This is a genomic window from Kitasatospora sp. NPDC058162 (assembly GCF_042884005.1).
In the GTDB taxonomy this organism is placed as follows: Bacteria; Actinomycetota; Actinomycetes; order Streptomycetales; family Streptomycetaceae; genus Kitasatospora.
In genome coordinates this window covers 1-56,930 of record NZ_JBHVUS010000040.1, presented here as the reverse complement: position 1 = coordinate 56,930, position 56,930 = coordinate 1, and the positions used below count along the sequence as shown (strand labels likewise).

Below are 56,930 nucleotides of genomic sequence, written 5' to 3'. Positions count from 1 at the left end.
CTGATCAGGTCGTCGTACTGCTGGTCGGCCTTGGTCACCGTGATGCCGTCGTGCCGCCGCCCCGGACCGGCGCCGGGCGTCGTGGCGCTGCCCTTCGGAGTCCCCGTGTCGGCCGGGTCGGCCACTCCTTCGATCATGTGTCACACCTTCTTCTGCACGCGATTGCCTGGGCGAACGGCGAATACCGCTGCCCGGTGGGCTGAACTTCCGGATTCCTGTTCCCCGCTGGGGAACCGCGAACGGCCAGGTCGGTTCCCGGCCGTTCGCGGGACAGGATCGCGTCGTGAGAATCCCCCGTCGGCGTGGCGCCGTCAGTTGTCACGCAGTGCTGGAATCACCTCACGGGCGACTCGTTCGAATTCCTCCTGATGCGCCTCCCCCGGCCAGTCGAGGACGAACTCCGAGACGCCCGCCCCCGCGAACCGTTCGAAGACCTCCTCGTACCCGTGCCGTCCCCTTCTCGGGTCCCAGGGCCCGAAGATCGTGTACGAGCGCCGGATCGCCGCCGGGTCGCGGCCGGCCTCGGTGGCGAGCCGGTCCAGCCGCCGGTTCTGCTCGGCGGTGATGGCGATCACCTCGGCCGCGCTCGCGCCCGGCGGGCCGTGGGTGTTCCAGGACTCGGCGTACCCGGCCGCGACCCGGATCAGGGTCGGCGACTGGCCGCCGACGGTGATCGGCAACCGGGGCGACTGCAGCGAGCCGGGCACGGTCACCACGTCCTGCACCCAGAGCCGGGCGCCGCGGTGGCTGAACACCCCGCCGCGCAGCACCCCGTCCACGATCGCGACGTAGTCGGCGAACCGCTCGGCCCGTTCCTTGGGCGGCCACGGCAGCTGTCCCACGCTGTGGTGGTCCCAGGCGAAGAGCCCCGCGCCGATGCCCAACTCGAACCGGCCGCCCGACAGGTGGTCGAGCGCGATGGCCTGCTTCGCCAACTGGGCGGGCGGGCGCAGGATCTGGTTCGCCACCATGGTGCCGATCCGGATCCGCTCGGTGGCCAGCGCGGCCGTGGCCAGCACCGACCAGCTGTCGAACCAGTGGCTCCCGAGGCCCCTCAGGTCCGCGGCGTGGTCCGGCAGGAACACCTGGTCGAAACCCAGGCCCTCCAGGTATCTCAGCCGGTCGACCAGCACCGGAACGGGCTGGTCCGGATAGAGCATGACGCCGAATCGGCGGACGGGCGGAGCGGATTCCCGCGGATTCCCGGGAACGGGATGCGGGAATTCCTCGGCCGTGTTCGGTCGGGGCATGGGACACCTTCCTTTCCGGCCCCGGACATTACTCGGACAGCACGGGTGGATTCCCGTTTCCGCGCAGGAGATCCGGCAACGGACGCGGATCGGGAACGGGCCGCCAGCCGTCCTCGGGCCGGTCGTACGACCAGCGCGGTCCCCGCCGCACCAGATCCTCCAGGGCCGCCAGCAGACGCTCGACGTGCTCCGAGGTGGTGCCCATCCCGATGCTGGCCCGCAGCGCGCGGTCGCCCTGGTGCCCGGCCGCGTCGCCGAGCAGGGACCGGACCGCCTGGTGCGCGCAGAACGCGCCGTCCCGCACGCCGATGCCGTGTTCCGCGGACAGGGCCGTGGCGACCAGCCGTTGGTCCGCGAACGCGTCGCCGAGGCGCGACAGGCTGAACGACACCACGCCCAACCGCGGGTGCCCGTCCGGCCACAGGTCCAGCACGCGTACCCCGGGGACGGCCGCCAGTCCCTCGCGCAGCCTGGCCGTCAGCGCCTGTTCGTGCCGGACGACGGTGTCCCAGCCGGTGGCCGCCAGGGTCCGGCAGGCGACCGCCATCGCGTGGACGCCCACCACGTTCGGGGAGCCGCCCTCGTGCCGGTGCGGCAGCCCGGACCAGGCGACGCTCTCCCCGCCCGCCTCCTCGTCCACCCGGGCCGTGGCCCCTCCGCCGGCCAGGTACGGGTCGGCCGCGTCCAGCCAGTCGGCGGCGCCCACCAGGGCGCCCGCACCGAACGGCGCGTACATCTTGTGCCCGGACAGGGCGACCCAGTCGACGTTCCAGCCCGCGAGGTCCAGCGGCCGGTGCCCGGCCAGTTGGGCCGCGTCGAGCACGGTGCGGGCGCCGTGGATGCGGGCCACCTCGGCGAGGTCCGCCACCGGCCACAGTTCCCCGGTCACGTTGGACGCACCGGTGATCACCACCAGCCTGGGGCCCTTCGGGGCGTCGGCCAGTGCCTTCGCCAGCTGCACCACCGCGTCCCCGGGCGTGGCCGCCCTGGCCAGCCGGTGCACCCGGCTGCCTCGCCAGGCCAGCAGCGCGGCGTGGTGGTCGGTGTTGAACCGGAACACCGTCGTGCCGGCCGGCAGCGCGCGCCCGAGCAGGTTGAGCGCATCGGTGGTGTTGCGGGTGAAGACCACCGTGGCGTCGGGGGCGGCACCGGTGAAGCTCCGCACCGTCTCCCTGGCCCGTTCGTAGGCCGAGGTGGAGACGGCGGAGGCGAACCCCGCACCGCGGTGCACGCTGCTGTACCAGGGCAGCAGCCGGTCGACGGCCTGCTGCACCGCGGTCAGGCTGGGGGTGCTCGCCGCGTAGTCGAGGTTGGCGTACGTCACCCGTCGCCCGGTCACCAGCGGCACCTCCAGCCGGCCGCCGACGACCGGTGGGAGACCGACGGCGACCCGGTCGGGCTCGGTACCGGTCACCGCGGTCACTGTGCGGTCCATCCGCCGTCCATGACCAGCACGGAGCCGGTGAAGAAGGCCGCGTCGTCGCCGGCCAGATAGGCCACGGCCGAGGCCGCCTCCCGCGCGCTCGCGATCCGGCCGAGCGGGTGCAGACCGTTGAACATGTCCACCATCTCCTGGCTGCCGCCCACCGAGGAGCGGTACATCGGGGTGTCCACCGATGCCAGCGCCAGCGCGTTGACCCGGATGTTCTGGTGGGCGTACTCGAGCGCGGCGGCCTTGGTCAGGCCGATCACCCCGTGCTTGCCAGCCACGTAGGCGCTGATCCCGGCACCGAAGCCGACCACGCCCAGCTGGGAGGCGTTGTTGACGATCGATCCGCCGCCGCGCCGCTGGAGGGCCGGGATCTCGTGCCGCATGGACAGGAAGACGCTGGTCAGCACCTTGGTGATGTCCTCGGCCCAGGCCTCCGGCTTCTGGTCCGCGATCAGGCCCATGCTGCCGAGGCTCCCCGCGTTGTTGAAGGCGATGTCGAGCCCGCCGAAGTGGTGCTCGGCGGCGCGCACCGCGGCCGCGACCTCCTCGTCCACCGTCACGTCGGCCCGCACCGTGATCGCGGCGCCGCCGGCGGCGGCGATCTGCCCGGCGACCCGTTCCAGTTCCGCCTCCCGCCGGGCCGCCAGCACCACGCTCGCGCCCTGAGCGGCCAGGGCCTTCGCGGCGGCCTCTCCGATGCCGGAGCCGGCACCCGTCACCAGGGCGACCTTTCCGCGCAGCCGGTCCCGGGCGACCGTGCCGTCGGGGGACGGGTTCGTGTTGCGTTCGTTCATGAGAGGTGGTTGGGGCCGCCCGACCGGGTCGGGCCCCGCTCCCTTCGGGTTCGGTGGTGATCGGTGTGACAGTGGGGCGGCCCGGCCGGCCGGTCAGTCGCGTTCGACCGGGACGCCGACCAGCGAGCCGTACTCCGCCCAGGAGCCGTCGTAGTTCCGCACGTCCGGCCACCCCAGCAGCTCCCGCAGGACGAACCAGGAGAGCGACGAACGGGCGCCGACCCAGCAGTAGAGGATGGTGCCGCGGGCCGGGTCGAGACCGGCGTACAGCTGCCGGAGCTCCTCCTGCGGACGGAAGGTGTCGTCCGGGTTGACGGCAGCCTCCCAGGGCCGGTGGACCGCGCCGGGCACCCGGCCGGGGCGCTGGGCGACCTCGTGCGGGTTGTTGCCGGGGGCGAACGGCGTGCCGGCGAAACCGGGGGCGAAGACCCGCCCGGCGTACTCCTCCGGGGTCCGCACGTCGAGGATGTTGCGGCTGCCGAGGCCGGCGAGGACGTCGTCCCTGGTCGCCCGGACCGACGGGTCGGGCGTGGCCGCCCGGTAGTCGGTGGCCGGGCGCGCGGGCACCTCGGCGCTGAGCGGGCGGCCCTCGGCCTCCCACTTGCGGCGCCCGCCGTCCAGCAGCCGCACGGAGCGGTGACCGTGCAGCGTGAAGTACCAGTACGTCTGTGCGGCCAACATGTTGGCGTTCCCGGAGTGCAGCACCACGGTGTCCCGGTCGCCGATGCCCTTGGACCGCATCAACGCCTCGAACGCCTCCCGGTCGATGACACCCAGGCGCAGCCGGTCCTGGAACTCGCTCCAGTCGATCCAGACGGCGCCCGGCAGATGACCCTTCCGGTACTCGGTGTCGTCGTTCCCGGTCTCGACGAAGACCACCCCGTCCGTACCAAGGTGGCGCTCGGCCCAGTCGCCGGTGACCAGCGCGGACTCACGGTCCATGGTTCCCCCTCGTGAGGTAGTGACCGGGTCTCCCCGGTGGAGTTCGCGCCCGCACGGGCCGGGCGCGGCGTGCCGGTGGGGTCCCGGCCACCGGGACCGGAACCCCACCGGACGGGAGGTCAGGCCGGGGACGCCTCGGCCGTCTTCTCCTCGGTCGCGGAGCCGGCCGACGCGCGGTCCCGGTGCCAGGAGTAGTAGCTGAGCAGGATGCCGAGGACGGTGACCGCCGCGGCGGCGACGTACACGGTGCGCAGGCCGGGGCCGGCGACGACCCGGCCGCCCAGCCAGCCGGCCAGGGCGGCCGCGAGCTGGTACCCCGAGGCGTTCACCGCGATGGCGAGGGTCGGGGCCGAGCTGGCGGTGGAGAGCACCCGGGCCTGCATGCCCGGGATGACGGAGAAGCCCAGTGCACCGATCAGGAACACCATGACCGCGGTGAGCACGGTGCTGCCGCTGACCGCCCACATCGCCAGCAGGCCCGCGGTGAGCAGACCCAGCAGCCCGACCTGCGCGGCCATCGGCGAGCGGTCGGAGAGCCAGCCGCCGGCGAAGTTGCCGACCGCCGCGCCCACCCCGTACGCCAGCAGCAGCAGCGGGACGGCACCCTCGGCGAAGCCGGTGAGGGTGGTGAGCAGCGGCGCGAAGTAGGTGAACACCATCAGCAGGCCCATGTTGGCGATGGCGGTGACGGCGATCGCCAGCTGCACGTTGCGGCTGCGGAACACCCGCAGCTCGGTGACCGCGGAGGATCCGGACGTGGAGGCCGCCACGTCCGGGACGAACGGCAGCACCATCAGCAGACCGAGCACGCAGACCGCGGCGACGGTGCCGAAGGTCGCCCGCCACCCGAAGTGGTTGCCGATGAAGGTCCCCAGCGGCGCGCCGAGCATCATCGACAGGTTCATCCCGAAGACCAGTTTGGAGACGGTCGAAGCCTGCTTGCCCTCGGGCGCGGTGGAGGCGGCGATGACGATCGCGTTGGCGAAGAACGTGGCGGTCACCAGGGCGGTGACGATGCGTGCCACGAACAGCACGGAGTAGACCGGTGCGAAGGCCGACGCGAGGTTTCCCACGACCACGATCACCAGCAGGCCGACGATGAGCGGCTTGCGCGGATAGCGTGCGGTCAGCGCGGTCAGCACCGGACCGCCGATGATCATACCGATGGCGTAGGCCGTGACCAGCAGGCCGGCCGCGGGGATCGACACGTCGAGGTCGCCGGCGACATCCGGCAGGATGCCGGCGATGACGAACTCGCCGGTCGTGATGCCGAACACGCACAGCATCAGGGTAAGGAGCTTCAACGACATGGTGTCTCTTCTGTCGGGGTGGGATTTCTTTCGATCCGCCGGGGCCGGCCTGACCTGTCGTCAGGGGCTGGGCGGCGGGCCCGCGTAGCGGTAGCCGTACGTGGAGCCCAGGGCGATGATGTGGTCGAGATCCGGTCCGCCCACGTCCTCGGTGGGCAGGGTGAGCGCCTTGGCGTGCGGGATCTCCGCGTCCAGGAACAGGTCGAACTGCGGCCTGCGGTCCGGTTGCGGAGTGGAGTGGATGGTCAGGAACCTGGCGTTCGCCGAGGTCGTGACGAAACCGTGCGGGACGGTGCGCGGCACGATCATCGTGGTGCCGGCCTCGGCCACCTGCTCCTCCCCGTCGCAGATCATGCGCAAGGTGCCCTCCAGGACCATGAAGACCTCGTCCTCGTAGTCGTGGATGTGCAGCGGAGTGTTGTAGCCGCGGTTGCCGGTGTGCTGGACGACGGTGAAGGAGTTCCTGGTCGCCGAGCCCGGCACCCGTATCTGGGCCAGGCCGCCGAGCAGCCACACCGCGGTCTGCTCGGACTCCGGGATCAACAGCCCCTTCTCGTCACGGAGGTCGTCCGGGAAGGTCATCGCGCTCCTTTGCTGAGGGTGGTGACCGGTGCCGCCGGTCGTCGGCCGGGCCCGTCAGGCACCGTCGAAGCCGGCCAGGAAGGCTGCCACGCCGTCCGGGCCGGAGACCGTGCGCCACATGGTGACCGGATCGTTGAAGTTGCTGACGAAGGCGTCGGCGACCCGCTTGTCCGCCGCGGCCCGCCGGAACACCTCGCCGACGTGCGGCGGGAGTTCACCGAGGAAGGCGTTGCTCCACTCCACCACGTGGCGCGCGTGCTCCCACAGCCGCGCGCACGCGTCGCGGCAGAACTCCTCGTCGAACGGTCCCGTGCCGCCGGCGATCAGTTCGGCGAGCGCGAAGGCGGTGTGCGAGCCGAGGTTGGCGCCCTGGGCGGTGAGCGGGTCGTTGGTGATCCAGGCGTCGCCGACGGCGAGCGCACAGGTGTCGTCGTCGAGCCGGGCCCAGCCCTGCCGGACCACCGGGGTGAGCGCGCCCTGCGCCAGTTCGCCGGGCGCGGTGAGCGAGAACCCGGCCGTGTCGATGCGCTCGCGCAGGCCCGGGGCGTGGACGGCGACCAGGTCGAGCACCTGCCGGCGGAACGCCGCCGGGTCGGCGTCGGGGTCGGCGTGGCAGATCCCCTCCAGCGGACCGCCCGGTACCGCCTCGAAGGCGAGGACGTCCGCCCGGCCCGCCGGGGAGTAGAACGGCAGGCGCAGGATCTCCCCGGCACCGGGCAGGAAGTGGATGTCCAGCGAGTGCGGCACCTCCTCGTCGATGCCGAGGTAGATCCCGGCGCACAGGATCCGCTGCGGCCCGGTGTACGGCGAGCGGGACCGGTCCACCGGGAAGAGCCGCCGCATCGACCGGTTGCCGTTCGCGACCACCACCAGGTCGTGCCGGCCCGCGATCTCCTCGACCGGGCGGTCGCCGACCACCAGCTCCCCACCGCGGTCGAGGAAGGCGTTCAGCAGGTGGGGCAGGTAGATCCGGAAGTCCACCACGCTGGACGGGGGCGTCAGGTCGGCGAGGAACTCCAGCGGCGCGGGGTCGCCGGTCCGCACGGTGACGGCCCAGTGCCGCACCTGCGCGTCGGCGAAGTCCCAGGCGAAGACGCCGAGTTCCCGCTCACGCTGCTGGGTGCGGCCGAACCGGGCGGGGAAGTTCCGCGGCCGGGCGCCCTTCAGCCGGTCGACCTCCTCCTCCGCGTACACCGTGACCGGTACGCCCGACTGCTGGAGCCGCAGGGCCAGTTGAAGGCCCGAGATCCCGGTTCCGACGATGCCCACCCCGGTCATGCCGCCGTCCCCTCGGTGTCCGCGCCGGTCCGCAGCCGGGCGGCCAGCCACCCGACGGACTCCAGCGTGTAGCCCGCGGCCTCGGGCGAGGCCAGGGCCGAGGCCGGGATCAGCATGGGGTGCCGCATGCCCGCGTCGACGAGTTCGCCGATCCTCTTCAGTACGGTCTCCCGGCTGCCGACGAGGACCTGGTCCGCGACCACCTCGTCCGGGACCGCGGCCAGCGCCCGTTCCACCTCCGGTCGGGTCAGGTGGTGCGGCAGCAGTTCCACCAGGCCGCGGTAGTGCTCGCCGAAGGGGTGCACGGCGCCGTGCCGGCGCCAGGCCCGGGCACCGGCGTGCAGGGCCAGGAAGCGGATCGGGGTGGCCCGCAGGAGGTCCTGGGCCGCCGCGTCGGTCTCCGCCACCACGATCGGGACGCCACCGGCCGCGGTGACGGCGTCCGCGTCCCGGCCCGCCTCGGCGGCGGCCGAGCGCACCACAGCCAGCCGCCGGGCGTACTCGTCCGGCGCCATCAGCTCGGAGGGCAGCCACCCGTCGGCGTAGCGGCCGGCCAGGGTGAGCATCCGGTGGCGGTTCGCCCCCAGCCAGAGCCGCGGAGTCCGGCCCTCGGGCGCCGGCAGGGTGAGCGCGCGGTCCAGCGTGAAGTGACGTCCGCGGAAGTCGTGCGGTCCCTCGCCGGAGAAGAGCAGCCTGAGCACCTGCAGCGCTTCCTCGACCCGGTCGACCTGGTGGTCGTGCGGCACGCCGTACGGCACGAGGTTCTCCAGCGCGCCCGCGCCGATGCCGAGGACGGGGGCCTGCTCGGTGAGCTGGGCGAGGGTCAGCGCGGTCTGGGCCAGCACCGCCGGATGGCGGCGGTGCGGGTCGGTGACTCCGATGGCGAGCCTGACCGGGCCGGCCTGCGGGGCGAAGTTGCCGAGCACGGTGGCGAAGTCGAGACAACGGTCGGGCGTCGGCAGGTCCGCCGCCAGGTAGCTGAAATCGGTGTCCCAGGCCTGGCGGGGGAAGACGTTCATCAGGTGGTCGAAGACCAGGAAGGTGTCGAGTCCGGCTTGGCGGGCGACCCCCAGCAGCCCCCGCCCGCCCTCGATCCGTCCGACCGCGTCCCAGACCAGGCCGACCTGCACGCTCATACTCCGCTCCTCACTGCCAGCGTCCGTGCGATGAAATCGTCGGTGTGTTCCGGGCGTCGGATGTGCCGCCACATCGCGCCCGGGCGATCGAGGTGGGCGACGAAGGCGTCCGCCATCCGCTGGTCGGCCGCGCAGGCCGCGAGCAGGGTGCCCATCTGGGGCGGGGGCGGGCCGACGAACATGTTGGTCCAGTCCACGATCGGCTGGGCGGTGGCCCACAGCCGCTCCGACACCGTGCGGCAGAAGGTCCCGTCGTACGGCCCGTCGTGCTCCCGCAGCACGTCCGCCAGCTGGAAGGCCAGCGTGGAGCCGAGGTTGGCGCCCTGCGCGGTCAGCGGATCGTTGGCGATCCAGGCGTCGCCGACGGCCAGGGCGTACCGGTCGTCGGACAGCCGTGCCCAGCCCTGGCGCACCACCGGCACGACCGCGCCCTGGAGCAGGTCCACCGGGCGGGCGAGCGCGAACTCGCGTTCGTCCACGCGTTCCCGCAGGGTGGGGGTGTGGGTGGTGATCAGTTCCAGGACGGCTTGCGCGAACCCCTCGGGGTCGTCCCGGTGGTTCCGGTCCGTCACGGCGGCGAAGGGGCCGCCGGGCACCGCCTCGACCAGCACGCCGGTCAGTTGCCCGCCGAAGGAGTGGTACGTCGGAGCGTGGACCTCCCCGGCTCCCGGCACCATGTGCATGGTCATGCCGGACGGCTCCGGCGGGCGGACCCCGTGGAACAGGCCGGCCGCGAGTCGCCGCGGCGCCGAGGTGTACGGCGAACGGGCCGCGTCGCGCGGGAAGGCGTCCGTGAGCGCGCCCCGGCCGGCCGCGACGACCACGAGCTCGTGCCGTTCGGCCAACCGGGCCAGCTCGGCCCGGTCGGCCACCCCTCGGCGGACCGCGTTCCCGCCACGCTGCTGGTACTCCTCCAGCAGCGTGGCGAGATACATCCGGAAGTCCACCGAACTGGCGGGGCGCGGGAGTTGTGCCCGGAACGACATCCCGTCCGGCCCCTCGACACTCAGGTGCATCCACGCGTTGTCGTACTCGCCGGATGCCCATCGGGTCACGCCGAGGGCCTTTTCGCGTTCCCTGGTGGAGTCGAAGCGCGTGACCAGGTTCAACAGCGGCCCGCTGCGGATGTCGTCCGGGTCCTGCGCCGCGTACAGGGTGACGTCAATGCCGAACTGCCGCAGTCTGAGCGCCAGGTGAAGACCGGAGATCCCGGTCCCCACGATGCCGATACTCATGCGCTAGCTCCACCTGTGCTGGGAATGGCTGCTTTCGGGGACGTTTGGTGCCGGGGGTGGGTCAGATGACCTCGACCCGTTGCAGGTGCCGGTTGGTCGGCCCGCTGAACGCGTTGCGTCCGTGCACCAGCGCGATGTTGTCGGCGATCACGATGTCGCCCTTGCGCCAGTCGTGCGCGTAGCAGTACTCGGGCCGGTGCAGGCGCTCCGCCATCGAGGCGAGGAACTCCTCGGCCATTGCCCCGTCGATGCCGTGGACGGCGGCCTGCACGGGGTTCTTGTAGACGGCCGGGTCCAGCGGCTCGGCGAAGCGCAGCACGGGCACACCGGTGCTGGGGTGCTGGGCCACCAGGCGCTCGGTGATCTCGCCGCCGTAGTGCACCATCTTCTCGGTCGTGTAGGTGATGCTGATCCGCGACCACACGTCCCGCAGGTCCGAATCGGCGTCCCGGTACGCGGCGGTGGTGTCCGAGAACACCGTCTCCCCGCCGACACCGGGGGTCGCCTCCAGGCACTGGAAGAAGAAGTACCGCGGATCGGCCTCGACGAACGCGCCGTCCCAGTGGAACGGGACGTCCCCGTCGGCGAACAGGTAGTTGCGCGGGTTCTCCTCGACCACCAGGTCGATGACCTCGCCCGGCTCCCATTTCAGGACCTCGCCCCAGAGGCGACAGTAGTCGGCGAATTCCTGCGTTTCCAGGAGCCTGAATCCGCGCAGCACCAGCACCCGGGATTCGTGGGTCCACCGGGCCAGCTCGTCCACCGGGATGTCGGAGATCCGGGCGTCGCCGCCCGGGGCCTCGACCACCCGGCCGAAGGGCCGCAACGGAATGTGCCGGAACGTCCCGGCCGAAGACCTGGAGGTTGTCATGACGGAGTTCTTCCTTTCCGGGGAGGACGTCACCGGGAACCGGCCGGCAGGTGCGGGGCGACGAAATGGCTGGGGCGGCCGCCCCGCCAGACGACGGTGGCCTGGAGTTTCTCCGCGTCCCACCGTTTGACCAGATAGCGCTTCACGCCGTCGTCGAGCACCACCCCGTGCCACGGGGTCAGCCAGCCGTCCCTGGTCGACATGAGCTGGATTCCGAGCTTCTCCGAGTGCGGGGGCTGCGGGTGTATCGACAGCCGGATGGCCTCGGGAAACTTATCGGAGACCAGCCGGCTCCACGCATTGGAACGGAGAATGGTCTGGTAGGCGGAATCCTTCGATTCCTTCCGCAGCTGGGAGCGGGACGCCTCACCGCCGCGCCGCGCCACCGCGTCCTCGAACATGAAGCGGTGTATGCCGTTGAACAGCGCCCGCGAGTTCCGCTCGGTGCGGACGTTGTCCTTGAGTTCCTCCAGCGTGGAGGAGTATTCGTCCTCGAGAATGCGCCGCATCTTCGGGTAGTCCACGCTGCCGAAGGCGTCGTCCAGGCCGTAGAGGTCCAGCGACGGCCAGCGCGCGGCCTCGATCATCTCCCTGAGGCTGTCCCGGTACGCGCTCACGACGGGGTCCGCCACCCCCACCACGTCGCCGAAGACGTGCCCGTCGGAGCAGACGGTGACCCGGGCTCCCGGTGCGTAGAAATGCTGCACGTAATCGCAGAGCGACTGCAGGAAGCCCAGTGCCAGTTGCTCACCGAGGTCCGGCAGGGCGCCCAGGACCTTGCTCCGGTTGGGAGACTTCGCGGGAAAGGCCGGCACCACGAAGTGGATCGGCAGGTCCCGCTCGATGAAAGCCGCCATTCTGGCCCGGCGGGCCTCCGAACAGTCGGCGCAGGGCTGCTGCTTCTCCGGTGCTTCCCCGCCGTCCGCCGTCACGTCCGGATCGGCGGCGAGCGACTCGTCTACCCGCCGGTGCCGGTAGAGCAGTTCGAGTACTCGCTGCGAAATCTGTTGCGTGGACGACGCCCCCGTCGTGTTGTGGTTCAACACTCCTCCGTACCGCGCGTCCGTATGGATGCGGGACGCCGCCGCCCGAACCGGGCCGGCGCAAGTGTTTCCCCCTGTAGAACTCTCATTCCACCGCTCCTGAATTCGTGTCCGCTCGCACGCGGAACCTCTTCTGGGATGGTGCTCGATGATCCTCGACGGCCTGCCCTGGCCAGTCGCGCCCGGCGTACAGGGGGGACACGGCACCCGCGACGGAAGAACAGCGGATTCCAGCCGCCCGCCGACCATTGCCGCTGCCACTCCCCCCGTACCCGACCCCGACGACCGCTCCCGCTGAACATGAGGGAGAGTGCTTCCGCATGCGCAGGTTCCGGGCAGCGCGAAGTGACGACTCTCCACACCTGTCGTCCCTCGTTCGCTCCGTGCCGGAACTCCCCACGGGGCACAAGCTGAGGCATCGCCAGCTTCCCTCGCAGGCAAGGGCGCACGCAATCGTCTATCGATTACCATCCTTGATGGATGACGGAATCCACGAAGGTCGATGGGGGGCATGGCGATGATCGGCGTGGACGACCCGGCAGTTCACCAACTGCGGTCGCTGCTGACGTTGGCCGAGGAGCTGCACTTCGGACGCGCCGCGGCGCGGCTCTACCTCACCCAGCCCGCCCTCAGCCAGCAGATCCGCGTCCTGGAACGTCGGCTCGGCGTGCAGCTGTTCACCCGCACCAGCCGGAAGGTGGACCTGACTCCGCTGGGACAGGCGCTGCTCCCACTGGTGCGCAACGTGGTGGACGCGTCGGACTCGCTGCGCAACGCGGCGCGGCGCTCGGCGTCCGAGAGCGGCCGGCAGGTACTGCGGCTGGGGCTGACCGACTGTGCCGCCGCCCTGGCGGCCACCCGCCGGGTGATCGCCGCGCTCACCACCGAACATCCGGACCTGGAGGTGGACTTCCAGGTGCTGGACCTCGTCGAGCAGGCGACGGCGCTGGCGGCGGGGAAGATCGACGCCGCCTTCGTCTACTTCCCGGTGCCCGGCGGCTACCACGCCGAGCCGCTCACCACCGAACCCCGGGTGGCGGTCCTGTCGGCCTCCGACCCGCTGGCCGAGAAGCCCGGCCTGCATCTCTCGGACCTCGCCGACCGGGCGATGGTCGGGCTGGCACCGGAGGTGTCCGCGGCGGAGCGCGACTTCTGGGCCATGGACCCGCGCCCGAACGAAGCCCCGGTCCGCTACACCGACCACCGCGTCACCCGGGTGGAGGCGCTGCTGTCAGCGGTGTCCTTCGACGAAGCGGTCGCCTTCCTGCCGGCCGTGGCCGCGGAACTCTTCCCCCGGCCGGACGTCCGCTACCGGACGGTCACGGACCTGCTGCCGTGCACCTTCGGAGTGGTCTGGCCCGAGGCGGACCGGGCGAAGTCCACCGTCCTCCTCCTCGCGGACGTCTGCCGCCGGCTGTCCGAGCAGGGCCTGCCGGCGGGTGCGATCCGGCACCCCACATCGCCCCCGACCCTGGGCGCAGCCGATCGGTGACCGGGCTCGCTGTCAGGACACACCACGCCGCCGTGGTCGCCTCCGACGGCACCACGTACTTCGGCAGCGACGGCGGCGTCTGGTCCCGTCCCTCGGCGACCCGCGCCCAGGTCGGCGGGTTCAACGACCTCAACGCCGGCCTGCGCACCCTGCAGTACTACGGCGGCCAGACCGGCAAGAACACGGCGGGCACCGGCGACATCTTCTGGGGCGGCCTCCAGGACAACGGCTACTCGGTCTCCGTCCCGGGCGACCCGGCGATGTACGAGCCCAAGGGCGGTGACGGCTTCAACGTGATCGTCGCCCCGCAGGACGGCCGCTACAGCGTCGCCGAGTACACCAACCTGGCCCTCGCCAAGACCCTCGACGGCGGCCACAGCTGGTACAACATCAGCCCGAACTGCACCAACTTCAAGCCGACGTCGACCGGCACGCCGTGCGAGAAGGACGGCCGGTTCGTCGCCCCGTTCGGCGCGGACGTCGCCAACGTCCAGCACTGGGTGGCCGGAGGCCGCTACGTCTGGGACAACCAGGGCAAGGGCTGGGCCACCGCCTGCACCGGCGCGACCTGCGACTGGCAGCCGGTCTTCGACCTCGGCAACGGCAGCGCCGCCACCGCCGTGACCGCCAACGGCGCGGTGACGTACGCCGGTTGGTGCGGCACCGGCAACGGCTGCAACCCCGGCGGCGGCTCGCCGTTCGTCGCCGGCATCGCCACCAACTACGGCGGCACGTGGCACCAGGTGCAGGCGCCCAACCTGCCCAACCGAGTGGTCACCGCGATCTCCGTCGACCAGGCCGACGCCGCGCACGTCGTCGCCGTCTACGGCTCCTACAGCCGGCACTGGATCGACGGCGCGGGCACCGGCCACGTCTTCGAGTCCCACGACGGCGGCACCACCTGGACCGACATCAGCGGCAACCTGCCCGACGCGCCGGTCAACGCCGTCAAGATCGCCCTGGGCTCGCTGATCGTCGGCACCGACAACGGTGTCCTCGCCGCCTCGCCGACCGCTCCCACCAACTGGTACCGGCTGGGCTCCGGACTGCCCAACACCCCGGTCGGCGACCTCTCCGTCGCCCCTGACAGCTCGTACCTGCTGGTCTCCACCCGCAATGCCCAACGGTGCCCCTGCCGGAACACCGGGCCCGTCCCACCCCGTCCCGACGCCGACCTTCGTCCGGGGCGCCACCCGCAACCCGGCCAAGTCCCCTCCGGCACCCGCCGCCACCCCGAGCCGCGACGCGGACAACCCGGTCGACGCCGAACCCGACCGCTTCGCCCCCGGCCCCGGGCCGACGAACCAGCCCGGCCCCACGGGTGCCGGCCAGCCGACGCCGGTCCCGGGCCGGACGCTTCCGTTCCCCACGGCCCCCTGAACGAACGAACCCTTCAACAGAGAGCGGACACGGGACGAACGGGACCGCGGCCGAGATCGAGCCGCGGTCCCGTCGCACCACACGGCCGACGACGGCCACCGACGCCTAGGCGAGCGGGCCGCACGCCGCCAGCCCCGAAACCGGGAGCGGCCGGGTGGCCGTCCACTACACGCGCCGCGCCCGGCCTGGAGATGTCGCACTGACCAGCGCTCCGGACAAGGCCGCCTTCGCCGTGCAGCTCAGCCCCCGGCCCGGGAGCAAGCGCACCCAACCCGGTCGCCGGTCGGCGAGAGCGCGCCGGCCGCGGAACCGCCGACCACTGGTCACAGCGGCCTTCGGCGCCGGGCAGACTGGTGGCATGGCAGATGCGATCGAATGGCTGTTGCTGGTGTACCGGATTCCCACCGAGCCGACGCGGCTGCGGGCGGGGGTGTGGCGACGACTCAAGGCGCTGGGCGCGGTCTACCTGCAGAACTCGGTGGCGGTGCTGCCCGCCTCGCCGGAGACCGAACGGGCGCTGCGGGTGCTGCGCAACGACATCGGCGAGATGGGCGGGAGCGCCCAACTGCTGCGGGCCGAGGCGCTGGCCGGGCAGGACGAGGTGATCGCGGCACTGAACGCGGCCCGGGACGAGGAGTACACGGAGGTCATCGACCGCTGCCAGGACTTCCTGAAGGAGATCGCCGAGGAGACCGCGGCCGAGCACTTCACCTATGCCGAGCTGGAGGAGAACGACGAGGACCTGGCCAAGCTCAAGGCCTGGTTCGACAAGGTCCGTGCCCGCGACCGGCTGGGAGCGGGCCGGCAGACGGAGGCAGCCGCGGCTCTGCAGGAGTGCGAGGCCGCGCTGGAGGGCTTCGCCGAGCGGATCTACGCCACCGGGATCGACACCCCGTAATGATCAATCTAACGGCCGTTATGCTCAGTGAATGACGACCGATAGAACACCCGAGAGTCCGGCGCTCCAGCCGGGGCCGAACCGGCTGACCCCGATGCGATTCGTGATGGCCTTCGGCGTGGTCAGCATGCTCGCGGACTTCGTCTACGAGGGCGCGCGCGCGATCACCGGCCCCTACCTGGCCACCCTGGGCGCCTCCGCGACCGTGGTCGGGTTCGTCACCGGCTTCGGCGAGGCAGTCGCCCTGGTCTCGCGGCTGTTCACCGGACGCCTTTCGGACCGCACCGGCCGGCACTGGGCACTGTCGATCACCGGGTACGCGATGACGGTGGTCGCCGTGCCGCTCATGGCGCTCACCCAGGCACTGTGGCCGGCGGCCGCGCTGGTCGTGGCCGAGCGGTTCGGCAAGGCGGTCCGCACCCCGGCCCGCGACACCATGCTGGCCCAGGCCAGCTCCGCAGGCGGCCGGGGGAAGTCCTTCGCGGTGCACGAGGCCCTCGACCAGAGCGGGGCGCTGCTCAGCCCGCTGCTCGTCGCGGCCATGATCGCCGTCTCCGGCTTCCGGCTCGGCTTCGCGGTCCTGGCCGTGCCGGGCGCGCTGGCCCTGCTCACCCTGGCCTGGCTGCGGCGGGCGGTTCCCGTACCCGCCGCCTACGAGGCGCCGCACCCCGACCCCAGCGCCGTGGCCGGCCAGGGCGAGCAGCGGCTGCCGGGCCGGTTCTGGCTGTACGCGGCGTTCACCGCGACGTCCATGGCCGGGTTCGCCACCTTCGGCGTGCTCGCGTACCACCTGCAGACCCGCCACGTGCTGCCCGACGTCCTGATCCCCGTCGCCTACGCCGCCGCCATGGGTGCCGCCGCGCTCGCCGCGCTCGGTTCCGGATGGCTGTACGACCGCATCGGCCTGCGCGGCCTGGTCGTTGCCCTGCCCCTGGCGGCGGCCGTGCCGTTCCTGTCGTTCTCCACCCGCCCCGCTCTGGTGTGGGCCGGTGCCCTGGTATGGGGAGCGGCGATGGGCATCCACGAATCCACGCTGCGCGCCGCCGTCGCCGACCTCGTCCCCACCGCTCGGCGCGGCACCGGCTACGGCGTCTTCACCGCCGTCTACGGCCTGGCATGGCTGGCCGGCTCCACCCTCATCGGCGCCCTGTACAGCCACTCCGTCACCGCCGTCACCGTGTTCACAGTCGCCACCCAGGTCGCGGCACTGGCCCTGTTCGTCCCACTGGCCGCTCACCGGCCCGCAGCCCGGAGCTGAGGCCGTACACCCGCTAATGCTCTGACCGCAGAGGTTCACCGGGTTGGCGGTGGCGACGCCTCAAGCGGTTGGATGTGGATGGACATCCGATCTGGTGTGGGGAGGGGAGGCGTGGGTGGCGGAGCCGGTCAGGGTCCGGAGGTTGACCGATCCATCCGCAAACCGAGTCATCCCGGCCCGGAGGGTCTTACTGCCGTTATCGACAACACAGGAGGAACACGTGTCTCAGTTACTGAGAGTACAAAACTTCAACGTCTCAAGTGACGGAATCGGTGCCGGTGAGGACCAGAGCCTCGAGCGTCCGTTCGGCCACGTCCGTCCCGAGAGGCTCTTCGCCTGGGCCGGCGCCACGGCGAGCTGGCCCATGCGCACCGACCCCGGAGGGAGCCGGGGCCTCGATGACCACTTCACGCGTGACTACGCGCGCAACATCGGCGCCGAGATCATGGGCCGCAACAAGTTCGGGCCCCAGCGCGGGCCCTGGCACGACCATGAGTGGCGCGGCTGGTGGGGTGACGAGCCCCCGTTCCGCACCCCGGTGTTCGTCATGACCCATCACGAGCGTCCTTCGCTCACGCTCTCCGACACCACCTTCCACTTCGTCGACGGCGACCCGGCCACGGTCCTCAAGCAGGCGCGGGAGGCGGCGCAGGGCAAGGACGTCCGCCTCGGCGGCGGGGTTACCACCATCCGGCAGTTCCTTGACGCCGACCTCGTCGACACCATGCATGTGGCGGTCTCGCCGGTGAAGCTCGGGTCCGGACTGCGACTCTGGGAGTCACCCGATGAGCTGCTCGACCGGTTCCATCTTGAGGTCGTGCCCAGCCCGAGCGGCGTGACGCACCACCTGTTCTGGCGAAAGTGACACGAGGGCCCGCTCGGGGACCGATGCGGGCGCTTCAGTAGATGATCGCGTAGTTGCGGGCGAGTTCCGATACAAGCCGAGGTACTCGTCCGCAACTCGGCCGGCTCCGCCACTACGCGCCCCCTGACGCCACGTCGCATGGCCGGAAGCCAGAAGTCCGGCCGCTGCGTCCTCGGTCAAGCCGGGCCCACGGGCACAACCAGGCCGGTGGCTGCGGTCGGCTGAGCGCCCGCGTTCGCGCGAGCCGTCCAGGCTGTCCGGGAAACCACCGTCGTCGAAGGGTCGTCGGCGTCCCCGGTGGGTAGAGTCCGGCCACCGCCCGGCAGCAGGCGGTCTGCGGCGGGGACGGAGGGAACGGAGAGGACGTGGGCGAACAGCGGCGCGAGCACGGTGCGCTGGAGGCTGAGGTGATGGCCGTGCTGTGGGCCGAGGCCCGCCCGATGACAGCCTCCGAGGTGCACGAAGCGCTCGGCGGTCCGGGGCTGGTCTACAAGACGGTGCTCACGGTCCTGGGCCGGCTGCACGCCAAGGGCCTGCTCGACCGCGAACGGTGCGGCCGGGCGCACGCCTACTCGCCTCGACGGGGTCCGGCCGACGAGGTCGCCTCAGAGATGAACCAGGCGCTCGCCCGTGGCGCCGACCGCCTGGCGGTCCTGCAGCACTTCGTCGCCGGGCTCGACCCAGACGACGAACGGGCACTGCGAGACCTGCTCGACGCCGGCGAGTAGGTACTGCGACACCGGGGGCCGCCCGTGTACTTCACCGTCTACGCGCTGCTGCTCGACTCGGCCGGCCTCTTCGAGGCCCGGCGACGGATGCCCATCGTCGTTCCGCGCCGCCGCCCGGGCACAGGGCCGATCGGGCTACACCGGCAGGGTCGGGGAGGGACCTGCGGGGCGGACTCCCAGGGTCCTCGCTCCCGTTCGGGCAGGTGCCGTCCGGCTTCCGCTCCCTTCGGCCACGGGCCCGGTGGGCGGGACGCCCCGTCACAGGAACTGCTCGGCCCAGATGATCTTTCCCTCGGGGGTGTAGCGGACGCCCCAGCGTTCGGTGAGCCGGGCGACGAGGAACAGGCCGCGGCCGCCCTCGTCCTCCGCGACCGCGTAGCGCAGGTGCGGGGCGGTGCTGCTGGCGTCGGAGACCTCACAGATCAGCGTGCGGTCGTACAGCAGCCGCACCCTGATCGGTGCGCTGGCGTAGCGGATGGCATTGGTCACCAGCTCGCTGAGCACCAGTTCGGTGACGAAGGCGGCCTCGTCGAGACCCCACTCGGCGAGCTGTCGGGTGGCCTCGGCACGGACCTGGGCGACGGTCTCCGGAGTAGGGGCCACCGCCCACTCGGCGGTCCGGTCGGGCTCCAGTACGCGGGTGCGGGCGACGAGGAGGGCGATGTCGTCGCTCTGGCGGGCGGGCAGCAGGGCGTCGATCACGGCCTCGCAGATCTCCCGGGGCGATCGGTCGGGGCGGGCCAGGACGCTCGTGAGGACGTCCAGGCCGACACCGATGTCACGGGTGCGGTCCTCGATGAGGCCGTCGGTGTAGAGGATCAGGCTGCTCCCCGGTGGCAGTCGCAGCTCCACGGCTTCGAAGGGCATCCCGCCCAGGCCGAGCGGCGGACCGGCGGGGAGGTCGAGGAGCTCGACCGTGCCGTCCGGGTGGACGAGGGCGGGCGGGGGGTGGCCGGCCCGGGCCAGCGCGCAGGTGGCGGTGCTGGGGTCGTAGATCGCGTAGAGGCAGGTGGCGCCGGTGATCGCGAGCGCACCCCCGGCCGCGGCCGCCTCCTGGTCCAGGTGGGCGACCAGTTCGTCCAGGTGCCCGAGGAGCTCGTCCGGCGGCAGGTCGAGGGTCGAGAAGTTCTGGACGGCGGTGCGCAGGCGGCCCATGGTGGCGGCCGCGTGCACGCCGTGGCCGACCACGTCGCCGACGACGAGCGCGACCCGGGCACCCGGCAACGGGATGACGTCGAACCAGTCGCCGCCGACCCCTGCCTGGGCGGGCAGGTAGCGGTAGGCGACGTCGAGGGCGCTCTGTTCGGGCAACGCGCGTGGCAGCAGGCTGTGCTGCAGGGTGACGGCCATCGTGTGCTCGCGGGTGAAGCGGCGGGCGTTGTCGACGGACACTGCGGCGCGGGCGGCCAGCTCCTCGGCCAGGGACAGCTCGTCGTCCTCGAACGGGCCCCGGTCCCGGCCGCGCCAGAAGCAGGCGACGCCCGTCAGCACACCCCGTGCCGTCAGCGGAACGGCGATCAACGACGCCAGGCCGAAGTCCAGCACCGCCTGCGTGAGCTCGGCGTCCTGCCTGCGCCACCCGGCGTCCGTCGCCACCTCGGGGACGAGTGCGGACCGCCCGCTGACGAAGCCCGCCGCCTGCGGGGTGCTGCCCGCCCACCGGACGAGTTCGCCCGGGGGGTACAGCGGCGAATCGTCCCGGATGCCCGCGACCGCCACCCGCCGCAGCTCCACCGTGGCACCGGCCGTCAGGGTCCGCGGTTCCTCACCGCGCAGCACCTCGTCGGCGAGGTCGACCGTGGCGTAGTCGCAGAATTCCCGGGAGGCCATTTCGGCGAGTTCCTCGGCGGTGCGGCGAACGTCCAGGGTGGTTCCGATGGCCATGCTCGCGTCGTACAGCAACCTGAGCCGACCGCGGGCGACCTCGGCCCTCCCCGCCAGGGCGCGCAGCTCGGTGGAGTCGCGCAGCGTGGTGACGCTGCCGGCGGGGCCTCCCCCGCTGTCGGTGGGGCGGTTGTTGACGGCCAGCAGGCGGCCGCCCACGGGGAGCACCTCGTCGGTGACCGCGCTGTCGGACAGCAGCAGTTCAGTCGTACGGGGGTCGAGGCCGAGGTCGGTGACCGCATGCCCCTCCGCGTCGGGGGGCAGGTCCAGGAGTCGGCGCGCCTCGTCGTTGGCGAGCAGGACCCGGCCGTCGCCGCTGACGATGGCCACGCCTTCACGCACCGCGTGGAGCACCGCGTCGTGGTGCTCGTACATCCTGGTCATCTCCTCCGGTCCCAAGCCGTGGGTCTGCCGCAGGAGCCGCCTGCCCACCAGCGCCGTTCCGGCCGTGGCCAGGCCCAGCGCCACGGTGCCCGCACCCAGGACGACCGGCAGCTGGCGGTCGATCGCGCTGCTCACGTTGGCGACCTTCATCCCGGCGGACACGATGCCCACGACCCCGCCGTGGGTGTCCTCCACCGGGACCACCACCTGGTACTCCAGGCCGAGCGGGCCGTGCACCTGCTCGACGGTGATCTGCCCCTGCAGCGACGGCCCGATGGTGCCGACGAACTTCTTGCCGATCTGCTCCGGCTCGGGGTGGGTGAAGCGGATGCCGTTCCGGTCGGTCACCACGATGAAGTCGACCTTGGCGTCCTTACGGGCTGCTTCGGTCAGCGGCTGCAGCACCGCGCTGGGATCGGGGCCCTGCATGGTCGCCACCAGACCGGGGCTGTGGGCGAACGCCTCGGCCGCGGCGAGCGAACGGTCGCGCGCCGCCGAGAACCGGTCGCTGCGGGACTCGATCAAAAGCGCGATGACCGCCACCACCACGAGCAGCAGCACGATCAACACCTGCAGGAGGAACATCTGACCGGCGACACTGCGGATGCTCAGCACCGACCGCAGACGCCGCACCGAAGGATCCCCCGGGACCGGACGTGGATACTGCCGGCCACGCCGACCACCCGCTCGGCCCGGAGCCTGGGGACCGGGGCCCATGTCTCTCGCCATACACCCATGGTCCCGCCCCGGCGCGAACGGGACACGGCGCACCGGGCCCTGACCGGAGCGCCCCGGGTCCACCGCACCCGCCGACCGCGGAGGCGGTCCGGCCCCCGTCCCGGCTCACCGGGGCACGGACCGGATCAGCAGCAGCGCGACGTCGTCGGTGCGGTACTCCCCGTGACCCGCCCGGTCGACGAGAGCATCGGCCAGCCTGTCGAGTGGTTCGCCACCGTAGCGGGCCAGCGTGGCGGTCAGGTCGGCCAGCGCCTGGTCCAGGTCCACATCGGGCGTGTCGATGAGGCCGTCGGTGTACAGGGCCAGAGTGGTACCGATCGACAGGTCGACGCGGATCTGCGGGTAGTCGGCGGCGGGGTCGACGTTCAGCACCAGGCCGATGAGCGGCTCCAGCGCGCCCGCCCGGCCGTCCGGGCCGTACCGCAGTGGCACGGGGTGGCCGGCGTCGGCCAGCCAGGCCTCCCGGCGGGCGAGGTCGACGCGAAGGTAGGCGCAGCTGGCCAGCAGGTCCGTGTCCAGGTCGGCGACCAGCCGGTTGGTCCGGGAGAGCACGGTGCTCGGATCGGCGTCGGCTGCGGCGAAGGCCCGGACGGCGGTACGGACCTGGCCCATCAGCGCGGCGGCGTTGACGTTGTGGCCCTGGACGTCGCCGATCACGACGGCCACGTCGTCGGGCCCGACCCGGATGAGGTCGTAGAAATCGCCTCCGATGTCCATGCCCTCGGTGCACGGCAGGTAGCGGGCGCTGACCTCCAGGCCCGGAACGTCCGGCAGCGCACGGGGCAGCAGGCTCTCCTGGAGGCCCTGGGCGAGGCCGAGCTTGGTGTCGTACAGCCGGGCGCGGTCCAGGGCCTGGGCGATCAGTCCACCGAGCGAGGTGAGGACGGCGCGTTCCTCGAGATCGAAGTGGTGCGGCTCGGCGAAGGCCAGCACGCAGGTGCCGATCAGCCTTCGCGAGGTCACCAGCGGCAGGTACGCCCAGGCGGCCATCCCGTCCTGGGTCTCCTGGCGGCCCGGGTAGAGCCGCTCCAGCTCCGCACGGGTCTCGAAGTACGCCGGCACGGGGTTGGTGGCCGCCTGGACGCCGGGGGTGGACTCGGTCAGCGGGGTGCCGTCGAACTGGTCGACCAGGCCCGGCGGATAGCCGCGATGGCCCACGATGCGCAGTCGGCCCCCTTCGGCCATCAGCACCGCCACGGCTCGGCCGCCGAAAGCCGGCACGATCTGCTCGGAGACCATGCTCACCACGTCCTGCACGCCGACGGCCTCGGTCAGCGCGCCCGCGAGGTGGAGGAGGTGGTACAGCGCTCCGGGACGTGTGTGCGTGGCCCGCTCGGGCGGGGTCCCGACGGGCCGGTCGCGGTCGGCGGCGTCGACGTCAGCGGCGGTGATCCGCGCGGTCAGTCCGGACGGGTCGGGGAAGAGCTCGAACGACAGCCACCGGTCCGGCGGCCGCAACGCGACGAAGGAGGTGGACTGCCCACTGATCACCGCGGCCCGGTAGTGGTACTCGTACACCGGATCCCGCAGCCACGACAGGACCGCCCACGGCCGCGCGCCCAGCAGCCGCTCGACCGGCACACCCAGCAACTCGGCGGCGGCCGGGGTGACCGCCGCCAGCCTGCCGTCCAGATCGATCTCGCACACGCCCTCCGGAAGCCGTTCCGCCATCGTGGCGAGGGGGGCGGAGGAGCCACTCTCCGCCACCCCGGGGCGCTGCCCGGCCCGGACCGGTCGGCCCGCCCGGGCCGCGTCCGCCAGCACCTCGGCCAGGCGATCGGCGAACGCGTCGAACCGGTCCCGTTCACCGGGCGACAGCTCGGGGGGATGCGCGGCGGGCCAGAGCACGAAGACGGCCCCGTACGCGGTCCGCCGCGTCACGAGCGGAGCAGCCGCGAGGCGGAACGCGTACGGCATGGCCACCGCGACCCTCGGGTACCTGCGCGCCATGTCCTCCGTGCCGCCGACCCATACGACCAGGCCGCTGCGCACCGCTTCGGCCACCGGTACCGGTGCGGTGAGGCCGACGCGCTGCCACGGCCTGGTGAACTGCCGGGCGGCCCCCAGGGTCACGGCCAGCTCGAGCACCTGCCGGTCCTCCGACAACAGGTAGAGCCCGCCGATGTGCGCGTCGAGCCGGGCCGGCGCCGACCGCAGGATCCGCGCCGCCTCCTCCAGTCCGCGCCCGGCCGGAACCTCGGCGGCCTCGCGTCCGGGCCCCGGCGACCGATGCCATGGCACGCCCATCACGAGCACCCCGTTCGAGCCGACCAGTGAAACCCGCAGGCCCCCTCCCATAGTGGCCCGGCCCGCACCGTCCGTCCCGTCGTGTCCTGCCGGCATCACTCAATCGACTGGGGAAGGAGCGGGTACCGGATCGCTTCTGCCCAGATCCGCGTAGAGCGCGATCTGCCAGCCGAGCACGGCAACCCCGAGGAGTTCGGCCCCGGACAGGACCGCGTACGGTATCGAGACGCCCCCGGCGGCCCAGAAGACCAGGACGGCCGCGACCGGCCCGCCGCAGAAGGTCAGCAGGTCGACTCCGAGCTGAAGGTACTTGCGCGAGACTCGCCGAGGATCGCTGCGATGCGCCACCTCCCACCCGAACACCGGCGCCTGATCATCCGTCAAGGCCTGCAGCCGAGGAGCGATTTCGGCCCTTACGTAGCGTCCGACGGCCGAGATCTTCTCGTCGTTCACCAGGTAGGTCCAGCCGAGCAGTAGGCAGACGGGCGGCAGGATCAGCAACAGCGCGACACCGGCCTGGACCGCGACGGCGATGACCGCGGCCATGGAAGCGAGCGTCGCGTACAGTAAGTTGTCCCGGAATCCGATCCTGGCTCGCTGCTCGTCCTTGATCCGCTCGTACTCCAGAATGAGCAGCCGTCCCGTGGACACGTCCTCGGTACCACTCATGGCTCCCCCTTCGCCCCGTTGTGGTGTGCCCAGGTCGTCGGACCCCTCCCTGTGCCCGGAGCGAGCCCGGTAGCAGCCTTCCCAAGGCCGACGCCCGGTAGGCGTTGGGCAGCGCGCAAGCTCCGTCGCGATTCGATAACCACGTCCGGCACCAGGAACGTGCATCGGGTTCACAGGGCGGTCGAGAGCGCATTGAGGATGAACGTCGCCACGTCCGGCGGGCAGGCAGGATGAGCGCGGAGCCGGGCCGCCCGACCCCCGGCTTCGGCACCGTCGAGGCTCAGTACGGCGTTGGCGATCGCATCCTGCGTACCGGGCGAGATGTTCGGGTCGCCGAACAGTTCCTCCAGCCAGTCGAGGGCGCCGGGATCGCGGCGTCCGACCCCGGTCAGGAGCGCCGCGAGCGCGGATCGGATCTTCCGTCCCACGGCTGTGACGTCGGTCGTGAGCAGTTCGGTCAACAGTTCGCGGATCTCCTCGCGGCTGAACCTGCCGGGCAGCAGGGAACCGCAGAGTGTGGAGAGGTCGCGCAGGGCCGCGGAGCAGCGTCCGCTCTCGTCGGTTCGAGACCCCTGCACCAACCGCGCTCTGGTGACGGAGTACACCTCGTTCACCAGGTCCCGGCTGAGCGGCACCAGCGTGTCCACGCGGATGATGAGCGTGAGCAGGCTGCGGACCAGGTTGGCGTCCTCGTCCCCCTCCACGGCCAGGCGCATCCGGCGAATCGCGGTCTCCAGCAGCACGGACGTCACGGCCGTCAGGGCCTCGGCGCCGACCCGGTCATCGTCGGCCAGGATCGTCGTCAGCCGCATGGCGGCGTCGGTGTGCGGAGTGCCGAGCACGGAGACCAGCCATCGGACCAGATCCGGAGGCCAGGCGCCCCGGTGATCCTGGAGGGTCTTGACCGCCGTGCCGGCAACGTTCGAACTGTGGCCCCGGAGCAACGCCTCCTCCAGCCACACCCGCGCTCGTGGATCCTGCAGCGCGAGCCTGCCCTCCAGCCGAGCCCGAACCTCGAGGAACCGACTACCGCCGTCGGCGATCAGCGGGCGCAGCCGTCCGGCGAGGACGGCCAGCACGGGTGTCGGCGTGTTGTGCACCCAGGCCCGCAGCATGCTGTCCACGACGGGCCGTGGTACCTCCGAGGCCGCGAGGTCGTCGAGGATCCGCACGTGGCCTTCCACCAGATCACCGGCGAGGGCGATCTGGGCGGGCCAGACGTTCTTCGCGGCCGAGCTCCGGGCCGGGACGAACCAGTCCAGCAACCGGAGCCGGGTCTCGGCCGGAACCGCGATGCCCTTCATCGTGTAGGCCACGCTGCCGGCCCCCGCGCGTCCGGGCTGCGGCCGGTCCAGTACGTGCCTGGCGATCAACTCGGCGTGGTGCTCGGTGAGCAGGGCGAGAACGTTGACATGCCGGGTCAGCTCCGCGCCACCGTCGAGGATGTCCTCCAGGATCTCCCGACAGGTGTCGACGTCGTCGACGGCCACCCTGGCCACGAACTTGACCTGGGCGTTGTCCCAGGCCTTCGGGAGCCGCGCGGTCAACACCTCCCGCCACGAGCACCATCCGTGTTCGTCGCGCACCTCCGGCGAGTCCCACAGCCGGCGCATCACTTCCACCGCCTCCTCGTCACCCAGCGAGGGAGGGAGCGCGACCGCCAGGATGACCCGGGCGAAGTCCGGCATCCGCGGGGCAGGCAGGTCGCAGCGAAGGTGTGCCCTGATCGCTTCCCGACGGGCGAGCGCCCCGAGCCGCGGATACAGCTCGCGGACCCCTTCCAGCGCGCTGTCGGACAGACGGGTGTCCGAGAGGCCGCTGAGCAGCCGTGCCGGCAGGCTCTCCCAGATGTGGGGGTCGAGGTGGCTACGGACCTCGCAGGAGGCACCGAGGGCCGCCCTCAGCCGGGACGGCAGGTCGCCCGCGGGGACGCGGGGCAGCAGTGACGCCAGTGCGGCGACCGCCGGCAGCGCCAGCTCGGCCGGGTACGCGACCAGCGACCTGACGAGGGCGTCCTGGGCGGTTCCGAGATGGCGGTCGGGCGCCTCGCCGAGCATCGGAACGACGGCTTGCATCAGGGCACAACTCTGCTCCACCTTGTCGAGGACCCTGCCGAGGAAGACGTCCTGCTGACGGCCCAACGCGGCTACGACGTGCGCCTGGGCACCGTCCGGACTGTCCGCCGGGAGCGATCGGGCGAGCTCCCGGTAGTCATCGTCATCCACCACCTGGGAGAGCAGCGACTTCGCCAGGGGCCACAGGTTGGTGTAGCCGGCGCCGAGGGCCCGGGCGAGGTCCGTGATGCCCGCGCAGTCCAGCCCCTGGCCGAGCAGGTGGCGCCCGTGCGCGTACTCGCCGAAGCTCTGGTGGAAGAACTCCCAGTGGTCGCGCAGGCTTCGGACCACGCCTTCGCTGACCAGGAGACCGATCCCGTGGTCGAGGTCGGTGCCCAGGAGGCCCTTCGGCACCCGGACGGTCAGCGTGCCACTGGCCGTCACCAGCAGCCTGGCCAACTCGAGTGCCGCCCGTTCCTTGGTCGGGTCCTCCATCCCGCCGACGGTTCGCACCCGGGCGTGCCAGTAGTCGTCGTACAGCCGCGTGGCCGTCAGCTCCTCCGGCACGTGGCCTTCGCCCGCGTAGACACTGCAGGCCATCGCCAGGCGCACGGGTAGCGCGCAGACCTGGCGGAGCGGGCCCGGCCTCGCCACCTTGCCCTCCAGCACTCCGATGAACGCCTGGTCGGACGCCGTCGGTTCCGGGTTCGTCGCACGCAGGTGGTTCCGGGCCCAGCCGACGATCTCCTCGGGCAGGAGCACGGGTACCCCGAACCGGACGAGCCGCCCCGCCAACCTGGGTGCGCTCTGCCTGGCCTGCTGCAGGTACGTCCGGTACTCGTGGTCGCGGCAGGTCATGACCACGTCGCCGATGTCCAGCGCCTCCGTCAGCACCGCCGACAGGCCGGGCACCGTGCGGCGGTCGAGGATCAGGTCGAGCGTGTCGACGAGCAGCGTCACATGCCCGTGACGGGCACGCAGACGGGTGAGGATCTCGATGATTCCCAGAGCGTCCACGGGCCTGGCGCCCGCGCCGAGCGCTCGGTCGGCCCCGACGGGCCCGTCGGACACGGCGTCATGCGACAACTGTGCGCACGACACCAGGACGACCGCGCCGGAGTCGCGTTCGAGCCGCTGCAGCAGTTGACCGAGCAGTACGCTCTTGCCGATCCCGCCCTCGCCGGTCAGGACCAGGGCGACCCGGGATCCGGCACCGTGTTCCTGCTGCAGGTCCCGCGCTCTCAGCGCGGCGTCGAGAAGGTCATGACGGGCGACCGGCGGGAACTTGTACGCCTGGAGCGAGACACGGTCGGGGGCCAGAACGCGCGGCAGAGCAGGACCGGGGACAGCGCCGTCGGCTCGGTCGACCGGCGCCGCCCGCCGGGGGAGGTCGCGCAGGATGGCGACGGTGGCGGCGGCTGCATGGGCGGCAGCGCGTGACCGCTGCTCGGCGCTGGTGTCGGCATGCAGCGAACCGTCCGCCAGGTCGCTGATGCCACGTACGGTAAGGGCCCGCAACTCGCCCAGATGGGCGGCGTGGGCCATGCCGACGCTCTCCATCTCCACGGCCACGGCGTCGTTGTAATGCCGGTGCAGTTGATCCCGGAGTGGGGAGGCGGAGGAGTTGAGCTCGACGTCTCCGGCCGCGATCGGCGCGAAGTGCACCTGCGGAACCGCGGCACCCGGCGGGATCGGGGGGCGGACCAGGGCATGCCAGCGGGAGCCGCGCAGGGCGTGCCTGGCGGTCTGCAGCATGGTGTGCGGAGCCTGCCAACTCTCCGGGCGGGCGAGGAAACCCTCCGGGCTGTCCTCTCCTCCTTGATAAGCATGGACGAGAGTGGCGACGACGACGTCCCCCAGAGTGAGCACGTCCCGCACGGCGCCGGCCACCCCGACGAAGAACACGGCCTCGGGTCCGAACTGCTCGCGGGCGTGTTCGGTGATGACCGCCGCGGCCCGACCTCCCGTACCGGTCTCCGCCAGCGCCACCCGCCAGGCGGTCCCCTCCAGCGTCCCCACCTCGAACAGGGTCCCGGTCCCGTGGCGGATCCACTCGCAGTCGCCGAGGTACGTCCGCACCGCCTGGTACTCCAACGCTGAGGCGGTCAGGATCACGGCCTCGGCGGACGGGGCTGCGGCCATCTCAGGATCGGGCGCGGAACGCCTGGAGCAGGCGGGCGGCAAGCTCCTCGGCGACGTCGGCCGTGTTGTCCTGCACGGCACGCCAGGCCAAGGAGTCATCCGCCTCGACGCGTAGGTGTTCCCGATGCGGGAAGCCCATGGTGGCGCGGTTGCGCTCGACCGGGCCGACCGTATCCTCGCTGAGCATGTTCGCGGGGTCCACGCCCACGGCCAGGGCCACCGTCTCAGCCGCGACCACCGGCACCGCGAGCAGTGCCCGGAGCAGGCCCGCTATCTGCTCCACCAAGTGTTCGGGATCCAGGATCGCGCCCAGCGAGTCCCCCGGCAACGGCTGCCAGGCCGAGCGTTGACCATCGCGGTACACGGCCAGACCCGCGGGCCCGCGCCGGGCGGGGGCGCCGACCACGGCGACGACCCGGTCCTCCACCTGCGGGACGACCTCTTCGGACGCGGTGAACAGAAGATGATCGCGGCCGCAGGCGATCAGCTCGTCCGCGAGCTGTTGCAGCCGCCGCATCTGGACACGTTCCTGTGCCGCCACGGGCAGCACGTGCAGCTCCAAGGCCGCCGCCGACCGGTATTGACGGAGACGCAGCTCCGAGCGCCAGTGCACCTGCACGGGCTTGTCCAGGTGCTGCCACCGCAGGGGTACGCGCTCCGGTCCGGGCTCTCCGTTCCCAGCAGGGGGCGGCATGCGCCGGAGGACGGCGACAGCGGCCGCAGCCGCGTTCGCGGCTGCGCGCGGCTGGTTCCGGGCGTCGTCCGCGGCATACTTCTTGCCGTCCGCCCGGTCGCTGATACCGCGTATGGTCAGGACCTCGATCCCGCCCACGTGGGCGGCGTGTGCCATCCCCGCACTCTCCATCTCGACGGCCGCGGCGTCGTTGTAGTGCCGGTGCAACTGATCGCGGAGCGGGGAGCCGGACGAATTGAGGACGACGTCGCCGGCCGCGATCGCCTTGAAGTGCACCTGGTGGGGATGTCCCGGGCCGCGCAGCGCGTGGCGCGCGATCTGGACGAGAGCGTGCGAGGCCGGCCATCCCTCCGGCCGGGCGAGGAACCCCTCGACGTCGTCCTTGCCGCCGTGGTAGGCGTGCACGGTGGTGGCCACCACCACGTCCCCGATGGCGATGTCGTCCTTCAGGGCGCCGGCGACGCCGACGAAGAACAGCACCTCGGGATCGAACAGCTGTCGCGCATGCTCGGTGATGACGGCCGCGGAGCGGTTGCCCGGCCCGGTCTCGGCGAGCGCCACGCGCAGAGTCGTCCCGGTGAGCGTGCCCACCTCGAACAGCGTCCCAGTCGGATGCTGGGTCAGTTCCCGGTCGGTCAGGTACTCCTGGACCGCTTCGTACTCCAGCCCCAGCGCAGTAAGAATCACCACCGTGCCGCTCATAGCCGCCATCTTGCCGCAGATCGCCGATCCAGGGGTCCAACGGTCCGAATTCGGCGGTGCCGAGCCCACGTTGCGGACGTTACCGACCGGGTGGCGGGGCAGCGGTGCTGGCCCGCACGACCATCCGCGTGGGGACGAGGGTGGTGCCCTGTTCCGCGGTCTGGCTGCGGATCTGGTGCAGTACGCCTTCGACGCACCGGCGACCGACCTCACCGAAGTCCTGGTGGATGGTGGTCAGCGGGGGGATGAAGGACGAGGCCTCGGCAATGTCGTCGAAGCCGACGACGCTGACGTCCTCCGGAACGCGCTCGCCACGAGCGAGTTCTGGAACGGCTGGTTCGACCGCTGGGGCGGCCGTCACGTGGTCCGCGAAGCCGACGATGCCGCACGGGAGTTGGACGACCTCCTGTCGACGGGCGCCTCGGTCAACCTGTACATGTTCCACGGCGGCACCAGCTTCGGATTCACCAACGGCGCCAACGACAAGCACACCTACCGCCCCACCGTCACCTCCTACGACTACGACGCCCCCCTCGACGAGAGCGGCGACCCCACCGAGAAGTACGAGGCGTTCCGACGGGTCATCGCCAAGTACGCGCCCGGGCCCAGGTCTTCATCGACGGCCAGCCCGTGGGCGTCCTGGAACGCGAGAACCACGAACACGCCATCGCGCTCACCCCCCCCGCCCGGGCGGCGTCCTGCGCCTGCTCGTGGAGAACCAGGGCCGGGTCAACTACGGACCGGGCATCCACGACCGCAAGGGACTCCTCGGAAAGGTCCGCCTCAACGGCACCGAACTCGCGGGCTGGACCAGCCGACCGCTCCCCCTCACCACACTCACCGGCCTCGCCTTCACCAGCGGCGCCGATCCCGCCATCGGCCCGGCCTTCCACCGCGGCACCTTCGAGCTCGACACACCGGCCGACACCTTCGTCCACCTGCCCGGCTGGACCAAGGGCAACGTCTGGGTCAACGGCTTCCACCTCGGCCGGTTCTGGTCCCGCGGCCCCCAACGCTCGCTCTACCTGCCCGGCCCCGTCCTGCACCCCGGGCCGAACGAGATCACTGTGCTGGAACTGCACGCGGCCCACCCCGCCCCCACCATCGACCTGCGTGAGCTACCCGACCTCGGCCCCACCGAGGAATGACCGGGACACCCGTCGGACGGGTGGCGGTACGTCAACGGCTGCCGCGCGGGACTTGATCACCACTGGTCCGCGGCCGGCGACAGGCCCGCGGTGCGCGCGGCGACGCCCGCCTGGACTGCGAAGAGGCGGTCCCGCGCGTCCTGGTCGAATGCGTGGAAGTGGCCGTGCACCTCGAGGGCGACGAAGCCGTGCACGGTGGCCCAGGCCAGCATCAGGGATTCCGCCGCGTCCGGCACCAGCGGGCTGCCGAGCCGGCCGCGTTCGGCCGTGTCGGCGACGAGTTCGACCATGTGCTCCATCGCCCGCCGGGCGGCCACCACGGTCGGTCCGTCCGGTGGGGCCGCGTACCCGGGCACGGGGGAGCCGAAGATGAGGGCGAAGCGCTCCGGATTCCGCTGCGCCCAGGTCCGGTAGCCGGTGCAGGTGGCCACGAAGCGTCCGTCCAGGTCGTCCCGCGGCACGGTCTCGTGGGTCGCCGTCAACGCGTCCGACAGACTGTCGTAGGAGTCGGCAACGAGGGCGGTGAGCAGCTCGTCCCGGTCGGCGAAGTAGCGGTACAGCGCGGGCGGGGTCATCCCCATGCTGCGGGCGATGTCGGTGAAGCGGAGGTTCGCGGCGCCGCGCTCGACGATCAGGCCCAGGGCCGCGTGCTTGATCTCCTCCACGGTGTCGGCGCGCAGCCGCTCCCGGCGGCTCCGCCCCCCGCTCTCATCCGTCGACCCACCCGTCATCGCATCTCCATCGGCTCGCTGTGCCAGTCACCACGTTGACAATCCGTACCCGTCGAGGGAAACGTTACGCTTCATAAGGTGCGTTATGAAGCGTAACGCTTTGCCTGGGGGCGGGGCCCCTGACGACGTACGGAGGACCACATGTCCCAGGGACTGCGCGAGGATCGGCGGACAGCCGCCGGGGAGAGCGGGCCGCACAGACCCGGCCCGCTCGGCCGAATAGCCGGTTGGAGCTTCCGGAACCGGGGCCGCACGGTGCTGCTCTGGCTGCTCGCCGCCGGCGCGACCTTCGGCCTCTCGGCCGGCCTCGGCGGCAAGTACAGCGCCGACTACACCGCGCCCGGCTCCGACTCCAAGCAGGCCCAGCAGCTGCTGGCACGGGACTTCCCCGGGCTGGGCGGTGAAGCGATCAGCCTGGTGCTGACCTCCGACGGCAGCGTGACCGACGCCGCCACGCGCGACCGGGTCAAGGACCTGCTCGCCCGGATGGCCGAGGTGCCGCACGTCAGCGGCATCGACGACCCGTACGGCCCGCGCGGCAAGGTGTCGGCCGACGGCCGCACCGCCCTCGGCCAGATCCACCTGGACGTCGCCGTCGCCCCCGACATGCCGAAGGCGGACACCCAGCGGCTGCTCGACCTCGCCCGCCCCGTCGACGGCGGCGTGCGCGTCCACCTCGGCGGCATGACGGTCCAGCAGGCCGAGCAGGGCGCGATCGGCTCGGAGGGCATCGGCATCGCGGCCGCCGCCGTGATCCTGGTGGTCACCTTCGGCTCGGTCGTGGCCGCCGGCCTGCCGCTGCTCACCGCCCTCGGCGGGCTCGCGGTCAGCAGCGCCCTGCTGCCGGTCCTCGCCGCGATCATGCCGGTCCCGGACTGGTCGACCTCGCTCGCCGCGATGCTGGGCATCGGCGTCGGCATCGACTACGCGCTGCTGCTGGTCACCCGGTTCCGCGAGTGGCGCGCCGAGGGGCTCGAACCCGAGGCCGCCACGGTCGCCGCGCTGGACACCGCGGGCCGCGCGGTCGTGGTCGCCGGAATGACCGTGGTGGTCAGCATGCTCGGGCTGTTCGCGATGGGCCTGTCGTTCATGCGCGGCGCCGCGGTCTCGGCGATCCTCTCCGTGCTCGTCGTGATCGCCGCGTCCGCCACTCTCTTCCCCGCCCTGCTCGGCTACCTCGGCCGACACATCGAGCGCCTCCGGCTGCCCCTGCCCCAGCGCCGCGCCGCCCGGGGCGGGAGCCCGGTGGGCGCCGGCTGGCTGCGCTGGAGCAGGCTCGTCGAGCGTCACCGCGTCCTCGGTGCCGTCGTCGGGGTCGTCGTCCTGCTGGCGCTCGCGGCGCCGTTCCTCGGCGTGCGCTTCGGCTTCCCCGACGCGGGCAACGACCCCACCGGGCGCTCGAACCGGCTGGCGTACGACACGGTGGCCGCCGGCTTCGGACCAGGCAGCAACGGACCGCTGGTCCTGGTCGCCGAGTTGGCGCCGGGCACCCCCGCCGACGCGACGGCCTCGCTGCCCACCGCGCTGAAGGCGGTGCCCGGCGTCACGGCCGTGACCCCTCCGGTGCCCGGCGCCGACGGCCGATCGCTGCTGCTCACCGTCGTCCCGGACACCGGTCCGCAATCCAGCGCCACCAAGACCCTGGTCCGCGACCTCCGCGATCACGTCATCCCGGCTGCGGTCGGCCCCGGCGTCCGGGTGCACGTCGGCGGGGCGACCGCCAGCGCGATCGACAGCACCGACAACATCTCCCGCCGCATCCCGCTGCTGGTCGGCGGCGTGGTCACGGTGTCGATGCTCCTGCTCCTGGTGGCCTTCCGCAGCCTCGCCGTCGCCCTCAAGGCCGCTGTGATGAACCTGCTCTCCGTCGGCGCCGCGTACGGCGTGGTCGCCCTCGTCCTCGAAGGCGGCACCGCCGGCCGATTGATCGGCATCGACAGCCCCACCCCGCTGCCGGCCTTCGTCCCGGTGCTGACCTTCGCCGTCCTGTTCGGCCTCTCGATGGACTACGAGGTCTTCCTGGTGAGCCGGATGCGCGAGGCCTGGCTGCGCACCGACGACAACGCGGAGTCCATCGTCAGCGGACTGGCGGGCACCGCGCGGGTGATCACCGCGGCGGCGGCCATCATGGTCGCCGTGTTCGCGGCCTTCGTCCCGGCGCCCGACCTGCCGATCAAGGTCATCGGCGTCGGCATGGGGTCGGCCATCCTGATCGACGCCACGCTGGTCCGACTGCTGCTGGTACCGGCCGTGATGCACCTGCTCGGCCGCGGCAACTGGTGGCTGCCCGCCTGGCTGGACCGCCGCCTGCCCCACCTCCACGTCGAAGGACACACCGAGTTCTACCAGCCGGAGGCCGCCGCCGAGGCGCCCCGCTCCCCGGCGGTGGTCGGCTAGTACCACAGGACTTCTCCCACCATGTGGCCGCACGCCTCGGCGAGCCGGACGGCTGCCGACCCGGCCAAAGGATCGCCGATGGCGTGCGCTGTTCGGAACGTCGAACCTTACGATCACCGCTCACGGAGAAGCCACAGCCGCAGGCTTCGACCAGGCGCTCGTTGATCTCGCCGCCCAGGTAGCGGCCGCAACCGGGATCACACTTCAGCCCGAGCCGACCCGCGTCGGCCGGTGGGCCGTCAGGCCCCGATCCCTCAGTGTTCTCGCCCCCGGTGACTCGCCGCCACGTCACCGGGGGTCGCTCCATCAAGGTGACCGTGCCGGCTGACTCCGCGGATCCGGCCAGGTAGCGGCTTTCGAGAAGCTCGACGACGCGGTGCGCCTGCCCCGCTGGTTGCGCGTGCGATCATCGTCCGCACTGACGCGCCCGGGCCGCGTCGCAGCAGCTCGCACGGAGGAGGTCACCCCTTGGCCGGTCACGGCGCCGCGCGGCAGCCGACGGAGGTACGGAATCCGGGCGTGCGGAACACGGCGCGCCTCGGCCTGGTCGTGGGTGCCCTGGGGGTGGTCTTCGGCGACATCGGGACCAGTCCGATCTACACGCTCCAGACCGTGTTCAACCCGGACGACCCGCACCCCGTCCCGGTCACCACCGAGAACGTCTACGGGGTGGTGTCGCTCGTCTTCTGGTCGGTGGTGGTCATCGTGCTGGTGACCTACGTGCTGCTGGCGATGCGCGCCGACAACGAGGGCGAGGGCGGCATCATGGCGCTGATCACCCTGCTGCGGCGATGGAGTCCGTCCCAGGGCCGCAAGGCCACCGCGGTGCTGGCCGCACTGGGCATCTTCGGCGCCTCGCTGTTCTTCGGCGACAGCATGATCACCCCGGCGATCTCGGTGCTGTCGGCGGTCGAGGGGCTGAAGGTCGTGGAGTCGTCACTCGGGGGTGCGGTGGTACCGCTCACCGCAGCGATCATCGTGCTGCTGTTCCTGGTCCAGCGCCTCGGAACCGCGGCGGTGGGCCGGGTGTTCGGGCCCGTGATGATCGTCTGGTTCGCGGCCATCGGCGCGTGTGGAGTGTCCGGCATCGCCGACCACCCGCAGATCCTCAGAGCCCTGTCGCCGGGCTACGCCCTGGGCTTCCTGTTCGGCCACTTCGGCACCGCCTTCTTCGCCCTGGCCGCGGTCGTGCTCGCGGTCACCGGCGCCGAGGCGCTCTACGCCGACATGGGGCACTTCGGCCGTCGGCCGATCACCCGCGGCTGGCTGTTCCTCGTCTTCCCGGCCTGCGTGCTGAGCTACCTCGGCCAGGGCGCGCTCATCCTCAAGGACCCGCACAACACCAGCAGCCCGTTCTTCCTGCTGGCACCCGGCTGGGGACGGCTACCGATGGTCGTCCTGGCCACGGCGGCGACCGTGATCGCCTCCCAGGCCGTCATCACCGGCGCGTACTCGGTCGCCTCCCAGGCCGCCCAGCTCGGCTACCTGCCGCGGCTGCGGATCGCGTACACCTCCGAGTCGACCATGGGTCAGATCTACGTTCCCTGGATCAACTGGCTGCTGATGGTCTCGGTCCTCACCCTGGTCTTCGCCTTCCGCAGCTCCGCCGCCCTCGCGTTCGCCTTCGGCATGGCGGTCACCGGCACCATCACCATCACCACCCTGCTGTTCTTCTACGTCGCCCGCGCCCGATGGGGCACACCGATGTGGCTCATCGCGATCGGTGCGACGCTGCTGCTCGCCGTGGACCTGCTGTTCGTGGCCGCCAACGCGACCAAGCTCCTGCACGGCGCCTGGCTGCCGCTGCTGATCGGCATCACCGCGTTCACCGTCATGACGACCTGGCAGCGCGGCCGCGCGATCGTCACCGCCGAACGGGCACGGCACGAAGGCCCGCTGCGCGCGTTCGTCGACGACCTCCACAGCGGGAAGGTGCCGGCGCTCCAGGTCCCCGGCACCGCCGTCTTCCTCAACCGGGGCGACCTGACCGCACCGCTGGCCCTGCGGGCCAACGTCGAGCACAACCACGTCCGGCACGACCACGTCGTGATCCTCTCCATCGAGACCGAGACCGTGCCGCGCGTCCCCGCCGATCAGCGGATCACCGTCGACGACCTCGGCTACGCCGACGACCGGATCATCCACGTCACCGCCCGGTTCGGCTACATGGAGACACCCGATGTGCCCGCCACGCTGGCGCTGCTCGATCCGACCGAAGCCGAGGGCCCGCTGCGGCTCGACCGGACGTCCTACTTCCTGTCGAAGATCGAACTGCGCCGCGGGCGGAAACCGACGATGGCGCCCTGGCGCAAACGCCTGTTCATCGCCACCTCCTACATCACCGCCGACGCCGCCGAGTACTTCGGCCTCCCCCGCGAGCGCACCGTCATCATGGGCTCGCAGATCGAGGTGTAGGCGCACCGGTGCCGCTCACGGCCAGTCGTCGCGACGGCGGTCAGCCGGTCACCAGATAGGTCACGAGGCTGATCAGCCCGGAGACCGCCGCGAGCGCGGCAAGGCCCTTGAACAGGACCACAGCCACCCGCCACAGCGTCCGCGGCAGGCGGCGTTCGCGCCAGCGTGCCGTGTGCCGGGGTGCGGCCAGCCCGACGGCCTGCGCGATGCCGACGGGGCCGGCGAGCAGGGCGAACAGCCCGACGGAGCTGCCGAGGACCCGGACTCCGGTGTAGGCAACGCCGACCCGGTAGCAGATGTCCTCGGACTCGACGTACTGCACGGGCACCCGGGCCCCGACCCGCAGGCTGCCGTCGTACGAGGCCGGGTGTGCCACGGCGGTGGCCGAGTCCGGGGTGAAGTCGCCGAAGCAGGTGGTGTGCGCCTGCTTGCCGCTGCCTTCGGTGAGGCAGCCGGTGACCGTCAACAGGCCCGGCTGTCCGGCCAGTCGCAGCGGATAGCCGATGGTGAGCAGGCAGACGGCGGTCAGGGCAACGCCGCCCAGCATCATGGCGAGCCCCGCGAACGCCAGGACCGGCGCAGCGCACAACCGCCCGGCCCTGGTCTTCGGATCCCTCAGGTACACCGCCTCCCGCCTCCCGCGTCAGGCGAACTCGCGCAGGCGCGGCCGCACGCCCAGCGCGGTGAGGGCGAGCGCCGCCGCGAGGACCGCCGCACCGAGGCCGACGGTGGTGGCGTCGAGGTCGCCGTCGGTGGTGGCGACCGCGGCCTCGAAGGCCCGCTGGTTGATCGCCTGGGTGTCGTCGAGGGCGGCGCCGAGCACGCCGAAGTCGGCATTGGACTGGCCGGGGGTGAGGCCGGTGTCGTAGGTGACGGCCTCCTTGAGCTTGCCCTGGGCGTACAGCTCGCGGATCTTCCGGTCGTCCCGCTGGTACTGCTGGAAGGCGGCCAGCACCCGTTCCGCGGCGTCCTGCTCGCCGGCGAAGGTGATGTTGCGCAGTTCGTCGCCGAGGTACCCGCCGAACCCGACCTTGGCATGGTCGGCCCGGTGCTGGTCGGCCAGTGCGGCGAGCGCGGCGTTGTACGTGGCGAAGGTGGCACCGTCGACCCGGGCGAAGGACTGGGTCTTGTCGAGGAAGCTCTGCTCGTAGGCGGCCGTCCGGGACGGGTCGGTCAGGTACCGGCTCTCGTCCGCGTTGAGGTCGTACGCCACGGCGCGCGCCCGGCTGAGGGCGATCACCGAGTCGAAGGAGTTGCTCTTCGCCACCACCAGGTGGTGGTCCGCCCGCGAGGTCAGCGTCAGCGCGGTGACCAGGCCGACGGTGATGAGCAGGGTGGTGGCGGCCAGCGGCACGTTCACCAGCCGACGGAAGCGCACCGCCAGCAGCCGCTGCAGCAGCCCGAGCATGGCCAGGGCGATCAGACCGGTCAGCAGGATCCACCACCAGCCGCCGGCCAGGGCGCTCCGCTGGTCCGTGAAGTTGCGCTCCACCACGGCGGCGTTGGCCTTGGTCACCTCGTCGACGGCCGGCAGCAGCTGCTGACGCAGCAGGTCAGTGGCCTGCTGGTAGGCCGCGAGGGCGGCCGCGGACGGCCGTCCGGCCGGGGCGTGGGCCTGGTCCTCCAGCAGCTGGGCGCGGGCCACCAGGGCCTCGTAGCGGCCGAGTTCACCGATGACGGACTGCACGGCCCGCTGCCCGGCCTGGTCACCCGCCACTGCCTCGGTGACGCGCTGCAGGTCGGTGTCGGCCTGGGCGCGGCGCTGCTCGTAGGTGTCCAGGGTCTCCTTGCGCAGCACCGTGTAGTCCGGGTCGGCGCCGAAGAGGAGCAGGTTGGCGGCCTGGGCGTCCATGTCGTTGAGCGCGAAGTACAGGTCCGCCGAGTGCACCACCTGCGGGGCGGCCTGGTGGCCGATGACGTCCGTGCCGTCCCGGGCGCCGCCCAGGACGGCGGCGGTCACCGTTGCGGCGACGAGCAGCGCTGCCAGGCAGAGGCCGGTGAGCCCGCGCAGCAGACGCGGGGTGGTCCACCAGGCCCGGCGCTGCCAGGACCGCTTGGGCCGGTGGCGGGGGGCGCGCGGCACGGGGAGTGGTACGGCTGTCTCCGGTCGCGCCGTCTCCGACCCGACCGCTTTCCCCATGACAGCCGTACCGCCCGACGGTCCCGCTGGCATCGCCGCGCGCCCCCTCCCCTGTTCTTCACTGGCCACCGAACCTCCCCCGGAGCAACCCTCCGGGGGTCGGGATTCGGCAAACGGTCCGCCGCCAGGCCCCACGCCCGGGCAGCGAACCGTTTCCTCGCAGCTCACGCTAGGTGCGACCGAACACCCGTCCGCCCGCCCTGACGGCTCCTTGACGCCGCCGACGGCCATCTTGATGAACCATTGGCGGTGCCTCGGCGAGTGATCGTCCGTTGCTGCTCGGCGGACCCGTCGCAGGTCGGCAGGAGGGCGTGCTGACGGCCAGGCCCCACGTCAGGGTTTCGTCAGGGCCAGTCCCGTCGGCGCCAGGCTTCCGTCAACCCGGTGCACCGCGACCGACCCGGGTGAGCCACTGGTACGGTGTCCGCTACTACCGCGCTCCTGCCCTTCACCACCCTGCTGCCGTTCGAGGAGCCCGGCACCGAGGCGATCGCCGCCCACGTCGAGCGCACCGGCCACGGCAGCTGGTGGGTCGACCGGCCCGACTCCGCCCGGGTGCTCCTGGTGCACAGCGGGCCGGAGCGTCTGCTCCGCGGCGACCCGCGGCACCTCGACCCGGCGGCTCTGGCCCCGCTCGGACGCGGCCAGTTCACGGCGCCGGAGCGCTTCCTCCCGCTGCTCGGGCGGACCTTCACCCACGTCACCCCCTGGGTCCGCACGGTCTACGTCCAGCACACCGCGCCACGGCCCGTATCACCTCATATCGCCGACTGGGTACGACCGTTGACCCCTCGGGACGTGCCGCGGTTCGAGCGGTTCGCCGCCCGCTCCACGCCGCCGGGGCCGACGTCCGGCCCGCCGCACTGGCTGGCCAGGACCTGGGACGGGCACGCGGGACTGGCCGCGGGCGGCTTCGCCTGGGGCGCGTTCCTCGGCCCCTGCCTGGCAGCGGTGGCCTGCGGGTACCTCGTCGGCCGCCGGCACCTGGACATCGCCGTCGCCACCGACCCGGCGTTCCGTCGGCTGGACCTCGCCCTCGCCTGCGTGACGGCCGCCGCCGACGCCGCGCGCGCCGCGGGCCTGACCCCGACCTGGGCCGCCTCCCGGGTCAACCTGGCGAGCCGGGCCCTGGCCGTGGCCGCCGGCTTCCGCCCGGTCCGCGACGAGGTCGTGTACTGGACCGGCCCCGCCCTCACCCGCTGAGGGATCGCCCCGACCGACTGTCGGCTGTCGCCAAGGAGCCGCCAAGAGCGGCTCCCCGGGCGTCATGGTTCTGTCAGCGGCCGCCCGCCCGACGCGGGCCCGGTGGTCACCGTCCGTCCGTCGGACCTGCTGCGCAGCCTGGAGCTCGCCACCCGGTGCGGCGCGCCGATCCCCCTCGCCGCAGGGGCACACCGGGCCGCCTGACCGGGGCTTGCCGCCACGGCCCGACGGAGACCGAACCCGCCCGGCCCGCAGTCGGCCGAGGTCGAGCAGGTTCGAAACCATGAGTGATAGCCCGATGACGGTTGGTCATGGCAGGATCGGTGCGGGTCGGCACCGTGTCGACCGGAAGGAGGAGACATGGCCGAGGACAGCAAGGCGACGGAGTCCGCCAAGGGCAAGACTCCGTCCGGCAGTTACGCGGGCACGGAGATCAAGATCGACGGCGAGGACCACATCATCATTCGGGAGGACGAGGTCCCGGTGGCCACCGACACCGAGTGATGCACCCGGCGTCCCGGTCAGCCGGGACGCCGGGAGCCTGGTCACTCGATGAAGCCCTCGACCACCTTGGGCGGCCAGACGCCGACCTTGAGCGGGAGAACGCGATGCTGCGCCGCCACGTCTCCGGCCTGGCGAGCCCGGCGCGGGCATCGCGCCGGCCATCCTGTGGCTCTCCCGTCCGCCGCAGGCGTGAAGTGAGGGGGCGTCCGGTTCGGCCGCCCCCTGCCCGGTCACGCCGCTCGACTCACCAGCGCCCAGTCGACGGCGAGGTACTCCTCCCCGTCCGGCCCCAGGCACTCGAAGGCGATCCGGGCCGCATCCCGCACCGAGTGCATCCGGCCGGTGCCGATGGCGTAGTCGCCGGAGGGCCGGTTGATGCCGCTGACGATCCGGATGGCCTCCAGCACCCCGGTGTCATTGACCTCGGTGACCAGTTCCGGCTGCCGCCAGGACATCGGCACGAAGGAGATCGCCCCGGGGTGGTACACCTCCTCGGGCTGGATCGCGTCGACCGCCGAGACCGGGCTGCTCCGGTCCATCAGGTCGCCGTCGACGAAGCGCAGTTCGGGGATCAGCCGGCTGATCCGGTCCTTGCGCTGATCGGCCTGTCCCCAGCTGAGCCCCAGACCTCGTACCCCGGGGAGATCAGAATCTCGGCCAGGTCCTTCAGCCACTCCTCGCGGGCCGCTCCCGACGCCCAGCCGGCGAAGCAGAGGCGCGGCTAAGGAATGTCCGAGACTTCCGGTCGAGCCCGCCGCCCCCAGGGTTCGATGCGGAATTGACGGTTCCCTGACTCGCCCAACTGGTGGGACTGGTGTGACGATTGGGGCGCGCCGGCCGATTCCGGCGCGACATCACATGGGGGTCAAATTGAAGAGTGTTGTCAGGCGCGCCTCTCTCGGCGGAGTCGCACTGATCGCGGCCACCGGCCTGCTGATGACGATCTCTCCGGCGGCCTCGGCCGCCCCGGCGAGCTCGCAGCAGGTGCAGGTCGACCCGAAGGCGCAGCACGGGACGGCGACGGGCAGCCGCCTTCCCAGCAGCGAGCTCGCTCCGCAGTCCAGCCCGCTGCACCTGCTCAACGGCTACGTCACCTTCTCCACGTCCGGGTACTCCATCGACGCTCCCGCGTCGGTGCTGACGAAGGTGCCGGCGGCGCAGCTCGCACAGCTGCGGTCGTACGTGGCGGACGTGAACGCCAACATCAGGAGCGGGAAGCTCGAAATGTCGCCGGACGGCGTGGCGGTGCCCACCGACGCGCTGGCGGGTGAGGTCGGGCAGCCGACCGGCCGGCCCGGCCACCCGAGCCCGAACGCCACCTGGCGCGGCGGTCACGGCTACATCAAGACGCACTGGTACGGCGTCGAGGTCGGCCTGGACTCCTGGCTGACCAACAAGGTCGAGGGCGGCTTCTGGACCGGTGCCGGGATCTCCGGCCTGGTGGCCGCGCTGGGCGGCGGTCCGTACGCCGGAGCCGTCGCCGCCGCGCTCGGCGTCATCGCCGGCGGGATCCAGGTCTGCCAGCACCAGAACAGCTGGACCTACATCTACTGGCTCGGCACCATCGGGGCGGGCGGCTTCGTCTGCAACCCCTTCGGGTAACAGTCCGGGCCGGACGACGGGGAGATGACCGATCACGGTGGCGCCCGGCCGGTCAGGCCGGGCGCCTCCGTGCCAACGGAGCACTCATGCCCCGGGCGACCGTCAGGCCGCCGTCACGTGGCCCGCGCTGGTCTCCAGCGCGGCACCGGCCTGGTCGGCCAGGGTGACGGCGACAAGGAGGGACTGGCGGTCCGGGATGCTGCCGGGGGCGGGGGTGAGCATGAAGCGGCCGACGTACTTCCCGCTGGCGAACACCCGCAGCTCCACGTCCTCGGCGGGCAGGCCCAGCTCCTCGGTCGGCCAGGGCTTGCGGCCGACGACGACGGAGCCGTCGTGTTCCAGGCGCGGCGGGTGGCCGATCAGGGAGCCGTACTCGAACCGGCAGGCCCGCAGACCGAGGAGGTCGACGAGCTCTGCCCGGACGTGGTCCATGACAGCCGGGGCGGGCTTGGAACGGGCCAGCACGGCCGCGTCGTGGATCCGCGTGAGGTGGCCGGCGTCGGTGACCGCGATGACCTCGAACCGCCGGGCCCGGGCAGCGAGTTGGGAGACCGCGAAGCCGACCGCGAGCAGCAGCACCGCCGTCGTGATGTCGGACGAGTCGCTGATGCTGAACCGCTCGTAGGGGCGGGTGAAGAAGAAGTCGAACCACGCGGCGGCGCTCAGCGCGGCCACGGCACCCGCCAGCCGGTGCCACACGGCCGCCACCGCCACCACCGCGACCACCAGCAGCAGGGCGACGTTGGTGTTGGCCAGGTGCCCGCGCGCCGGCAGCAGCACCGCGCCCAGCGCGAGCGGCACCACCACGGCCACCACCAGCGAGAGCGGTCCCGCCATCAGGCGCCGAAACTCGTGAACGTACCGAACGAACCGGGGCATCACGCACCTCCTCCCTTCCGGTGTAGCAGCCCGTGGACCGGACGCAAGCGCCCGGAGAGGCCTTAACGCGATCCTTGCGGCCCGTCGCCGTGGTGGTGGCCGCCCGCGGCGGACTCGTGGGTGACCATGTGGACGTCGATGTCGCCGGACAGGTCGACGGTGGTCTCGCCGATGCCGGGGCCGGGGCCGGCGAGGAAGCGGTTGAGCCGGCCGCGGCGGCTGGCGCCGAGGACGAGCTGGGTGGCGTCGCGCTCCCGGGCGAAGCGCAGCAGCGTACGGGGGACGTCCTCACCGAGCACCCGGTGGGGGGTTCGGCCCAGGCTCTCCACCAACTCCCGCTGCCAGTCCAGCAGTTCGGAGTCGGCACCGGAGAGGCCACCCTCGCGCGCCACGTGCACGGCGAGGAGGTCCCCACCCCCGGTGCGGGCGGACCGAGGAGGGTCGGCGGGCTTGTCGGGGGCATGGCCAGCGGACGATCACCATCCGCTTAGACTGACCGCCATGCCCTGGCTCGCCTCGCTCCGTGACACCGCCCGCACCGGGCTGCACCTGGACCGGACCCTCACCAACCCGAAGCGCGCGCTGCGCGGCGCGATCGCGGTGGCCCTGGTCCTGCTCCCCACGCTGGCGCTGGCCGGTCCGCAGCTCGCCACCTCGGCGGCGATGGGTGCCTTCATCGCCGGAACCGCCACCTTCCAGCGCAGTTTCCGGCCCCGCCCCTCGCTCGCCGTCGCGGCGGGGATCGGCCTGGGCACCAGCACCCTCATCGGCTACCTGGCCATCTCCGTCCCCGGCCTGTTCCCGGTGGTACTCGCCGTCTGGGCGCTGCTGGCCGGGCTGGCGTGGGCGGTCGGCGTGACCGCGGGCGTGGTCGCGGCCACCACGGTGTCGGTGATGCTGGTGGTCGTCCAGTTGCCGGTCAGCGTGCCGACCGCGCTCGGGCACGGCCTGCTGTGCGCGGCCGGCGGCGCCGTCCAGGCGCTGCTGATCACCCTGTGGCCGATCGACAGCTGGCGGGCGCAGCGCGACGCACTCGCCGACGCGTACACCTCCCTCGCCGACCACGCGCGTCAGCTGCGCGAGGACCCGGCCGCGCCCGCGGACCCGGAGCCGTTGATGACGGCCCGGCACGCGTCCGAGCTGACCCCCTGGCAGGAGCGCCACCGGCCGGCCGAGCTGCACGGACTGCGCGGTCTCGCCGAACAGGTGCGGCCCGTACTGACCGCGATCGCGGACCCCCGGATCGGGGCGCCCGCCGAGGGGCCGGAACTGGACCGGGCCCGGGAACTGCTGGCCGCGGCCGCCGAGGTGCTGGACGCGCTGGCCGCGGCGATCCGCTCGGGCGAGCCGCTGCACCTGCCGCGCTCCGCGCCGTCGCTCACACTGGCCCCGCGGACCGAGGAGCCGATGCTGCACGGGCCCGCCCGGGCGGCGGCGGCCCGGCTGACCTCGCTGCTCGGCCAGGCCGTGGACGTCCTCGACCGCGCCTCCCCCGACGCCCTCGGCACACCGGTGACCGATGCCGGGAGCGCGCTGTCGCGGCCCTCGCTGTTCGGCATGGCGGCTCCGGTGCTGAGCGCGGTACGACGCCAGATCCGCCCCGGATCGACGGTGCTTCGGCACGCGGTACGGCTGGCGACCGTGGTCACGGTGGCCGACCTGGTGGGACGCCTGACCGGGCTCCACCACGGTTACTGGGCAGCGCTGACGGCCGCGATGGTGATCCGTCCGGACTTCGCGCAGACCTTCAGCCGGGGCGTGGCCCGGCTTGCGGGGACGGTGGTCGGAGTGGCGCTCGCCACCGCGGTGGTCCTGGTGCTGAACCCCGGTGCGTGGCTGTCGGCGGTGCTCGCGGTGCTCTGCGTCTGCGGGGCCTACCTCACCAACCGCACCGGCTACGCGCTGATGACGGCGTGCGTGTCGGGGTACGTGGTCTTCCTGCTCGGCCTGGTGCAGCCGGGGAACTCCTTGGCCACCGCCGTCGAGCGGGTCGGCCTGACGCTCGTCGGCGGTGTGGTGGCCCTGCTGACCTACGCGCTCTTCCCCAGTTGGGAATCGGCACGGCTGGGCGAGCGGCTGGCCGAATGGATCGCCGCAGCCGGGCGCTACGGAGCCGCCGTGCTGGCCGTGTACGGGGACCCGGCCGCACACAGCGACCGGGAGGTGCGCACGGCGCTGCTGGACTCCCGGGAGGCGCGTTCGGAGTTCCTGCAGGCGATGCAGCGGGCCGAGGTGGAGCCGGTGCCCGAGTCGATGCGCAAGCTGTCGCACAAGCAGGTGGAGAAGGCGCGGACCGCGGTCGGGCTGCTCAGCAGAGTGGGCCTGCTGCTGGAGGCCCACGTGCCCGCGAAGGACGCCGCGCCGGTGCCGGGAGCCGAGGCGTTCGCGACCTCCCTCGCCGAGGCGACCGCAGGCGCGGCGGCGGCGATCCTGGACGGTCGTCCGGTGGACTTCAGCGGGCTGCGGGCCGAACAGCGGGCTTGGGAACGGCGGCTGCGCGAGTCGCACGAAGCGGTGGCCGCCGGGGATCCGAGCGAGCAGGTCGAGGTCGTCCGCGCCGCGACGCGCCTGCTGATGCAGGCGCTGGACGACCTCGAACGGGCGGTGCGGCGCAGCAAGGCGCCGAGCCCGCGGGTGCCCGAGCCGGTCCCGTGATCGGGCGCGGACCACGGGGGCCCGCGGGTGACGGCTCACACGGGTCGAGGCTCCGCCACGGCTACTGGTCGACGGCCACTCCCAGGGCTGAGCCGCCGGCCGCCCACGGCATCTGGTGCGGGGAGAAGTTGGGCAGTGCCCTGCTCGGCTCGTAGCGACGCTGCCACACCGGGGTGGAGGTGGGAACCCAGTTCACACACTCGAACTATCCGACCGCGACCGGACACTACGCGAGGAGGACGACGGAACCGCATCCCCCTGCACCCGATTTGACGAAATCCACGCGCCAGCCATCGCACCAGCCCCCGCTCAATCGTCCCGCAGAGGTGGGGACAAGAACGTGTCAAGACTCGGAGCCCGTGCGTACGGAGTCCGTCAAGATACTCGGCAGCGGAAACCAGGTGGAGGCGAAGTCGGCACCTGCGCCGTGGTGGCGCGGGCGACACACAGCGGCGGCCGAGGCAGCACCGCGCCTGGGACATCCGATTCCCGCGACTGAGCTGTAAAGGCAGTCGACGGAGGAGCAGGCTGCCCCCGGTGACCACGTCACGAGCACGGAGCCGGGACGCTCCTCACCGTGCAGTCCAGGCACCTTGAGCTGCTCGCGCGAGGGGATCACGGCAGTGGCGGGCCTTGGGTTCGGACCGGCACGGCATGGGGTGTTCGCCGTCCTCGGAGAACGCCCCATGCCGCGGGTGCTGCGGGGCGGGTGGGGGTCAGCGGACGACGTCGATGAAGCTCATCATGCCGTGGTCCTCGTGGGCGGCGATGTGGCAGTGGAACTTCATCGTCCGATCCGGTCCGGAGATCGTACTGGCACGGAACGCCGGAGAGAAGGGCTCCCTGTTCGGCGAGGTACACGGCTACGACTGCGCCCACCTGCGTGCTCCGGAGGTCGTCCCCATGCTGCTGTTCACACGAGGGAGAGCGGACTGACCTGCAGAAACGCTTGGCAGTGAAGGCGCACATTCCCCGCTGGCCGCCACACTGGGGTGGACTGCCGCCCCGGTGACCCAGCAGTGTGGCCAGCCTCTCGACGGACCCGAACCGAAGATCTGCGCAGTCTCACGTCTGGACGTGTGTGACAGCGTTCAATCGGATCGATGCTGACTATTTGCTGACTCTTCTGATGGATCATCAGAACTGTGCTTGCATGGAGGGTGTCGTACCCCTCGGGCAGTTCACGGGTGATGAACTCGTCCGCCGCAGCGGGTTCGGCCGCGGCCCGGATTTCGACATCGGTCGCGTCGGGGCGGGCGAGCCGGATGTTCTCGGCAACGGCGCCGGTCGCCGGGCGCGGTTCCCGGAAGGGTGCCCGCCAGCAGGACGGCCCCGCAATGACCACCGGGCCGGACGAGGGGCGAACACCCGGCGCCCGCGCCGACGCTACGCCAGGGAGCTGCCAGAGGCGCCGGTGTCGCCGAAGGCTTCCGACAGCCCGCGCGGGGCACCCCGCCGGGAGTTCGGCACACTCCGTGGATGCAGGGTATCCACGGAGTGCCGGGGATGGAAGGTCTAGATGAAGATGATTATCACCGCTACTCTGTCTCCGCTCCCCCACTTGACGGTGAGCAGACAGGCATCGCCGCGGATCGGCGGCGAGCGGGCTGAGGGGCGGACACCATGGTGGAGACGAGTCTCGGCAGCGCCCGGCACCTCCCGGCGGCACCGGCGGAGACCCCGCGCCGCTGGAGGCCCGCGCTGCTGTTCGGGGCAGTGGCGGCGGCTGTGGCGACGGCCGCCCTGGTACGGGTGTGGGACGTGGGCGGCGTGCAGACATGGCGGACGGTCATGGTCGCCATCGTGGTGCAGGGCGTGCCGTTCCTGGTGCTGGGCACCGTGGTCTCGGCCGCGATCGGGGCGTTCGTCCCGGAGCGGGTGTTCATCCGGGTACTGCCGCGCAACCCGGCGCTCGCCGTACCGGTGGCCGGACTGGCCGGCGCCGTACTGCCGGGCTGCGAGTGCGCTTCCGTCCCGGTAGCCGGCAGTCTGATGAGACGTGGGGTGGCCCCGGCCGCAGCCCTGGCATTCCTGCTCTCCGCACCCGCCGTCAACCCGGTGGTACTGGTCGCCACCGCGATCGCCTTCCCCGGCAAGCCGGAGATGGTGCTGGCCCGTCTGGTGGCCTCGCTGCTCACGGCGGTCGTGATGGGCTGGCTCTGGGTGGCGTTCGGCCGGCCCGAGTGGTTGCGGCTGCCCAAGGGCCCGACCGGTCACGGCGGGGGCGCGCGCAACCCGCTGGAGGAGTTTCGGCGCGGCCTCCAGCACGACTTCCTGAACGCCGGCGGCTTCCTGGTGGTCGGTGCCGCGGCAGCCGCCACCTTCAACGTGCTCGTCCCACCGTCAGCGCTGCGGCTCTTCGCAGACGAACCCTGGCTGGGCGTACCGGCGTTGGCCTGCCTCGCCGTGGTGCTCGCGGTCTGCTCCGAGGCGGACGCCTTCGTCGCCGCCTCGCTCACCGGCTTCTCCCCCACCGCGCGGCTCGCCTTCATGGTCGTCGGTCCGATGGTCGACCTCAAGCTCATCGCCCTCCAGTCGGGCGCCTTCGGGCGGGGGTTCGCCGTCCGATTCTCCTCCGCGACCTTCGCGGTCGCCGTCCTCGCCAGCATCCTGATCGGAGGGGTCCTGCTGTGAAGACCACCGTCCGGGGCCTCGCCCCGTCCCTGCTCGTCGCCCTGGTCGGCGCGGCGCTGCTGCGGGTCACCGTCGGCAGCGATGTGTTTCTGCAGTACGTGAAGGAGGGCCTGCGCCTCCCGTTGATCGCCTCGGGGATCATCCTGGTAGGGCTTGGGATCGCGGGTGTGCTAGGGAGGTTGACAAAGCGCCGGCAGGAGCCGGTGATGAGCTTCGGCCGCGACGCCGAGGGCAACGCGGTCTGGCACCGGCCCACCGACCACGACGCACACGGGCACGATCATGGGCACGGTCCGAGGGTGGCGTGGCTGCTGACCGTCCCCGCCGTCCTGCTGCTCTGCCTCGCCCCGCCCCCTCTCGGCTCGTTCAGCGCGAACCGGGACGGCACGGACGCCGTCGTCGAGCAGACCGATTACACCCCCCTGGCAGCGCCGCCGGCCCCGGGCCCGTCCGGGACCACCTCCGACCCCTGGGCCGGTGTGATCACCCCGATGTCGCTCACCGAGTTCATCGGCCGCAGCCACAACCCGGAGCGGAGCCTGGAGGGCCGCAAGGTCCGTCTCACCGGCTTCGTCTCCCCCGGCACGCAGCCCGGCGAGTGGTACCTCAACCGGCTGGTCGTCAGCTGCTGCGCGGCAGACGCCCGCCGCCTGCGCGTCCTGGTACACGCCGACGATCCGGCCCCCGCCACCGACAGCTGGGTGGACCTCACCGGCACCTGGAAGCCCACCCCCGACGCCCCCGCCACCGCCGCGCCACGCATCGACGTCTCCGAGCAGCACACCGTCCCCCAGCCGCACGCCCCGTACCGGGACACGCCCCCCTAGGACGTAACCGCCACCCGGCGCAGGCGTCGCCGCGGGCCTTGCCAGCCGGGGAACCAGCCCTCGGGCGCCTCCGCGTGCCAACCCGCCTCGCCCGCAAGGCCGTCCGTGCCTGCACCGGCACGGCATCGACACCCTCATCGTGGTCGGCGGCGTCGCAGCCACTTCCTTTACCCGGGCCCTCTCTGAACAGCGCCGCGCCGCTGCCAGCATCGCCCTCCGGGGACCTCGGCGTTCGTCATGGCCGGTGGGCCGAGATCCGGTGCGGTGCGGAGGAAGTGCCCGTGCAGGAGGTACAACTCGTACACCGCGAACGACGGGTGTATTCCGCGGGCGGACAGGCCACGGTACAGGTGGTACATCGGTGCGAGGTCCTCGTTGCTGAATCCCTTCTCGGGCCCGAGGTTCGTCAGTGCGTCAACGGTCTCGACAACGGTGAGCGCCTGCGGGGTCAGTGCGCCGAACTCCGCGATGGTTGCGCTCAGGTCGAGCCCGCTCGGCGCCAGCCTGGGAACGTAAGGCTCGGGATGGAGTGGCAGCGGCGCCTTGCTCGGCTGCTCGGCGTTCCGCCGGGCGATTCCCCTGTTCGTGGCCCGGACCTTCGCGAGACGCCTTCGAGCTGCCCGGCGGTCCCTGACGAGGCGCTGGTTGGAGTCCTGGATGTTCTCGTGCATCTTGATGTGTTGATGCAGCGTGTCCTGAGCAAGGCGGACCAGAGCGTCCTGGCCGCCGTAGTGGAGGTAGAGCGCTCGGAGGAATGCCTCAACCAGGCATCGCCCGAGTATCCGGACGGTCAGCTCGGCTCTGCTGCCGGCGGCCTGGGCAAGCTCCCCAAGGAGCAGACAGCAGTGGCGCAGCGAAGCCGCCTCGTAGAGCCTGAGCTTCACCGTCGCCGATCCGGTGTCGAGCATCGCCCACCGGTTGGAGGACAGCGCGACGTCGACCTCGCGGAGCAGTCCGGCCGTGCCTTCGGAGAGTTCATGCGTGGTGGGCTCGGCCCGGCGGTCGCCGAAGTCGGGAAGTCCGCTCGGATTCGCCATCTGCCGTCCTCCCGTGCCGTCATGCTCCTGGAGGAATCATCGGTCAGCCGGCCGAATCAGCAAGTGAATTGTCTGTCGGGGCGATCGAGCCGGGCGCTGGCCTCACTGCTACGGCGTCCTTGACCACGAGGAAGTAGACCACAGCACCGGTGCAGCTGGGGTGAGAACGGCCCAGGCGGCTCCGCTCGGTCCGGGAGTTCAGTGGTCGGCCCGCTCCGTAGTGCAGCCGGTGCAGGTCCCGACGAGCTCCACGGTGTGCTGGACGTCGGCGAAGCCGGAGGTTCGGGCGATGTGGTCGGCCCAGGTCTCGACCGGGTCCGCGTCCACCGGGATGCTGATCCCGCACTGACGGCAGAGCAGGTAGTGGCGGTGGTCATCGTCGGGGCGGTAGCGGAAGAGCCGCTCGCCGTTGGCGTCGCGGAGCACCTCGGCGCGGCCGACCGCGACGAGTGCAGTAAGGGTGCGGTAGACGGTGCTCAAACCCACGCGCGAGCCGGCCGCGAGCAGCCCGACATGGAGCAGCTGGGCGCTGATGAACTCCTGGCAGTGGGCCAGGGCTTGCAGGACTTCGGTGCGCTGTCGCGTCGGCCTCCCGATCAGTTCGACCTCACCTGGAGGCGCCGATGGCGCGGCGTCGGCAGTGCGGCATCCTGGCCAGGCGGCGGTGCCTTCGCTGCGGTCGAACGCCGCCGCGAGGGCGGAGGCCCGTGTGCCGTTCGTGTTGTTCCCCCGTTGCGGCATGGTGGTCAGGCCGCTGCCGGGAGGGCCGTGCGACGGGGGCGGATCAGGAAGGTCGCGGCGTAGACCGCGCTGGCGGTGGCCATGATGGCGAAGCTCGGCGGGAGTTCGGGGGCCTCGGCGCTGAGCAGGAGGCCGCCCCACATTTCGGCGACTGCGAGGCCGGCGGAGAGTGCGAGGGCGTGGAAGGGACGGTCGGTGAGGCGGATCGCGGCGCCGGCCGGGGCGGCGAGGAGGCCGAGCAGCAGCAGGGAGCCGACCGCCTGGGTGGCTTCGGCGGCGGTGGCACCGACCAGGGCGAGGAAGCCGAAGCCGAGCAGCCGTACGGGCACGCCGCGGGCGGCTGCGACGGCCTCGTCCAGGGTGGCGAAGAGCAGCGGGCGGGCGATCAGCAGCAGCACGACGCTGATCGCGGCGGCGATCAGGACTGCGAGCTGGGTCTGGCCGGTGCTAAGCCCGAAGATCGAGCCGAACAGGACGGTCGTTCCGGCGCCGCCCTGGGCTCCGCTGCGGGAGGTGGTGTAGACGGTGAGGAAGAAGGCGCCGAGACCCAGGATCCAGGCGAAGACGCTGCCGATCGCCACGTCGTCGGGACGGCCCCGGCGGCCGATGCCGGCCATGAGCAGGCCGACGCCGATGGTGGCGGCGAAGAGCCCGAGCCGCAGGTCGTAGCCGCCGGCCAGGGCGGCCATCGCGCCGGTGAAGGCGACGTGGCTGAGTGCGTCGCCGGTGAAGATCTGGGCGCGCAGGACGAGGAAGTAGCCGACCAGGCCAGCCGCGAGCGCGATCGCGGTACCGGCCAGCAACGCGTGCTGGAAGAAGGGCTGGGTGAGCACGTTCATGCCGTACCTCCGATCGAGAGCGGTGTCCGGCCGCGGGAGCGGGACCGGCCGAGCACCTCGTGCAGAGCACGGCCGAGGTGGGCCAGGACGTAGCCGGTGAAGGCGATGGTGGTCACGAAGAAGCCGAGCGGGTAGGGCTGGTAGTAAGCGGCGATCAGGCCCAGCCAGCAGGAGGCGAATCCGATCAGCACGGCGAGCGCCAGGCTACGGCCCGGTCGGGAGGTGAGCTTCTGGGCGGTGGCGGCGGGTATCACCATCAGCGCGAAGACCAGGAGCGTGCCGGTGATCTGGCTGGCTTCGGCGGTCGCCGCCCCGAGGAGGACGAGGAACACGGTGGACAGCAGGCGTACGGGTACTCCGCGTCCGGCGGCGACCTCGGGGTCGACGGTGGCGAAGAGCAGCGGGCGTCCGATCACCGCCAGGACGGCGAGGACGAGCGCGCCGACGATCGCCAGCAGCGTCACCTGGCCGGTGGTGATGCCGAGGAAGCTGCCGAAGAGCAGAGCGGTGGGCCCTTCCAGGAGTCCCTTGTACAGACTGATGAACAGGTAGCCGCAGGCGAGTGCGAAGGCCTGCACGGTCCCGGTGACGGCGGACTCCTCCGCGCCGGCGTCCCGGCCCTTGCGCCCGAGCGCGGCGATCACCAGGGCGGCGGCCACGCAGAAGCCGAAGTAGCCCAGGCTGGTGCTCACGCCGATCAGGATCGCCAGCGAGGCGCCGGGGAAGGCGGCGACGGACAGGGTGTGTCCGGCGAAGGTCTGCCGCCGCAGCACCATGAACCAGCCCACCACCGCGCAGACCACGGAGACGATCGCGCCGGCCCGGAAGGCGTTGACCATGAACGGATACGCCCACATCTCCTGGAAGTCAGCGAGGAGGTTCCAGGAGAAGGCGGGCGATGAGGCGTCAGCCAGAAACATGGCCACCTCCCGCGCCGGGCTCGGAGTGTCGGTCGCTGTGCAGCGCCGGCGCCTCGGGCTGGCCGACGACCACCAGCCGCCCGTCCGAGGTGCGCAACACCTCGATGGGCGTGCGGTAGAGGCGGGTCAGCGTCTCGGAGGTGATCACCTCAGCGGGCGTGCCGGCGACGGCGCCGCCCTCGGCGATGTAGACCACCCGGTCCAGGTGGTGGAGGATCGGGTTCACATCGTGGGCGACCATCACCACGGACACGCCCTCCTGGTGGCAGATCCGGCCGAGGAGTGCGGCGATGGCGCTCTGGTTGGGCAGGTCGAGGCTGTCCAGCGGCTCGTCCAGGAGCAGCAGGCGCGGGCGCCGTATCAGCGCCTGGGCGATCAGCAGCCGCTGCTGCTCGCCGCCCGAGCACTGCCCGATCGGCCGGTGCGCGTACGCGCTCGCGCCGACCAGCTCGACGACCTCTGCGACGCGGTCGCGGGCAGACCTGCGCTTGGCCCGGCCCAGGCCCGGGACGGGGATCCCCCACCGGTCCCCGTCCAGGCCCATCCGCACCACGTCCACCCCGCGGATGCGCACGCTCGCGTCGAAACTGCGCCGCTGCGGCAGGTACCCCACGGCCGAGCTGCGCGCGCCGGGCGTGCCGCCGAGCACCCGCACCTCACCGGCCGCCGCCGGAAGGATCCCCAGCAGGACCTTGACCAGGGTGGACTTGCCGACCCCGTTGGGGCCGAGGACGGCGGTGAACTCCCCGGCCCCGATGGTCAGATCGACACCCGACCAGAGGCTCCGCCCGCCGACGCGCACGGCTGCGCCGCGCAGCGACAGCACCGGCTCGGCGCCTGACTCGGACCCAGTTGATCGAATGCTGGGGCCCATGGTCGTACGGACCTCTTCGGTCGGGTGGATGCTCACTTGCCGGTCGCCGCCTTCAGCGCGTCCGCGATGCCCTGCAGCTGCTGGGTCTGCCAGTCCTGGAAGCTGGCGTTCGCGGGGGCGAGGGTCTCGGTGACCTGGGCCACCGGGATGCCCTGCTTCTTGGCCGCGTCGACCTGGGCCACCACATCGGGATTGGAGTTCTGGCTGTTGTACACGTAGATCTTGATCTGCTTGCCGGAGATCTGCTGGTCGATGGCCGCCTTGTCGGCGGCGGTCGGGTCGGTGCCCTCGCTCTCCGCGTCGAGGAAGGTCTCCGGGGTGAGCATCTTCAGGCCCACGCTATCGGCGAGCGGGGTGACGATCGACTCGGAGGCGCCGATCGGGGTGTCCGCGTACTTCGCCTTGATGTCGGCTTCCAGCTTGTTGTACGTGGCCAGGGTCTGGGTGGTGAAGGTCTTCTCCTGGCTGTCGAAGTAGGCCGCGTCGGCCGGGTCCAGCTTCTTGTAGTCGGCCGTGATCCGGTCGATGACCTTGGTGACGCTCTCGGCCGAGTACCACTGGTGCGGGTTGTCGCCCTCCTTCTTCCCCACCAGGTCACCGACCTTCAGCGCCGTCCGGTTCGGTCCCGGGTTCGCGGCGAGGAGCTTTTCCGACCACGCGTCGTAGCCGATCCCGTTGGTGATCACGTAGTCCGCGCCCGCGATGGTCCGCCCGTCGGCGGCGGTCGGCTCGTAGGAGTGCGGGTCGGTGTCCGGGTTGGTGATGATGCTGGTCACCTTGACGTGGTCACCGCCGAGCTGGGTGGCGATGCTGCCCCAGAAGTTCTCCGCCGCTACCACCTGGATGGTCTTGGAGCCGGCCGTGCTGGACGGACTCGTCTTCGCCGGCGAGGAGGTCGAGCAGGCGCTGGTGGCCGCGAGGGCGGCGACAGCCGCGACGCTCAGGGAGAGGCGGGCGGGGTGTCTGCAGATGGAGCGGGGCAGAACGACGCGCATGGCGTGGGTACTCCTTGAGGCTGTTACTCATCACGAGCGTGCGGACCCCCTGGGGAAGGGCCCGTCTCCCGTCTCGGCTGGACGTCTCCCACGCTAGTCGGAAACGATTTTCAGAACCAGGCTGTTTTACTTTGAGATGAAAATCATTGCCGAACTTTGACTGGCCCTCACACATAGTTCATAGATCTATGAATTCAGAGATGCATGAACTACCGTGAGGCGCATGCCAACCCTTGCCACCGACGTCGACGTGCTGGTGCGGTTCGGCCGCGCACTCGCCGACCCGATCCGCTGCCGCCTCCTGCTCACCCTGCGCGATGCCCCGGCACACCCCGCCGATCTGGCCGAGGCGCTGGGGATCTCCCGGACACGACTCTCGAACCACCTGGCCTGCCTACGCGACTGCGGCCTGGTGGTGGCCGTCCCGCTGGGGCGCCGTATCCGGTACGAGCTCGCCGACCCCCGGCTCGGCCACGCCCTGGACGACCTTCGCACCGCCGTCGTCACCGTCGACCAAGCCCGCAGCTGCCCGGACGCCGACGACCAGAAGTGCTGCTGATGCCGTCCGCAGATCGGCGCGAGGCCCTGGCCCGCCGGATACGGCTGCTGGCCGCCACCACCATCACGTACAACGTCGTCGAGGCCGTCGTCGCCATCACCGCAGGCGGCCTGGCCTCCTCTGCCGCGCTGGTCGGCTTCGGCCTGGACTCCCTCGTCGAGGTGTCCTCCGCCGCCGCCCTGGCCTGGCAGTTCTCCGCCCGCGAGCACGCCGTGCGCGAAGCACGGGAGCACATCACGTTGCGGATGATCTCACTGTCGTTCTTCGCGCTGGCCGCCTACGTGAGCAGTGACGCCGTCCTCACGCTCTACGGCGGCAGTCACCCGCAGCACTCGCTGCCTGGGCTCGTGCTGGCCGCCGCGTCCTTGGCCGTGATGCCGGTCCTCTCCGCCGCCCAGCGCCGCGCCGGACGTGAACTCGGCTCGGCCTCGGCGGTCGCCGACTCCAAACAGACGCTGCTCTGCACCTACCTCTCGGCGGTCCTGCTGGCCGGCCTGCTCGCCAACGCCGCCCTCGGCTGGTCCTGGGCCGACCCGGTCGCCGCCCTGGCGATCGCCGCGATCGCGGTCAAGGAGGGCCGACAGGCTTGGCGCGGCGAAGCCTGCTGCGGCCTCCCTGCCACCGAGGCCGACCCAGGCGACTGCGCCTGCTCCTGAAGACGCACACATCAACTACCCCGGTGAACAGGCATGGCGTCTCAGACCCCGGGAGTCAGCAGGCCACGCTCGTAGGCGCGGACCAGGTTGCGTGGCACGAGGTGCTCGCGGCCGTCGATGGTGATCGGCACCAGCTGGGGCGTGGTCGCCTTCCAGTTGGCGCGGCGGTGCCGGGTGTTGCTGCGGGACGTCTTGCGCTTGGGGACGGCCATGGCGGATTCCTCCTGGTGGGTGGATGGTTACGCGTGGGAGTGGTCGTGGTCCTGCTGGAGCGCGTACTCGTCCCAGGCGGGGAACGGGTCCTCGAACGCCGTCCAGACGTGGGGCCCGGCCGCGTGCTCGGCGTCGTCCAGCAGGCAGTGGGCGAGGGCGACGCGCAGTTCGTCCTTGCGCAGGCCGGTGCCGATGAAGACCAGCTCCTGGCCGCCGTGCACCTGCTCGTCGCCGAGACCGGTCAGCGCCGTGGCATCGGTCAGACCGGCCAGGTATGTGGGCGGGCTCATGGTGGAGCGCAGGCCGGAGGGTTCGAAGCGGGCGACCGAGCCTGCCTGGGACCACAGGCCGGTGACGGCCGGGCGGGAGGCGAGCCAGAAGAAGCCCTTCGAACGCAGTACGGTGCCGAACTCGCCCGCGTCGAGGCGCTCGCTCACCAGCTTCCAGAGCCGGCCGGGGTGGAAGGGCCGTTCGGCGCGGTAGACCAGGCTGGTGATGCCGTACTCCTCGGTCTCCGGCACGTGGTCGCCGTTGAGCTCGGCCACCCAGCCGGGGGCCTCCTGGGCCTTGGCCAGGTCGAAGAGGCCGGTGCCCAGGAGTTCGGCGGGCGGGACCCGGCCGCCGGTCGCGCGGACGATCCGCGCCGCGGGGTTGAGCCGGGCGAGCGTGGCGGCGAGCCGGTCGGCCTCCTGGGCCGTGACCAGGTCGGTCTTGTTCAGCACCAGCACGTCGGCGAACTCGACCTGATCCATCAGCAGGTCGCTGACGGTGCGTTCGTCGTCCTCGTACTGGTCGAGGCCGCGCGCGGTCAGCTCGTCGCCCCCGCGCAGCTCGGGCAGGAAGTTCACGGCGTCGACCACGGTGACCATGGTGTCCAGACGGGCCACGTCGCCCAGGGTGGCGCCGTCGTCGCGGGCGAAGGCGAAGGTGGCCGCGACGGGCATCGGCTCGGA

Annotated in this window: 49 protein-coding genes and 2 pseudogenes (1 of these 51 running past the window's edge); 18 read left to right on the top strand and 33 right to left on the bottom strand. The window is 71.9% G+C overall.

What is annotated here, in order from left to right; genetic code table 11:
* The 12 genes from ACFVXG_RS39570 to ACFVXG_RS39515 all read right to left on the bottom strand — a co-directional run.
* Positions 1–137, bottom strand: partial view of an FAD-binding oxidoreductase gene (locus ACFVXG_RS39570; protein WP_387935006.1) — the 5' portion only. 1,570 nt of this gene lie to the left of the window's left edge; 137 of the gene's 1,707 nt are visible here — the first part of the coding sequence; its start codon is at positions 135–137; its stop codon lies beyond the left edge, outside the window.
* A 174-nt stretch (positions 138–311) separates the two neighbouring features.
* Complete coding sequence (locus ACFVXG_RS39565) at positions 312–1,160, bottom strand: LLM class flavin-dependent oxidoreductase (protein ID WP_387935004.1); 849 nt, start codon at positions 1,158–1,160, stop codon at positions 312–314.
* A 118-nt stretch (positions 1,161–1,278) separates the two neighbouring features.
* Positions 1,279–2,685, bottom strand: coding sequence for an aminotransferase class V-fold PLP-dependent enzyme (locus ACFVXG_RS39560; RefSeq protein ID WP_387935002.1), 1,407 nt, complete (start codon positions 2,683–2,685; stop codon positions 1,279–1,281).
* Positions 2,670–3,476 (bottom strand): SDR family oxidoreductase, encoded by an 807-nt coding sequence (locus tag ACFVXG_RS39555; RefSeq protein ID WP_387935000.1) that lies wholly within the window; start codon positions 3,474–3,476, stop codon positions 2,670–2,672. Before ACFVXG_RS39555 ends, ACFVXG_RS39560 begins: the two co-directional genes overlap by 16 nt.
* A gap of 93 nt (positions 3,477–3,569) precedes the next feature.
* Positions 3,570–4,418, bottom strand: a complete 849-nt coding sequence (locus ACFVXG_RS39550; protein ID WP_387934998.1) for a sulfurtransferase — start codon at positions 4,416–4,418, stop codon at positions 3,570–3,572.
* Between the two features lie 119 nt (positions 4,419–4,537).
* Positions 4,538–5,728, bottom strand: a complete 1,191-nt coding sequence (locus ACFVXG_RS39545; protein WP_387934996.1) for an MFS transporter — start codon at positions 5,726–5,728, stop codon at positions 4,538–4,540.
* Positions 5,729–5,788: 60 nt separating this feature from the next.
* Entirely contained in the window at positions 5,789–6,310 is a 522-nt protein-coding gene (locus ACFVXG_RS39540; protein ID WP_387934994.1) for a cupin domain-containing protein, read from the bottom strand.
* Positions 6,311–6,364: 54 nt separating this feature from the next.
* Positions 6,365–7,588, bottom strand: coding sequence for a styrene monooxygenase/indole monooxygenase family protein (locus tag ACFVXG_RS39535; protein ID WP_387934992.1), 1,224 nt, complete (start codon positions 7,586–7,588; stop codon positions 6,365–6,367).
* A complete protein-coding gene (locus ACFVXG_RS39530) occupies positions 7,585–8,724 on the bottom strand; it encodes an LLM class flavin-dependent oxidoreductase (protein WP_387934990.1) in 1,140 nt (379 codons plus the stop codon). Before ACFVXG_RS39530 ends, ACFVXG_RS39535 begins: the two co-directional genes overlap by 4 nt.
* A complete protein-coding gene (locus ACFVXG_RS39525) occupies positions 8,721–9,959 on the bottom strand; it encodes a styrene monooxygenase/indole monooxygenase family protein (protein WP_387934988.1) in 1,239 nt (412 codons plus the stop codon). The genes ACFVXG_RS39530 and ACFVXG_RS39525 overlap by 4 nt, the downstream gene beginning before the upstream one ends.
* Positions 9,960–10,020: 61 nt before the next feature.
* Positions 10,021–10,830, bottom strand: coding sequence for a TauD/TfdA family dioxygenase (locus ACFVXG_RS39520; RefSeq protein ID WP_387934987.1), 810 nt, complete (start codon positions 10,828–10,830; stop codon positions 10,021–10,023).
* Positions 10,831–10,859: 29 nt separating this feature from the next.
* On the bottom strand, positions 10,860–11,873 hold the full coding sequence (locus ACFVXG_RS39515) for an L-tyrosine/L-tryptophan isonitrile synthase family protein (RefSeq protein WP_387934985.1): 1,014 nt from the start codon (positions 11,871–11,873) through the stop codon (positions 10,860–10,862).
* A gap of 511 nt (positions 11,874–12,384) precedes the next feature.
* On the opposite strand from ACFVXG_RS39515, the gene ACFVXG_RS39510 reads away from it, so the two are divergent.
* The 6 genes from ACFVXG_RS39510 to ACFVXG_RS39485 all read left to right on the top strand — a co-directional run bounded on the left by ACFVXG_RS39510 (position 12,385) and on the right by ACFVXG_RS39485 (position 18,494).
* Positions 12,385–13,365: a LysR family transcriptional regulator gene (locus ACFVXG_RS39510; RefSeq protein WP_387934983.1), complete on the top strand. Its 981-nt coding sequence runs from the start codon at positions 12,385–12,387 to the stop codon at positions 13,363–13,365.
* Positions 13,366–13,397: 32 nt separating this feature from the next.
* Positions 13,398–14,948: a hypothetical protein gene (locus ACFVXG_RS39505; protein ID WP_387934982.1), complete on the top strand. Its 1,551-nt coding sequence runs from the start codon at positions 13,398–13,400 to the stop codon at positions 14,946–14,948.
* Between the two features lie 155 nt (positions 14,949–15,103).
* A complete protein-coding gene (locus ACFVXG_RS39500; RefSeq protein ID WP_387934981.1) occupies positions 15,104–15,643 on the top strand; it encodes a Chromate resistance protein ChrB in 540 nt (179 codons plus the stop codon).
* Between the two features lie 31 nt (positions 15,644–15,674).
* Positions 15,675–16,901: an MFS transporter gene (locus ACFVXG_RS39495; RefSeq protein ID WP_387934980.1), complete on the top strand. Its 1,227-nt coding sequence runs from the start codon at positions 15,675–15,677 to the stop codon at positions 16,899–16,901.
* Positions 16,902–17,121: 220 nt separating this feature from the next.
* Positions 17,122–17,766 (top strand): dihydrofolate reductase family protein, encoded by a 645-nt coding sequence (locus ACFVXG_RS39490; RefSeq protein WP_387934978.1) that lies wholly within the window; start codon positions 17,122–17,124, stop codon positions 17,764–17,766.
* Positions 17,767–18,131: 365 nt separating this feature from the next.
* Positions 18,132–18,494, top strand: coding sequence for a BlaI/MecI/CopY family transcriptional regulator (locus ACFVXG_RS39485; protein ID WP_387934977.1), 363 nt, complete (start codon positions 18,132–18,134; stop codon positions 18,492–18,494).
* Between the two features lie 258 nt (positions 18,495–18,752).
* Here the strand turns inward: ACFVXG_RS39485 and ACFVXG_RS39480 are convergent, their stop codons facing one another.
* The 6 genes and pseudogenes from ACFVXG_RS39480 to ACFVXG_RS39455 all read right to left on the bottom strand — a co-directional run.
* Positions 18,753–21,347, bottom strand: coding sequence for a SpoIIE family protein phosphatase (locus ACFVXG_RS39480; RefSeq protein ID WP_387935042.1), 2,595 nt, complete (start codon positions 21,345–21,347; stop codon positions 18,753–18,755).
* A 258-nt stretch (positions 21,348–21,605) separates the two neighbouring features.
* A complete protein-coding gene (locus ACFVXG_RS39475) occupies positions 21,606–23,747 on the bottom strand; it encodes a SpoIIE family protein phosphatase (protein WP_387934975.1) in 2,142 nt (713 codons plus the stop codon).
* A 99-nt stretch (positions 23,748–23,846) separates the two neighbouring features.
* Entirely contained in the window at positions 23,847–24,416 is a 570-nt protein-coding gene (locus ACFVXG_RS39470) for a hypothetical protein (RefSeq protein WP_387934973.1), read from the bottom strand.
* A gap of 170 nt (positions 24,417–24,586) precedes the next feature.
* Positions 24,587–28,612: a hypothetical protein gene (locus ACFVXG_RS39465; RefSeq protein ID WP_387934971.1), complete on the bottom strand. Its 4,026-nt coding sequence runs from the start codon at positions 28,610–28,612 to the stop codon at positions 24,587–24,589.
* A gap of 1 nt (position 28,613) precedes the next feature.
* Positions 28,614–30,008 (bottom strand): 5'-methylthioadenosine/S-adenosylhomocysteine nucleosidase, encoded by a 1,395-nt coding sequence (locus ACFVXG_RS39460; RefSeq protein ID WP_387934969.1) that lies wholly within the window; start codon positions 30,006–30,008, stop codon positions 28,614–28,616.
* A 79-nt stretch (positions 30,009–30,087) separates the two neighbouring features.
* Positions 30,088–30,324, bottom strand: a pseudogene (locus ACFVXG_RS39455) (substrate-binding domain-containing protein); the annotation flags it as partial.
* On the opposite strand from ACFVXG_RS39455, the pseudogene ACFVXG_RS39450 reads away from it, so the two are divergent.
* A pseudogene (locus ACFVXG_RS39450) lies at positions 30,316–31,156 on the top strand (beta-galactosidase); the annotation flags it as partial. The pseudogenes ACFVXG_RS39455 and ACFVXG_RS39450 overlap by 9 nt on opposite strands.
* A 56-nt stretch (positions 31,157–31,212) precedes the next feature.
* Here the strand turns inward: ACFVXG_RS39450 and ACFVXG_RS39445 are convergent.
* Complete coding sequence (locus tag ACFVXG_RS39445) at positions 31,213–31,887, bottom strand: TetR/AcrR family transcriptional regulator (protein WP_387934967.1); 675 nt, start codon at positions 31,885–31,887, stop codon at positions 31,213–31,215.
* A 141-nt stretch (positions 31,888–32,028) separates the two neighbouring features.
* Here ACFVXG_RS39445 and ACFVXG_RS39440 point away from each other — a divergent pair, with 141 nt between their 5' ends.
* Together ACFVXG_RS39440 and ACFVXG_RS39435 are read left to right on the top strand one after the other, a co-directional pair.
* Positions 32,029–34,284 carry an MMPL family transporter gene (locus ACFVXG_RS39440; RefSeq protein WP_387934965.1) on the top strand — a complete coding sequence of 752 codons (2,256 nt, stop codon included), beginning with the start codon at positions 32,029–32,031 and terminating at the stop codon, positions 34,282–34,284.
* Between the two features lie 519 nt (positions 34,285–34,803).
* Entirely contained in the window at positions 34,804–36,699 is a 1,896-nt protein-coding gene (locus ACFVXG_RS39435) for a potassium transporter Kup (protein WP_387934963.1), read from the top strand.
* A 40-nt stretch (positions 36,700–36,739) separates the two neighbouring features.
* Here ACFVXG_RS39435 and ACFVXG_RS39430 read toward each other — a convergent pair whose 3' ends face one another.
* Complete coding sequence (locus tag ACFVXG_RS39430; protein WP_387934961.1) at positions 36,740–37,324, bottom strand: hypothetical protein; 585 nt, start codon at positions 37,322–37,324, stop codon at positions 36,740–36,742.
* 18 nt (positions 37,325–37,342) lie between these two features.
* Complete coding sequence (locus tag ACFVXG_RS39425) at positions 37,343–38,782, bottom strand: hypothetical protein (protein ID WP_387934960.1); 1,440 nt, start codon at positions 38,780–38,782, stop codon at positions 37,343–37,345.
* A 477-nt stretch (positions 38,783–39,259) separates the two neighbouring features.
* On the opposite strand from ACFVXG_RS39425, the gene ACFVXG_RS39420 reads away from it, so the two are divergent.
* Together ACFVXG_RS39420 and ACFVXG_RS39415 are read left to right on the top strand one after the other, a co-directional pair.
* Complete coding sequence (locus ACFVXG_RS39420; RefSeq protein ID WP_387934958.1) at positions 39,260–40,042, top strand: GNAT family N-acetyltransferase; 783 nt, start codon at positions 39,260–39,262, stop codon at positions 40,040–40,042.
* Between the two features lie 360 nt (positions 40,043–40,402).
* Complete coding sequence (locus ACFVXG_RS39415; RefSeq protein ID WP_387934957.1) at positions 40,403–40,546, top strand: hypothetical protein; 144 nt, start codon at positions 40,403–40,405, stop codon at positions 40,544–40,546.
* Positions 40,547–40,776: 230 nt separating this feature from the next.
* On the opposite strand, the gene ACFVXG_RS39410 is transcribed toward ACFVXG_RS39415, so the two are convergent.
* Positions 40,777–41,220, bottom strand: a complete 444-nt coding sequence (locus ACFVXG_RS39410) for a GDP-mannose 4,6-dehydratase (RefSeq protein WP_387934955.1) — start codon at positions 41,218–41,220, stop codon at positions 40,777–40,779.
* A gap of 262 nt (positions 41,221–41,482) precedes the next feature.
* On the opposite strand from ACFVXG_RS39410, the gene ACFVXG_RS39405 reads away from it, so the two are divergent.
* Positions 41,483–42,148: a hypothetical protein gene (locus ACFVXG_RS39405; protein ID WP_387934953.1), complete on the top strand. Its 666-nt coding sequence runs from the start codon at positions 41,483–41,485 to the stop codon at positions 42,146–42,148.
* Between the two features lie 102 nt (positions 42,149–42,250).
* Here the strand turns inward: ACFVXG_RS39405 and ACFVXG_RS39400 are convergent, their stop codons facing one another.
* Complete coding sequence (locus ACFVXG_RS39400) at positions 42,251–43,027, bottom strand: DUF4118 domain-containing protein (RefSeq protein WP_387934951.1); 777 nt, start codon at positions 43,025–43,027, stop codon at positions 42,251–42,253.
* A 62-nt stretch (positions 43,028–43,089) separates the two neighbouring features.
* Positions 43,090–43,425: a universal stress protein gene (locus ACFVXG_RS39395; RefSeq protein WP_387934949.1), complete on the bottom strand. Its 336-nt coding sequence runs from the start codon at positions 43,423–43,425 to the stop codon at positions 43,090–43,092.
* Between the two features lie 103 nt (positions 43,426–43,528).
* On the opposite strand from ACFVXG_RS39395, the gene ACFVXG_RS39390 reads away from it, so the two are divergent.
* A complete protein-coding gene (locus ACFVXG_RS39390) occupies positions 43,529–45,682 on the top strand; it encodes an FUSC family protein (RefSeq protein ID WP_387934947.1) in 2,154 nt (717 codons plus the stop codon).
* A 61-nt stretch (positions 45,683–45,743) separates the two neighbouring features.
* Here the strand turns inward: ACFVXG_RS39390 and ACFVXG_RS39385 are convergent, their stop codons facing one another.
* A complete protein-coding gene (locus ACFVXG_RS39385) occupies positions 45,744–45,878 on the bottom strand; it encodes a hypothetical protein (protein WP_387934945.1) in 135 nt (44 codons plus the stop codon).
* A gap of 536 nt (positions 45,879–46,414) precedes the next feature.
* On the opposite strand from ACFVXG_RS39385, the gene ACFVXG_RS39380 reads away from it, so the two are divergent.
* The 3 genes from ACFVXG_RS39380 to ACFVXG_RS39370 all read left to right on the top strand — a co-directional run bounded on the left by ACFVXG_RS39380 (position 46,415) and on the right by ACFVXG_RS39370 (position 49,143).
* A complete protein-coding gene (locus ACFVXG_RS39380) occupies positions 46,415–46,618 on the top strand; it encodes a hypothetical protein (protein WP_387934943.1) in 204 nt (67 codons plus the stop codon).
* Positions 46,619–47,305: 687 nt separating this feature from the next.
* Positions 47,306–48,316: a permease gene (locus tag ACFVXG_RS39375; RefSeq protein ID WP_387934941.1), complete on the top strand. Its 1,011-nt coding sequence runs from the start codon at positions 47,306–47,308 to the stop codon at positions 48,314–48,316.
* Positions 48,313–49,143, top strand: a complete 831-nt coding sequence (locus ACFVXG_RS39370) for a TIGR03943 family putative permease subunit (RefSeq protein WP_387934939.1) — start codon at positions 48,313–48,315, stop codon at positions 49,141–49,143. Before ACFVXG_RS39375 ends, ACFVXG_RS39370 begins: the two co-directional genes overlap by 4 nt.
* A 167-nt stretch (positions 49,144–49,310) precedes the next feature.
* On the opposite strand, the gene ACFVXG_RS39365 is transcribed toward ACFVXG_RS39370, so the two are convergent.
* From ACFVXG_RS39365 to ACFVXG_RS39340, 6 genes are all read right to left on the bottom strand, one after another.
* Entirely contained in the window at positions 49,311–50,180 is an 870-nt protein-coding gene (locus ACFVXG_RS39365; RefSeq protein ID WP_387934937.1) for a hypothetical protein, read from the bottom strand.
* A 198-nt stretch (positions 50,181–50,378) separates the two neighbouring features.
* A complete protein-coding gene (locus tag ACFVXG_RS39360; protein ID WP_387934935.1) occupies positions 50,379–50,921 on the bottom strand; it encodes a Fur family transcriptional regulator in 543 nt (180 codons plus the stop codon).
* A 5-nt stretch (positions 50,922–50,926) separates the two neighbouring features.
* Positions 50,927–51,760, bottom strand: a complete 834-nt coding sequence (locus tag ACFVXG_RS39355) for a metal ABC transporter permease (RefSeq protein WP_387934933.1) — start codon at positions 51,758–51,760, stop codon at positions 50,927–50,929.
* Entirely contained in the window at positions 51,757–52,680 is a 924-nt protein-coding gene (locus ACFVXG_RS39350; RefSeq protein WP_387934931.1) for a metal ABC transporter permease, read from the bottom strand. Before ACFVXG_RS39350 ends, ACFVXG_RS39355 begins: the two co-directional genes overlap by 4 nt.
* Complete coding sequence (locus tag ACFVXG_RS39345; RefSeq protein WP_387934929.1) at positions 52,667–53,590, bottom strand: metal ABC transporter ATP-binding protein; 924 nt, start codon at positions 53,588–53,590, stop codon at positions 52,667–52,669. Before ACFVXG_RS39345 ends, ACFVXG_RS39350 begins: the two co-directional genes overlap by 14 nt.
* Entirely contained in the window at positions 53,587–54,549 is a 963-nt protein-coding gene (locus ACFVXG_RS39340) for a metal ABC transporter solute-binding protein, Zn/Mn family (RefSeq protein ID WP_387934927.1), read from the bottom strand. Before ACFVXG_RS39340 ends, ACFVXG_RS39345 begins: the two co-directional genes overlap by 4 nt.
* 223 nt (positions 54,550–54,772) lie before the next feature.
* Here ACFVXG_RS39340 and ACFVXG_RS39335 point away from each other — a divergent pair, with 223 nt between their 5' ends.
* Positions 54,773–55,108: an ArsR/SmtB family transcription factor gene (locus tag ACFVXG_RS39335; protein WP_387934925.1), complete on the top strand. Its 336-nt coding sequence runs from the start codon at positions 54,773–54,775 to the stop codon at positions 55,106–55,108.
* Entirely contained in the window at positions 55,108–55,764 is a 657-nt protein-coding gene (locus ACFVXG_RS39330; RefSeq protein ID WP_387934923.1) for a cation transporter, read from the top strand. The genes ACFVXG_RS39335 and ACFVXG_RS39330 overlap by 1 nt, the downstream gene beginning before the upstream one ends.
* A gap of 41 nt (positions 55,765–55,805) precedes the next feature.
* Here ACFVXG_RS39330 and rpmF read toward each other — a convergent pair whose 3' ends face one another.
* Both rpmF and ACFVXG_RS39320 read right to left on the bottom strand, forming a co-directional pair.
* The gene (gene rpmF / locus ACFVXG_RS39325; RefSeq protein ID WP_387934921.1) at positions 55,806–55,976 is read right to left on the bottom strand and encodes a 50S ribosomal protein L32; all 171 of its coding nucleotides are present in this window, start codon (positions 55,974–55,976) and stop codon (positions 55,806–55,808) included.
* Between the two features lie 27 nt (positions 55,977–56,003).
* On the bottom strand, positions 56,004–56,930 hold a 927-nt coding region (locus ACFVXG_RS39320; protein WP_387934919.1), incomplete at its 5' end, for a GTP-binding protein.

Coding starts and splice junctions, on each gene's coding strand:
- ACFVXG_RS39565 (WP_387935004.1), bottom strand. CDS start 1,160: ATGCTCTATCCGGACCAGCCCGTTCCGGTGCTGGTCGACCGGCTGAGA.
- ACFVXG_RS39560 (WP_387935002.1), bottom strand. CDS start 2,685: ATGGACCGCACAGTGACCGCGGTGACCGGTACCGAGCCCGACCGGGTC.
- ACFVXG_RS39555 (WP_387935000.1), bottom strand. CDS start 3,476: ATGAACGAACGCAACACGAACCCGTCCCCCGACGGCACGGTCGCCCGG.
- ACFVXG_RS39550 (WP_387934998.1), bottom strand. CDS start 4,418: ATGGACCGTGAGTCCGCGCTGGTCACCGGCGACTGGGCCGAGCGCCAC.
- ACFVXG_RS39545 (WP_387934996.1), bottom strand. CDS start 5,728: ATGTCGTTGAAGCTCCTTACCCTGATGCTGTGCGTGTTCGGCATCACG.
- ACFVXG_RS39540 (WP_387934994.1), bottom strand. CDS start 6,310: ATGACCTTCCCGGACGACCTCCGTGACGAGAAGGGGCTGTTGATCCCG.
- ACFVXG_RS39535 (WP_387934992.1), bottom strand. CDS start 7,588: ATGACCGGGGTGGGCATCGTCGGAACCGGGATCTCGGGCCTTCAACTG.
- ACFVXG_RS39530 (WP_387934990.1), bottom strand. CDS start 8,724: ATGAGCGTGCAGGTCGGCCTGGTCTGGGACGCGGTCGGACGGATCGAG.
- ACFVXG_RS39525 (WP_387934988.1), bottom strand. CDS start 9,959: ATGAGTATCGGCATCGTGGGGACCGGGATCTCCGGTCTTCACCTGGCG.
- ACFVXG_RS39520 (WP_387934987.1), bottom strand. CDS start 10,830: ATGACAACCTCCAGGTCTTCGGCCGGGACGTTCCGGCACATTCCGTTG.
- ACFVXG_RS39510 (WP_387934983.1), top strand. CDS start 12,385: ATGGCGATGATCGGCGTGGACGACCCGGCAGTTCACCAACTGCGGTCG.
- ACFVXG_RS39500 (WP_387934981.1), top strand. CDS start 15,104: ATGGCAGATGCGATCGAATGGCTGTTGCTGGTGTACCGGATTCCCACC.
- ACFVXG_RS39495 (WP_387934980.1), top strand. CDS start 15,675: ATGACGACCGATAGAACACCCGAGAGTCCGGCGCTCCAGCCGGGGCCG.
- ACFVXG_RS39480 (WP_387935042.1), bottom strand. CDS start 21,347: ATGTTCCTCCTGCAGGTGTTGATCGTGCTGCTGCTCGTGGTGGTGGCG.
- ACFVXG_RS39475 (WP_387934975.1), bottom strand. CDS start 23,747: ATGGGCGTGCCATGGCATCGGTCGCCGGGGCCCGGACGCGAGGCCGCC.
- ACFVXG_RS39470 (WP_387934973.1), bottom strand. CDS start 24,416: ATGAGTGGTACCGAGGACGTGTCCACGGGACGGCTGCTCATTCTGGAG.
- ACFVXG_RS39465 (WP_387934971.1), bottom strand. CDS start 28,612: ATGGCCGCAGCCCCGTCCGCCGAGGCCGTGATCCTGACCGCCTCAGCG.
- ACFVXG_RS39460 (WP_387934969.1), bottom strand. CDS start 30,008: ATGAGCGGCACGGTGGTGATTCTTACTGCGCTGGGGCTGGAGTACGAA.
- ACFVXG_RS39445 (WP_387934967.1), bottom strand. CDS start 31,887: ATGACGGGTGGGTCGACGGATGAGAGCGGGGGGCGGAGCCGCCGGGAG.
- ACFVXG_RS39440 (WP_387934965.1), top strand. CDS start 32,029: ATGTCCCAGGGACTGCGCGAGGATCGGCGGACAGCCGCCGGGGAGAGC.
- ACFVXG_RS39415 (WP_387934957.1), top strand. CDS start 40,403: ATGGCCGAGGACAGCAAGGCGACGGAGTCCGCCAAGGGCAAGACTCCG.
- ACFVXG_RS39405 (WP_387934953.1), top strand. CDS start 41,483: ATGACGATCTCTCCGGCGGCCTCGGCCGCCCCGGCGAGCTCGCAGCAG.
- ACFVXG_RS39400 (WP_387934951.1), bottom strand. CDS start 43,027: ATGCCCCGGTTCGTTCGGTACGTTCACGAGTTTCGGCGCCTGATGGCG.
- ACFVXG_RS39390 (WP_387934947.1), top strand. CDS start 43,529: ATGCCCTGGCTCGCCTCGCTCCGTGACACCGCCCGCACCGGGCTGCAC.
- ACFVXG_RS39380 (WP_387934943.1), top strand. CDS start 46,415: ATGAAGCTCATCATGCCGTGGTCCTCGTGGGCGGCGATGTGGCAGTGG.
- ACFVXG_RS39375 (WP_387934941.1), top strand. CDS start 47,306: ATGGTGGAGACGAGTCTCGGCAGCGCCCGGCACCTCCCGGCGGCACCG.
- ACFVXG_RS39365 (WP_387934937.1), bottom strand. CDS start 50,180: ATGGCGAATCCGAGCGGACTTCCCGACTTCGGCGACCGCCGGGCCGAG.
- ACFVXG_RS39360 (WP_387934935.1), bottom strand. CDS start 50,921: ATGCCGCAACGGGGGAACAACACGAACGGCACACGGGCCTCCGCCCTC.
- ACFVXG_RS39355 (WP_387934933.1), bottom strand. CDS start 51,760: ATGAACGTGCTCACCCAGCCCTTCTTCCAGCACGCGTTGCTGGCCGGT.
- ACFVXG_RS39350 (WP_387934931.1), bottom strand. CDS start 52,680: ATGTTTCTGGCTGACGCCTCATCGCCCGCCTTCTCCTGGAACCTCCTC.
- ACFVXG_RS39340 (WP_387934927.1), bottom strand. CDS start 54,549: ATGCGCGTCGTTCTGCCCCGCTCCATCTGCAGACACCCCGCCCGCCTC.
- ACFVXG_RS39335 (WP_387934925.1), top strand. CDS start 54,773: ATGCCAACCCTTGCCACCGACGTCGACGTGCTGGTGCGGTTCGGCCGC.
- ACFVXG_RS39330 (WP_387934923.1), top strand. CDS start 55,108: ATGCCGTCCGCAGATCGGCGCGAGGCCCTGGCCCGCCGGATACGGCTG.
- rpmF (WP_387934921.1), bottom strand. CDS start 55,976: ATGGCCGTCCCCAAGCGCAAGACGTCCCGCAGCAACACCCGGCACCGC.